We start from the raw sequence: 57,671 nt of genomic DNA on the forward strand, positions 1-57,671 counted from the left end.
AAGGTTTATGCACCGATTTCGGGGCGTATTAGTCACTCTAAAGTGAGTACTGGTGACATTATTACTCCGCAATCAGAAATGGCCAGCTTAGTGCAGCTACAACCTATGTGGGTGAGTTTTCAAGTTGCAGAGAAAGCACTGATTTCAGCGCAGCAGAACTTCTCTAAAGCCCAACAAAAAGAGGTCAAGATTACTGATATCGTAATGCGTTTACGCCTCCCTAACGGCACCATGTTTGACGAGATAGGCCATATCGACTTTATCGGTAACCGTGTTGACGCCGCAACAGGTACCTTGCCAGTGCGTGCTACCTTTAAAAATGACGATAAGCTCATGTTACCGGGCTTGTTTGTTACCTTAGTGATTGAGTCCCCGATTACAGAAAGTGCCTTACTTATTCCGCAAGCTGCAGTGCAAGAAGATCAGCAAGGTCGCTTTGTAATGGTGCTTAATGAGCAAGATGAGGTGCAAAAGCGCATCGTCAAACTGGGTGACCGTTTTGGTGTTGAATGGCGAGTGTTAGATGGTTTAGAAGACGGTGAACGTATTGTGGTAGAAGGATTACAAAAAATCCGTCCCGGGATAAAAGTAAACCCTGTTGAGCAAGAAGTTATCCCTTTTAAAGAAGATGAAACTAAATAGGAGTTGTCTTGATGAACATATCTTGTTTTGTCTACTCAAGGGGCGTTAATGCCTATTGTTTTGAGTGCGTGTTAACGCCGACTGGGGAATGCCATGATTAGTGATTTTTTTATTAATAGGCCGAAATTCGCCTTTGTTATCTCAACTGTACTGACCTTAGTCGGGTTAATCGCCATTCCTGTGTTATCGGTTTCAGAGTTTCCTGAAATTGCGCCGCCACAGGTGAGTGTTTCAACCAGTTACTCTGGTGCGAGTGCCGATATTGTAAAAGATACCATTGCCCAGCCGTTAGAGGCCGAAGTTAACGGTGTTGAAGGCATGCTCTATATGGAGTCTAAGAGTGCCAATGATGGTAGCTATTCGCTCAATGTGACTTTTGAAGTGGGCACCGATGCCGATATGGCACAGGTAAAAGTGCAAAACCGTGTACAGCAGGCAATGCCGCGATTACCGGAAGAGGTGAAACGACAGGGGGTTAAAGTTGAAAAACAAAGCCCCAATATGTTGATGGTAGTTAACCTTGTTTCACCTGATGAGACCTTTGATTCGCTGTTTATCACTAACTATGCGGGCTTAAACGTTAAGGATGCGTTAGCGCGTCAATACGGTGTGTCTAAAGTTCAAGTAATTGGTGCATTAGACTATGCCATGCGTATTTGGCTCGACCCTGACAAGATGGCCAGCTTGAGTGTTACCGCAAGCGATGTTATCGGTGCGCTGCAAGAGCAAAACATTCAAGTTGCAGCGGGGCGAATTGGCGCCGCACCGGTGGATCCTGAACAGCAGTTTCAGTACACGCTGCAAACCAAAGGTCGACTTAAAGATCCGCAAGAGTTTTATGATGTGATGATAAGAGCCAATAACGATGGCTCTAAAGTCGTGGTTGGTGATGTTGCTAGAGTTGAGCTTGGCTCACAAACCTACGATGCTCAAGGCAAGTTAAACAATAAGCCATCGGCGATTATTGCGATTTACCAGTCACCGGATGCCAACGCACTGGAAGTGGGTAAAGCGATTAAAGCGGAAATGGCAAAGCTGTCAGAACGTTTTCCTAATGATCTTGAATACGAAGTTTTATATGACACCACTGAGTTTGTTGAAACCTCAATTAAAGAGGTAGTGCAAACCCTATTTATCTCAATTGCATTAGTCGTATTTGTGGTGTTTATCTTCTTGCAAGATGTTCGCTCAACACTGGTTCCCGCTATTGCAATTCCTGTTTCTTTGATTGGTACCTTTGCTTTTTTACTTGCCTTTGGCATGAGCATTAACACGGTATCGCTATTCGCGCTTATTTTGGCGATTGGTATCGTGGTCGATGACGCGATTGTGGTGGTCGAAAACGTCACTCGTTTAATGCAAGATGAGGGACTATCACCAAAAGAAGCCACCTCCAAAGCAATGAAAGAGGTAACAGGGCCGATTATTGCAACCACATTAGTATTGCTTGCAGTGTTTGCGCCGACAGCTGTTATGCCGGGGATCACCGGTCAAATGTACGCGCAGTTTTCGGTGACTATCTGTATTTCAGTGCTAATTTCTTCAGTCAATGCACTGACCTTAAGCCCTGCGCTGTGCGCCTCATTATTGCGCCCGCCTAAGACACATACTAAAGGCTTCCACGCGGCGTTTAATAAGCATTTTGAACGCTTCACAGGCAAGTATATGAAGCTAGTATCTTCATTGACACGTAAGCTAGTACTGGTTGGAATAGTCTATGCGGCTCTGATTTTACTTACCGGAGGTATTGCTAAAATCTTACCGTCAGGCTTTGTGCCAATGGAAGATAAAAAAGCCTTTATGGTCGATATTCAGCTACCCGATGGCGCTTCGCTTAACCGTACTGAAGATGTGATGCGTGAGCTAGTAGAGTTAACGCGCGCAGAACCAGGGGTTGAGAACGTTATTCATGCCAGTGGCTTTAGTATTTTGACCGGCTCAGTGTCTTCAAACGGTGGCTTGATGATTGTCACGCTATCTACTTGGAGCGAGCGTGAATCACCCGATATGGCAGAGTCTGCCATTGTTGCCAAACTTCAAGCTAAATACGCGGCTAACCCTGCGGTAAAGGCCATGGCATTCTCACTGCCGCCAATTCCTGGGGTGGGTAGTGTCGGTGGCTTTGAGTTTGTGTTGCAAGACACGCAAGGGCGTACGCCTCAAGAGCTCGCTTCTGTCATGCGCGCCTTAATTATGAAAGCCAATGAGCAACCTGAAATTGCGATGGCCTTTAGTAACTTCCGCGCTGATGTGCCGCAGATGTTTGTCGATGTTGATAGAGATAAAGCCAAGGCGTTAGGTATTTCGCTTAATGAGATCTTCTCAACCATGCAAACCATGCTTGGCTCTATGTACGTTAATGATTTTAACCGTTATGGCAAAGTCTTTAGAGTTATCTTGCAGGCTGAGACTGAGTATCGTGATTCAGACAAAGACATCTCGCGCTTTTATGTGCGCTCTAATACCGGTGAAATGGTGCCGCTAAGTACCTTAGTGACTGTGACGCCGATTTTAGGCCCTGATGTGATGAACAACTACAATATGTTCAGCTCGACGACCATTAACGGTTTCCCGGCGCCGGGCTTTAGCTCGGGTGACGCGATTACTGCAATGGAGCGCGCTGCCAATGAATCGCTGCCAACCGGCTATACGTTTGAGTGGACAGGGCAAACTTACCAAGAGATTAAGGCGGGTAATCTCGCGCCGCTTATTTTCGGCTTGGCGTTAGTGTTTACTTACTTATTCCTGGTGGCGCAGTACGAGAGCTGGACCATTCCGTTTGCGGTAATTCTAGCTGTGCCGATAGCTGTGTTAGGTGCGTTCCTAAATATCCTCTTGGTTGGTTCAGACTTAAACCTTTATGCGCAGATTGGTCTGGTACTGCTGATTGGCCTCGCCTGTAAGAATGCGATTTTGATAGTCGAGTTTGCTAAGCAGTTACGTGAAGAGGGCAAAAGCATATTAGAGGCCGGCGAGACGGCAGCTAGATTGCGTTTTCGCGCGGTACTGATGACAGCGTTCTCTTTCCTTTTAGGAGTATTGCCTTTGGTCATAGCCTCTGGTGCCGGTGCCGGTAGTCGCCGTGCTTTAGGTTACTCTGTGTTTGGCGGTATGTTAGCGGCTACTATTGTTGGAACCTTATTAGTGCCAGTATTTTATGTGATTATGCAAAAGATGCGTGAAAAGGCTAAAGGCTTACCGAGTGATGTCGAGTCTGCTACAGCAAAAGAGGTAAGCTAACCTCATAAGCTAGAGAAATAAATTAGAAGCATAAATTTAGCGCCTAATTCGCAAAGCAAAAGGCCTGTTGTCATAACAGGCCTTTTTAATGCTTAAAAATCAGCAACCATTGGTGAAGATAGCTCTTAGATAAAATCTTATGTTTCTCGGATATAGATAACAGCTTAAAGAGTAAATAACTCGACTTGTTTGATGTTAACGAAAGCAATTTTCTGGGTTTAGAAAAGGTAAGGCATGCTTATCAAAGCGCTGAAAGGAAAAAGCCCACTCCGAGGAGTGGGCTTCTAAGCTTGCTTTAACTTTTGCAGGGAAAAAGCGAACCTTTTAATTATACCAAACATGTATCCATTTGTATCTCTTTAGTCAGCTGAAATAGGCTTAAATAGTGATAACTGGCAATATTTGGTGAAAATTCAAATTTATATTTAGAACAAAAAACCGCAATAATATAACTTTGGTTTAAAAATACTCGCCTTAAGCAGCTGAAAATGAAAGATAGCAAGTCAAATTCTGGGAGTTTATCTGCTCGCTACCTTTCAAGTCTTACTTACCATTAGAGTCTATTGTCACGCGGTTGTGACTAAGCGACTATGTCTCTATGGCTTTAATTAACAGCCTTAACTTAGTTAAGTGCTTTAGTTAAACTGCTTTAGTTAAAGCGCGTTAGTGAAGATTTGACAGATCTCTTCATGAGTTGCTTGCTTAGGGTTAGTGAAACCACAAGCATCTTTAAGTGCATTATCCGCAAGCGTTGGAATATCTTCAGCTTTTACACCCAGTTTGGTGAGGTTCTCAGGAATATTCACCGCAACAGATAGTTGCTTAATCGCAGTAATAGCCGCTGTCGCACCTTGCTCATCAGTCATTGCAGCCACATCAACGCCCATGGCTTTAGCAACATCCTTTAGGCGACCAGGAACCACTTGGGCGTTATAAGCTTGAACATGCGGTAACAACAATGCGTTACACACGCCATGGGGTAGGTCGTAAAAACCACCTAGCTGGTGGGCCATCGCATGAACATAGCCTAGGCTTGCATTGTTAAATGCCATACCCGCAAGGAACTGGGCGTAGGCCATTTGGTCACGAGCTTCAATGCTTTGGCCATTCTCAACCGCTTCGACTAAGTTACCCTGAATAAGCTCAATGGCCTTAATTGCGCATGCATCTGTGATTGGGTTCGCCGCGATAGACACATAGGCTTCGATAGCATGAGTCAGTGCATCCATACCCGTTGCAGCAGTCAATCCTGCAGGTTTAAGCAGCATGAGCTCTGGGTCATTCACTGATAAAATTGGCGTAGTGTTCTTGTCGACAATAGCCATCTTAATATGGCGAGCTTCATCGGTAATGATACAAAAACGAGTCATTTCACTGGCGGTGCCCGCAGTGGTGTTAATGGCAACCAGCGGTAGTTGTGGCTTAGTTGATACATCTAAACCTTCGTAATCTTTAATGCTGCCGCCGTTAGTGGCAACCAGTGCAATGCCTTTAGCGCAGTCATGGGGTGAGCCGCCACCTAAAGAGATGACAAAGTCACAGTTGTTAGCGGTTAAGATCTCAAGACCGGCTTCGACATTGCCAACCGTTGGGTTTGGTTGCACGCCATCGAAGATGACAGAGCGGATATCATTGCTGGCTAACTTGTCTGTGACTTGAGCAACCAGACCAATTTCAACCAGAGGCTTGTCAGTAACAATTAGTGCATTTTTAAAGCCGAGTGACTTGATGTCACCAATGGCTTCAGTCACAGCATCTTGACCTAAGATATTGACAGATGGGATAAAAAATTTAGCAGCCATAAGAATCACCTATTACGCTTAATGTTAAAAGTTGTTATCTTTTCTGGTAATTAAAGTACCAACACCAGTGCAATAAAGGTGTGATCAGTCTCTAATAATCGGCAGGGTTTGGCGAGAATTAAATCGAAAGTTGGATCCATCTTCCCGAACTTGTAATTTTATGACATCAAATGCGCTTAATTACCCAGTCTGACTCATTAATTGCTGACTCTTTAGCTACATAGAAGTATTGAGTCATACTCAAGGAGCTTAATCGTTATTTATTTTTGCAGCTTTATGTTGTGCTTCTACTGCTCTCTTGATCTTAAATTGATCAATATCACTGTCATTTATACGTCATAAATCCATCTTCAAACTGTTATTTACAAGCGCCATGCTAACGGCTCAATTGAGAGTCTGGTTGGTCGAATGTGCGTTTGTTGATTGCGGCTGTAGCTGATAGCCCAGTGAATTTAAAGTGATAGAGGATGGCGATGTTGTGCTGAGTAAATTGCTGTATCTACAGGGGGTTGGCGCAGAGTTCATCAACAGTGATGGCGTGAATGTGCAGATCCCGCAACAAGACAGAAACGGGGTTTTACAGGCGATGCTCACGCAGACGGCTCCAGATCTGTCTTTTGATGCTTGTCACTCACAACAAAACGATGCCTACAACGCCACTAATACTTGGATTGATAAACGTATCTATCAATTAGATGCAGATCCTTGGACTCAACCCGTGGCGCATTTCCAGCATAGCAACAATGTTGAGCCTAAAATCAGCTTTCAAGTACCCGCAGATTACTCTGGTTGCGTCGAGATAGAGCTTCAATTGGAGTCCGGTTCATATTGTAAAATTGAATTTTTGGCTGCTGAAAATCCATTTGTCAGAGTGACTGGCAACTATGGGATAGGTGACCAGACTTATTTACGCTACGAGTTAAGCCTTACTGCTGAAGTTGTAGAGCTTATTTGTAGTGGCACTATACTGAATTTAGATAACCAAACTCAGCATCTACAGAGGTTGCCTGCAGCGCAATACTTCACTGTAAAACAGGCGTTAACTAAGTCAAATGGGTTAAACACGTCAAATGGGTTAACGCTAGGCTACCATCAGGTTTGTGTGAATTTGCCCACTATAGATATTAAGGCTGATGGAATTTGGTTGTTAGCACCAGAGGTTAGCTATCAAGGAGCAGGCCTGACTGATAACGTGGCGAAAGAGGTTAAAAAGCGCTGCTGGGGAGTGAGCCTTCAACTCTATAGCTTGCAGAGTCAGCAGCAATGGGGGATTGGGGATTTTGCAGATCTGCAAGCTTTACTAAAAATCGTTGCTAGCAAAGGTGCTGATTTTGTTTTACTCAACCCTCTACACGCGCTAGATCTGGAACACCCCGAAGAAGCTAGCCCATACAGTCCGTCCGATAGGCGCAGAATTAACCCGCTTTATATCGATGTCGAGTCCTTACCCGAATACCAGCTGTGGCAATTGAGTCTTACCGCAATAGAGCGAGAGCAAGTCCAGCTCGATAAGCAGCAGCTACAGCAAACAAATTGGCTCAATTACCCTGAAATCACTCGGATTAAGTACCGACTATTACAGCGACTCTATGAGATTTTTTGCCAACAAGCGTTAATACACGAGTCTCAAGCCGTTGAAGAGCTAGAGTCATTTATCGCTGCCCAAGAACCTGATTTCTCGTTGTTTTGCCGCAAACAGCTACACGCCGCAAGTCAGATGTTTGCAAAAGAGCCAATAGGTTTAGCTTTAGACGAACGCTTTTTTGCTTATTTGCAGTTTATTGCACAGCAGCAATTACAGGCATGCCAACTGTTAGCTAAGCAGCTTGGCATGGAGATAGGCCTAGTAAGAGATCTTGCCGTCGGGACCAATGCCAGCAGTATTGAAGTTGAAAGCGCTAAGGAGCTTTTTTGTCGTGATGCCTACATAGGCGCGCCCGCTGATTTTTTTGCACCACAAGGGCAAAACTGGGGACTTGCGCCAATGGATCCTATCGCACTAGAGCAAACGGGCTTTAAGCATTTTATTAAATTGCTTCGAACTAACATGCGTAGCTGCGGTGCATTGAGAATCGATCATGTGATGTCGCTACTCAGGTTGTGGTGGTTACCAAAAGATAAGGCTCTCGGAAATGGGGCCTATGTGTATTATCCACTTGATAGCCTTATGGCCATTTTATCGATAGAGAGTCATCGGGCTCAATGCTTAGTGATTGGCGAAGATTTAGGTTTGGTCCCAGCAGAGATTGAGCAGGCTATTAATCGTAGCAAAATTCTATCCAATCAAGTGTTCTACTTCACTAAACAGTTAGGCAAGTTTGTAGCAACAAGCGAGCATAAGCCTCACAGTTTGATGATGCTGGCCAACCATGATGTGCCAACGCTTAAGTCCTGGTGGCAAGCCGATGATCTGCATTTGCGTAAAGAGTTGTTATTGATTGAAACCGATGAGGCGTTAAGTAATGCATTGCAGCAGCGAGCGTATGAAAAGCATCAGCTTATTGAGTGGCTTTATGAGGCTGGTGGCCTTTCAATCGATGAGTTACAGAACCATAAGAAGCAGGAACTTAGGTTTGATTGCTTACTAACGGCTTGGCTTGAGGTCGCTGCGAGCTCAGCATCTAAATTGTTCAGTGTTCAGCTTTGCGATCTTATGCAAGACCATCACAGTATTAACCTTCCTGGAACCTGGAAACAGTACCCTAACTGGCGACGCCGCTTACCTTTACCCCTTGAAGAGCTAGAGAGTAGCGCAGCTATTGATGCCTTGCTTAAGCGAGTTGATCGCGCAAGACAAGCAAAACAGAGCGCTAACTTATCCCCTGTTAATCAATCGAGCGGTCACGCTAGTGACATTAGCTCGGCAGTTGCCCGTTAACTTAATGGATTAAATCACGATGACTAATAATGCTCCCGAATTTCAAAATGGCGTAGATGTCGCCTTGTTAAACAGTGAATACGTCGATGTTTTTGGTTTGCTCGGCATGCACCTTGTTAATCAAGGCAAAGCCTTGAGCGTACGGTGTTTCTTGCGGGGAGCGTTAGCGGTTGATGTGCTATGTCTAAAAACGGGACGTAAAGTTGCTAGTCTCAATAAGCATAACGAAGAGGGATTATTCAGCGGGATGATGGGCAGAAGAGTAAAACCTTTTCTGTATAAATTAAGAGTTGAATATCCGTTGAGTGAACGGGAGATCATCGACCCATATCAATTTGAGAGTCTACTGTCTGATGATGATCTCTACCTGTTTGGTGAGGGGCGTCAGCAACAGGCCTATGGTTTTTTGGGCGCCAATTGGCGCGAGCATTTAGGCGTCAATGGTGTGCATTTTTGTGTTTGGGCTCCCAATGCTAAACGGGTTTCGTTACTTGGCGATTTTAATTTCTGGGATGGTGGCGCCCATGTTATGCGTCAACATTTAGCAAATGGTATGTGGGAGATATTTGTTCCAAATGCCACAGAGGGTCAGCACTATAAGTTCGAAATTATCACTCAAAATGGTGAGCGACTCGAAAAATCTGACCCTTATGCTAAGTCGATGCAAGATGCGCCTTGTAATGCTTCGCTTATCCCGCAGCAGGCTGCACATCAGTGGCAAGATAATCACTGGATGCAGCAGCGTGCAAAAGTAAAGTGGCATCAGGCTCCTATGTCTATCTATGAAGTGCATTTAGCTTCATGGCGACGCAAAGGCGATACTGGAGAGCACTACCTAAACTATCAAGATCTGATCGATGAACTTATTCCTTATGTGGTGGAGATGGGATTTACTCATCTGCAGTTGATGCCTGTGAGTGAATACCCGTTCGATGGTTCTTGGGGTTATCAGCCTGTGGGCCTGTATGCGCCAACATACCGTTTTGGCAATGCCGCAGGGCTTAAAGCGTTTGTAGATGCGTGCCATCAAGCAGGTGTCGCGGTTATCCTTGACTGGGTCGCGGCGCACTTTCCTAAAGATCCGCACGGTTTAGCACGCTTTGATGGCTCCTGTTTATATGAGCATGATGATCCTCGCCAAGGAGAGCACCCAGATTGGGATACGCTGATTTTTAACTATGGCCGCGGAGAGGTGCAAAGCTACCTTCTAAGCAATGCCTGTTACTGGCTTGAGGAATTCCATTTCGATGGTTTAAGGCTAGATGCCGTTTCTTCGATGTTGTACCTCGATTACAGCAGAGAGCCGGGGCAATGGTTGCCTAACGCCCATGGTGGACGTGAGAACTTAGCCGCAATTAGTTTTTTACAAAGTCTAAACCAGCGTCTGTATCAGGCATTTCCCGGTGTTTGCATGATCGCGGAAGAGTCAACCGCTTGGCCTGGTGTTAGCCATATGCTCGAAAACGACTACAGGTTTGCTGCTCCTCATCAGGACAGTGACTCGAGCAGCGAACAAAGCCTTGGTTTTGGCTTTAAGTGGAACATGGGTTGGATGAATGACAGCATCGGCTATTTAAAGCGCGATCCTATTTATCGACAGTTTCACCATCAAGAGCTGACGTTCAGTCTGGTTTATCAATATACCGAACAGTTCATTCTCTCGTTAAGTCATGATGAAGTGGTGCACGGTAAAGGTTCACTGCTGCATAAAATCCCTAACGATGACTGGCAAAAGTTAGCCACGCTCAGAGCTTATTACGGTTTTATGTGGGGCCACCCGGGCAAAAAACTATTGTTTATGGGTAATGAATTCGCCCAAAGAGATGAGTGGAGCCATGCCAAGAGTCTTGACTGGCACTTATTAGAGTATGCCCCTCACCAAGGGGTGCAGTCATGGGTTAAAGAGCTTAATAACTTGTATCGGAAACATGATCAGTTGTGGCTCAAAGATGGGGAGCCTAGCGGTTTTAGCTGGTTAGACTGTAATAACGAACAACAGAGTATTTTTAGTTTTATCAGGCAAGGTGAAGTAGATACAGCGCCGCTGATTTTTATTATTAATATGACACCTAAAGTGCATCATGGTTTTCGAATTGGCTTACCGCTGAATAAACCATTTAAAGAATTACTGAACAGTGATAGTGAGCTATATGGTGGCAGTAATGTAGGTAATCAGGGGGTGATTATTGCAGAAGAGCAAGCCTATCAAGGCCTGCCTTTTAGCGCGATGATTACGGTGCCGCCTTTAGCTTGTCTTGTCCTGTCGCCTATAGAGGCACAAGCCTTGGTCACTGAAAACCACAAGATAAAAGAGCGATAACAGTGCTGCAGCATCAAGGTTTTCCTTATCCGCTTGGCGCAACAGTCGATGAAAACGGGGTGAACTTTGCCCTGTTTTCGGCTCACGCTAGTCAGGTGTGGCTATGTTTATTTGATCAAACCGGCAAACATGAAATTGAGCGAATAGCGCTAAAGCAACAGACCCATCAAGTGTGGCATATCTATCTACAAGTCGCTGATAAAGAACTTATATACGGCTATCGCGTCGATGGTCCATATGAGCCCAATATGGGGCATAGGTTTAATCCGCATAAGCTGCTGTTAGATCCTTACGCCAAGCAGTGGGTTGGTCAATTTATTGAGCATGATAGTCATTATGCTTATTACCGCGGCAGTGAGGACGCTGACTTATCGTTTGATCTGCGCGATAACAGCGAGTTCATGCCTAAATGCAAAGTGGTCGATATTGGCAACTTAAAACCCATTGCCCCGCTGGTTTCACCTAAGAGTCGGTTAAATCAGCAGCATTGCTCCTCGCAGCTTACAAAAATCGGTGGCACTCAAATGCCGCAAAGCATCATCTATGAGCTACACGTTAAAGGTTTCAGCCAACAAAATGAGCAGATAGCGCCAGCACTCAGAGGGCGCTTTTTAGGGCTTGCTGATGATGCCAGTATTGACTACCTAAGTTCACTTGGCATCACTGCTGTTGAGCTGATGCCTGTGCACAGTTTTATCTCGGAAGCATTTCTAGCCGAAAAACAGCTATCTAATTATTGGGGCTATAACAGCTTAGGTTTTTTTGCTCCCCACCAAGATTATCTTTGCGATGAAGGCAGCGGCAATATCGATGAGTTTCGGCAGATGGTGAGCAAGCTTCATCAAGCGGGAATAGAAGTGCTGCTCGATGTGGTTTACAACCATAGCGCAGAGGGCAATCATCTCGGACCTAGCTTAAGTTTTAAGGGAATAGATAACCTCAGCTATTACCGTTTACTGTCCAATGATAAACGTTTTTACATTAACGATACCGGCTGTGGTAACAGCTTAGACATCAGCCACCCACGAGTGCTGCAATTGGTGCTCGACTCATTACGATATTGGGTTGAAGTGATGGGAGTTGATGGGTTTCGTTTCGATCTGGCCAGTAGCCTCGGGCGCGAGCCCTACGGTTTTGACCCGGGAGCCGGTTTTTTCGATGCGATTAGTCAAGATCCCATCCTCAGCCAAGTAAAGTTGATTGCTGAACCTTGGGATATCGGCCCTGGTGGATACCAGCTCGGTGGCTACCCGCAACTTTGGAGTGAATGGAACGATAGATACCGTGACACATTGAGACGATTTTGGCGCGGTGATCTTGGCTTATTACCCGAATTTGCGCGGCGCTTTCATGGCTCTAGCGATCTTTTTGAAGGATCTTTACGTGGTCCAGCTGCCAGTATCAATTTTATCACTAGCCACGATGGCTTTAGCCTGCAAGATCTAGTGAGTTATAGCGAACGACATAACCTAGATAATGGCGAACAAAATCGTGATGGACATCAGGAAAACTTCAGCTGTAACTACGGCATTGAAGGAGAGACTGATGACGCTAGCATTCAAGCTCTTCGAAATAGACAGGCTCGTAATCTTCTTAGCTGCTTACTCTTTTCTCAAGGCGTTCCTATGTTGCTCAGTGGCGATGAAATGGGTCATAGCCAAGGCGGAAACAATAATGCTTATTGCCAAGATAACTGTTTGACTTGGCTTAATTGGCAGTTGCAACCTTGGCAACAGCAGCGGCTTGCATTCACAACAGGCCTAATTGCACTGCGAAAACGTTTTCCTCTACTGGGCCATAAAGATTTTATTCATAAAGACGTTCTAACCCAGAGCAGCGTGAGTTATGGAGCAAGTCATAACACCAGTCATGGCGGCCCTGCTACAAACATGGCAATTGAGCACACTGATGACAATCCAAGTATGAGTTGGTTTTGTCGTCAAGCAGAATCTATGACGAAACAGTTATGGACTGAGGGACAAACACGCAGCCTTAGCGTGATGCTTTGCAGTGAGCTTGAAGAGCTTAAGGGACAGCGCCAAGCGTTACTGCTGATGCTTAACACAGATGAGCAAGCCTTGGAGTTTAGTTTCCCCACCTTAAGTGAATTCGGGCATTGGCGACCACTTGTGGATACTTATTCGGGGCAAATTAATAGCCCTGAAACAGCTGCAGATTTAACTCAACAATCGATTGTATTGCAAGACAGAAGCTTAATGTTGTTTTACGCCCAAACCAAGGAGTGACTTCATGACGACACCTGTTAAACCTGCTTCAGTGAAGGAAAGCCAAGCTCGTACCAAAGCTAAGAAAACCAGCGTAAATAGTAAGCCTACAAAGGCTGATGTAGCAGATAAAGCCAAGGGCCAAGATGCTTGTAATACCCTCGCAGCTTGTATGCAGCGCAACGTGAGTAATGGCTTAAGCCGTGATTTACATGATAAGCAAGAGCTATTTATGGCACTGGCTCTGAGTGTGAAGGAACAAATGCTATTGCCATGGCGTGCAACACGGCAAGCAGACTGTCAATTTGAGCGTAAGCAAGTTGCTTATCTGTCACTTGAGTTTTTGATGGGCAGAGCCATGGGTAACGCGATTATGAACCTAGATATGCTGCAGGAGACCAAGGAAACCTTACAAGAGTATGCGGTCGAACTGGAAGATATTGAGCAAATAGAACATGACGCTGGGCTAGGAAATGGTGGCTTAGGGCGTTTGGCCGCCTGCTTTTTAGATAGTTGTGCCAGTTTGGATCTTAGCGTAACAGGTTATGGGATCCGTTATGAGTACGGCATGTTTGCACAAAAACTAGTGGATGGCTTTCAAGTCGAGCGCCCAGATCGTTGGCTCAGGCAGGGCAACCCTTGGGAAGTTAGAGTTGCCGAGCATAATGTCACTGTGCCTTTTTTTGGCCAAACCAGCAGCTATGTAGACCCGAATGGGCGTACGAATGTGGTGTGGGTTGGCACACAAGATGTACTGGCTGTGGCTTACGATATGCCCGTTCCGGGTTATCAGAATGGCCGGGTAAATACGTTAAGACTGTGGAAGTCAGAAGCCACCGATGATTTTGACTTAGAGGAGTTTAACCAAGGGGATTATGCCGAGGCGGTGGCCACTAAAAACATGGCAGAGCAGATCACTATGGTGCTTTACCCCAATGATGTCAGTGAAAATGGCAAAGAACTGCGCCTGCGTCAGCAGTATTTTCTTAGTTCAGCGAGCCTACAAGATCTGCTAAGGACCTGGGTACAACGTAAAGGCAACGACTTTAGTGAGTTTGCTAAATACAACGTAATGCAACTTAACGACACGCACCCTAGTATTGCCATTCCAGAGTTGATGCGTTTGCTGGTGGATGAGCACTTCCTTGAATGGGACGACGCCTGGCAAGTTGTGACGCAAACCATGGCTTATACCAACCATACTTTATTACCCGAAGCACTAGAGCGCTGGCCTGTACGTATGCTGGGGCATATGTTGCCGAGGATCTTAGAAATCATTTACGAGATAAACGCACGCTATCTTGAGCAGGTTGCACACCATTGGCCGGGTGAGCCGCAAAAGCTTACGCAAATGTCGATTATCGAAGAGGGCAACGAGCCCCATGTGAGAATGGCCTATCTAGCCATAGTGGCAAGCTTCTCAGTTAACGGTGTAGCGGGGTTGCACAGTCAATTACTTATCTCTGGTCTATTCAAAGATTTTTATGCCATGTGGCCAGAAAAGTTCAATAACAAAACCAATGGCGTCACGCCAAGGCGTTGGCTGGCGCACTGTAACCCGGGGCTGGCACAGCTGTTAAGAAAAAGGCTGGGTAATGAGTGGGTGACAGACTTGAGTCATTTAAATGCATTAAACGCGTTTACTGATGATATGGCCTTTATTAAAGAGTGGCAGCTGGTTAAACAGCAAAACAAAGCGGCTTTGGCTGAGCTGATAAAGCTTGAATGCGACGTTGAGTTTGATGTTGATATGTTATTCGATGTGCAGGTCAAACGTATTCATGAATATAAGCGTCAGCTGCTAAATATTCTGCATGTTATCCATCTTTATCATCAGATCCAGCAAGGTCATACCGCCGATATCGTGCCTCGCTGCGTGTTAATTGGTGGTAAGGCTGCACCAGGTTATGCCATGGCAAAGTTAGTGATCAAGCTGGCGAGTAATGTCGCCCATATGGTGAACTCAGATCCTGAAGTTTCCAAGTATCTCCGCTTTGCATTTTTGCCTAATTACAACGTGAGTGCGATGGAGAAAATCTGCCCAGCAACGGATCTTTCTGAGCAGATCTCAACGGCAGGCAAAGAGGCGTCAGGCACTGGTAATATGAAGTTTATGATGAATGGTGCCATCACCATAGGCACGCTCGATGGTGCCAATGTTGAAATGCTAGAAGAGGTGGGAGAGGACAACTTCTTCCTATTTGGTTTAAATGCTCAGCAGGTAGTTGAACAGCGTCAAAATTATCAGCCACAGCAATTTATCAATGACTCAGCAGCATTAACTCAAGTCCTAGAGCTGATTAACAGTGGGCACTTTAGCCTGCTCGAACCCGGTATTTTCTCCCCGATAGTCGACTCCATAACCAGCTGTGATGACCCTTGGATGACGGCGGCGGACTTTGAATCATTTCGCCTGGCTCAACAAAGTGTTGCTAAAGCCTACCGTAACCCAACCAGTTGGACTCAAATGAGTATTCGTAATACGGCTGCAAGTGGGCGCTTTTCAAGTGATGTCACTATCGCAGGCTATCGCGATGAGATCTGGGGAGCATAGCAATGAAATTGACAAGATGGGTCGCTGAGACCGAGATTGCGGCCAAAACAGTGAAGCATGAATCCAACTATTTGTTTGTAAAAGTTAACTTTAAAGACAGTGTTCAAGGAGCGAACCTCAATGACTAAAGCAAGCCCGCGTTATATCAGTAATTTAACTCGTGATACCTATGCAATCATTCTTGCTGGTGGAAGAGGTTCAAGGTTACATGAGCTGACAGATTGGCGTGCTAAGCCATCTCTGTATTTCGGAGGCAAGTTTCGCATTATAGATTTCCCGCTTTCAAACTGTATTAATTCAGGGATCCGTCGAATTGGTGTGGTCACGCAGTATAAGTCTCATTCATTGATCCGCCACGTGATGCGAGGCTGGGGCCACTTCAAGAAAGAATTAGGTGAGTCGGTTGAGATCTTGCCGGCATCGCAGCGATATTCAGAGAATTGGTACCAAGGCACAGCTGACGCAGTGTTTCAGAATATCGATATTATTCGTCATGAATTGCCAAAGTACGTGATGATTTTATCAGGCGATCATGTTTACCGCATGGATTATGCTGGCCTATTAGCAACCCATGCAGAATCTGGCGCCGATATGACCGTCTCTTGTTTAGAGGTGCCCGTTGCCGAAGCCGCTGGAGCATTTGGCGTTGTTGAGGTCGATGAAACTAAACGCATTTTAGGCTTTGAAGAGAAGCCAGAACTGCCTAAACACTTACCAGAAGATCCTGAGATGTGCTTAGCTTCGATGGGCAACTATGTGTTTAACACTGAGTTCTTGTTTGAGCAATTAAAGCGAGATGCACAAAACGAAGACTCAGATAGAGACTTTGGTAAGGATATTATTCCAGCCATTATCAAAGAGCATAAGGTGTACGCTCACCGTTTTCGCAGCGCCTTTCCTAACGAGGAGGCTTATTGGCGTGACGTGGGGACGCTGGACTCTTTCTGGCAATCGAATATGGAGTTGTTATCACCCACTCCTGCACTGAATCTTTATGATGCTAAGTGGCCAATTTGGACCTATCAAGAGCAGTTGCCTCCCGCTAAATTTGTATTTGATGACGATGACCGTCGCGGCATGGCGCTTGATTCTATTATCTCTGGAGGCTGTATTATCTCAGGCTCAACCGTGCGCCGCAGTGTGTTGTTTAATGAGGTACGAGTTTGCTCTTATTCAACCGTAGAAGACTCGGTGATCTTGCCTGATGTGGTGGTGCTACGAAATTGTAAAATTAAGAATGCGATTATCGACAGAGGCTGCATCATTCCTGAGGGAACTGTGATTGGTTATAACCATGAGCATGATAAAGCGAAAGGCTTTAGGGTGTCTGAAAAGGGCATTGTCTTAGTCACTCGTGACATGCTGGGCTTACCGGTAGGGTATGAGTAGCCTATGAGCAATGTTAACCATGTCGAAGCCCTAGCATCGGAAAGTCGCGCTAGGGTGTTAATGCTCGCAGCCGAGAATGGTGCAATAGCTGGCGCTAAAGTTGGCGGTATGGCAGATGTTATCCGTGATCTTCCGCTTGCTATGGCTAAACAGGGAGTCGCTGTCGATGTTGCTATGCCCAGCTTTGGCGATTTAATCAATACCGCCAATGCCAGTTGGGTTGGCGATGTGCAGTTGCAATTTACTGGTCAGGTGTATCAGGTTGGGGTGTATCAAGCGGCGCATCCTACACTTGATAACTGCAGCTTTTATCTGTTTCAACACCCATTATTTAATGGCAGCTATGGCGCCTATTCACAAGGAGATGCCAACCGCCCATTTGCCGAAGATGCCACTAAGTTTGCGCTATTTAATCTGGCAGTAGCCGAAGCGTTACGTTGTGATACTCAAGCAGTCAATAATCAAGGAATAGCGCAGAAACGGATTGAGCAATCGAGGTTTTTTAAAGCCTTGCCCAGTATTGTGCATCTACATGATTGGCATACGGCGCAGTTTGCGGTATTGCGGGCATTTGATGCTAACTATGCTTTCTTACAGTCGCTGCCTTGCGTGTTCAGCATACACAATCTGGCACTACAGGGAATACGGCCTATACGCGATGAGGCATCATCGTTTGCCGCTTGGTATCCCGAACTGTTAGCACAACTTAGTGAGGAGCAGCTTAATCTTTTTCGTGACCCTCGTTACCCAAACTGCATTAATCCTATGCGCGCAGGCATAGTGCTAAGTGATAAAGTGCACCTTGTTTCACCAAGTTATGCCGATGAGGTGTTATTGCCTTCGCAGGCAGAAAAAGGCTTCTTTGGGGGAGAGGGGCTAGAGCAAGATTTGCTTCATAGGCTTGAAGGGCAAGCTTTAGTGGGCATATTAAATGGCTGTATGTACCCAGATGACAGTGGTGAAAGCAAGAATTTTTCCGAGCCGACATCAGAAAGCAACAGACAACAGCTGATTAACGGTCATATTGCACTGGCACAGGAAAAGCTCATTGCGTGGCAGGTGGGTCAGACTCAAGTCAGAGCTCAGGACTTTATTGCTAAGCACAGGCTGTGGCAGTGGCAAGAGACTATCAAGGACGAAGAGCAGAGTTTGCCCTTTATCATGACTTCAGTTGGCAGACTGACAGATCAAAAGGTGCTGATTTTAAGGGCTCGTTTCCCAAGTGATATCGCTGAAGTATCTCTTAGAGGGAAAACAGTACTAGAAGCCCTGCTCGATAGACTGGCTCAGCAGCAAGCTGATGCTCGGTTTGTGTTACTTGGGAGTGGCGATGAGGTTATTGCCAGAGAGTTTAGTGATATTGCTGCTAAGTATCCGCAGTTTGTGTTTTTAAATGGTTACGATGAGCAACTGTCTCAGCAGCTGTATCAACTTGGCTCGCTGTTTTTAATGCCAAGTTCATTCGAGCCCTGCGGCATAAGCCAGATGTTGGCGATGCGAGAAGGGCAGTTATGTCTGGTGAACCGAATTGGCGGTCTTAAAGATACCGTACACCATCTAGAAACTGGCTTTGTATTTGAGGGCGAGGATTTACTGGCACAGGGATTATCGCTGCTAACCAAGTTTGAACAAGCGCTGTCGATGTTTGCTAGCCAAGCTTGGCAAGGCATGCAGCACAACGCAAGGATGCAACGTTTCGATTGGGATTCTCAGGCCTTACGATACAAACACCAGCTATATGGCCTGAAGTAGCAGGTTTAGGTAGTAGGTTCAGAAGTAGAAAGTTTAGGTAGTAGATTTAGAAGTGACATGAGACGTTTATTTAATCGTTTTTTAACCTTTACTGATGGGGCGCTAACTGAGCGCCCTATCTTTTTTAGCTTGGATCTAGACTATCTATTAAGGCTAAGTAAGGCTAAGTAAGGCTAAGTAAGGCTTATTAAAGCAGTAAGCTATCATCAATTTCGTGGAACTGGTTTACTGAATCAATCAGTGATTTTGCGGTTAATGTCGGCACGCCATAGACCTGAGTTTCCACGCAATACTTTTGCTGGATCCTTTGCATCAACAGATCAAAGTCGCCATCGCCGGAGAGTAAAATAACGCAATCGACTTCGCTTGCCGCTTCCATGATGTCGATAGTGATCCCCACATCCCAATCACCCTTAGCTGAGCCATCACTTCGTTGGATAAAAGGTTTCAGTTTTACCTCGAAGCCGATGTGTTTCAATGCATCTTGAAACTTGAGCTGACCATCATCGCCGCGATGGATCGCATAAGCGCTGGCCTGGCTAATTTCACCTTCATAACCTAAGTGTTGCCAGAGTTTTCGGTAATTGAATTGTTTGCCATAGGCTTGGCGGCAGGTGTAATAGATGTTCTGTACATCGACAAACAGGGCGATTTTTTTCACTGTATGCTCATTTAGTTAGCTTGCAAATCGGTAGGCGTCAGCGTTAAAGCCTGCAACATAAAGAATACTATTGCATCGAGGTGAAAATAGCGACTGCTTAAATCCGATGCTTTCAATATTTTGCACTAAATAAATAGATCTACATGAGGTATGCGTCTTTGGTCAGTTTGACGGCGATCATAAAGGTTTATTCGATTCGTTTGCTGCTGTACCCGTCTATCGAGGCTAGAGCGGCGCTCGGTAATATAGTGGCCATTGATATTAAAGGTTTCATACAGCATAGGCTCGAGAGTTTTTGGCTCAGGTTTCTGCATAGGAGTCCTCCAACGAATGTAATCTTGGCCATCGGGGCGGTATGGCGTTAGTCAAACAATTGCAAACACCAACAATGATGAAGCCAATTGCATGGGTGTTATACCAATCAGTATAGGAGAGATTGTATTAACGGAGGGAGGTTTAGCCAATTGTTGCCGGAGAATTATTGGCTTGCTAAGCAGGTTAATTTAGCAGGTTATTTTTGCAAGTTAAGGAGCCACTGCTAATGAGCGGTGACTCCTTAATTGGGTATGCTATTTTCAGTTAGAGACTTGCTGGTGTTCCTTAATAGCTTGATTAAGCTGTGACTCAACAAAACCAGGTGATTTGGTTGCCACTGAAATTAAGCGATACATGGCTGGGATAACTAACAGAGTTACAAAGGTGGCAAAAGCCATACCAAAGAACACCACAGTACCCACAGATATACGGCTTTCAGAGCCCGCACCAGTTGATAAAATCAGCGGGATTGCACCAATTAGGGTAGTAAATGCCGTCATCAAAATTGGGCGTAAGCGACGAGTCGATGCATCAATAATCGCTTGTTCAATCTCAAGGCCTTTATCGCGCAACTGGTTAGCAAATTCAACGATAAGAATACCGTTCTTGGTTACCATACCAATTAGCATGATCATGCCGATCTGGCTGTAAATATTTAGGCCTTGGCCGGTTAGATACAAACCTAAGAAACCACCAAATACCCCCATAGGTACGGTAAACATCACCACTAACGGGTTAATAAAGCTTTCAAACTGCGCCGCTAACACTAGGTAGGCAACGAGCAAAGCCAGACCAAACACAATAAAGATGCTGCTTTGGTTTTCTTTAAAGTCTTTAGACTCACCAGTGTAAGCCACTGTTATGTCACTTGGCAGCATCTCAATCGCTTTTTGATCTAAGAAGTCTAACGCCTCACCTAAGGTGTAGCCTTCGCCTAAGTTAGCTTTTAGGGTGATCGACTTTTGCTTGTTGTTGTGGCTAAGTTTAAGCGCCGATGCCACCTCTTCAATATGAGTAATGGTATCTAAGGTGATGAGCTCGCCTTTATTTGAGCGCATATAAATCTGGCTAAGATCGGCAACGTTATTAAAGCTGTCTTCGTCGCCGCGCAGATAAACATCGTATTCTTCACCACGCTCAACAAAGGTGGTTTCGCTGCGTCCGCCAAGCATGATCTCTAAGGTTTCTGACACTTCAGCAACACTAATGCCAAGCTGAGCTGCACGCTCTTTATCAACGGTAACCACAAGCTCTGGTGAAGTCTCTTTATAGTCAATTTCAGGGCTATCAAATATCGGGCTATATAGGGCTTCTTCTTCAAGCATTGTGGCCCATTTAAATAGCTCTTGATAATCAGAACCACCCAGTACAAATTGCACTGGCTCACTTGAACCGCCTCTAAAGCCTGGTAGCAAAGGACGCACCATTACATCAGGAATACCTTTTAACGCGTTGGCGATAACGCCTAATGCTTGCTGCGCATTAACGGTTCTGTCGTTCCAATCTTCTAGCTGAATGATCACAAAACCTGTTTGGTCGCCGGCGCGGCCGCCAAAGGCAGGGGCTTGAATACTAAACGACTTTACTACGCCTTGGCCTAATAGTGGCATTAGCTTATCTTCTGCGATCTCCATGTTCGCGGCCATGCGGTTGTAACTGGTGCCTTCAGCGCCTTTGATAAAGGCAAAAATCACCCCGCGGTCTTCACTCGGTGCAAGTTGAGCTGGAACTTGCTGCATTAACCAGCCACTACCAAGCACACACGCGATAATAACGAGAGGCGCGGCTAAACGTAAGTTAACCGCTTTAGTGACCATTTTTCGATAGCCATTTTCGAGGCGGTTAAAGGCGCAATCGACCATTAGATTAAAGCGGTTTGGCTTCACATTTGCCTTGAGAATTTTACTGCCAAGCACTGGGGTCAATGTCAGTGCAATCAGTGATGAGAACAGCACTGAAACCGCCAGCATGACAGAGAACTCGGTAAACAGTAGACCAACCATACCTTCCATAAACGAGATCGGTAGGAACACCATCACCAGTACCGCAGTGGTTGCTATAACGGCAAAGCCAACTTCTCGGGTACCATTGTATGCCGCCAGTAACGGAGGCTCGCCCTTTTCGATATGGTGGAAAATGTTTTCGACTACAACGATGGCGTCATCCACTACCAAACCGATAGATAAAATCAGCGCCATTAGGGTGAGTAGGTTAATTGAATACCCAAAGACATTGGCAGCAATAAATGCCGAGATAAGGGATACCGGTACAGTAACGGCAGGGATCAAGGTGGCTCTGGCTTGACCAATAAAGATGTATAACACCAAAATTACCAGCAATGCGGTTACGGCTAAGGTGCTAAAGACTTCATCAATAGAGCGGTCGATAAACACTGTTGAGTCGTAATCGACAATCAAGTTAGTACCATCTGGTAAGAAGTCTTGGATTAGATCGACTTCTTTGTGAACGTCTTGCGCCACCTCCAGTGGGTTGGCATCTGATTGCGCTACGATACCCAGGCTGATGTTAACTACGCCGTTACTTTTAAAGGTAGAGTTTTCGTTCTCTGCGCCAATAAATACGCTAGCCACATCTTTTAAATAGACTTGAGAACCGTCGCTTTCAGTGCGTAGTACTAAGTAATTAAAGTCTTCAGGGCTTTGATAAAGGCGCGCTGTACGCACAGCCATTACTGTTGTGTCGTTACGGACTTGGCCGCCAGGGGTTTCAACGTTTTCTTTATTGAGTACATTAACGATATCTGAGGTGGTCACGTTACGGCCAGCCATGAGTTCAGGCTTTAGCTGCACATACATTACCTTGTATAGGCCACCAGAAATATCAACGCTACTAACGCCAGAGATAAGGCTAAATCTGTCTTCTAATACGCGCTGAGCGTAGTCAGTCAGCTGAGTTCTATCCATAGTCGATGAACTTAGATTGACATAAACAGAAGGCTCGCCGGTACCATTATCTTTAGATACCACAGGATCGTCGGCTTCATCAGGTAGGCGGCGCTGGGCTCTTGCTACCGCGTCTCGCACGTCACTGACGCCTTCAGTAAGATCCCAACCAATTAGAAAGGTCACAGTAATACGCGACATACCATTTCGGGTAACAGACTCGATTTGGTCTACACCGCTAATACCGGTTAGTTCCGACTCTAGTGCGGTGGTGATCTGGCTTTCCATAATGGTGGCGGAAGCACCAGAATAGGTGGTCATTACGGTAACGACAGGGCTTTCTACATCAGGCATTTCGCGTACTGCGAGCTTGCTAAATGAGACCATGCCAAATACGCACAGCAATAAGCTTAATACGATGGCAACAACCGGGCGTTTTACTGAAACATCAGACAACCACATTTAGATGCTTCCTCTTGCTTGTTGCTCTTCTTGCGCTGCCTTGGCTTGTTTTTTAGCAAGAGCCGACTCGGCTAAATCATCTACACGTAGACCATCGCGCATATTCACAAGGCCTTGGACGACAACTTTATCGCCAATTTTAATGCCGTCGGTGATTAACACTTCATCATTAATACGCGCGCCTAGCGTGACTTTAGTGCGCTTAGCAATATTGTCTGCGCCAATTACATACACGAAGCGGTTAGTCCCCGAGTACTCAAGTGCTTGTACTGGAATCACCGGCTCTGACACACTTGGGAATAGCATAGTTGCCGACATCAACATGCCTGGTTTTAGTTGGTGCTTTGGATTACTAAACTGAACGCGAACGCGCAGGTTTAAGGTGTCTTGGTTAACACGGGAATCAATAGCGATAACCTTGCCGACAAACTCTTGCTTAGGCCAAGCGCGGCTTTTGGCAACCACTGACATACCAATACTTAGTTGTGATAAGTAGTTTTCAGGTACTTGAAGATCAAGGCGCATGCTCGACAGGTCATCAAGAGTTAATAATTCAGTACCTGCACTGACCATCTTGCCCTGACTAAAATCGATAAGGCCGGCAGTTCCTGCAAATGGTGCACTTAAATAATGATAATCAAGATCGGCTTGCGCGGCGGCTAGGCGCGCTGCTGCCATATCGACACTGGCTTTTTGGGCGTCAATTTCTGTTTTAGTAATCGCGTTTTGATCAATTAACTTAAGAAATTCTTTTAGCTTACGCTTCTCATCGGCTAAATATGCTGCAGCTTCGGCGAGGGCTGCTTGGGCTTTAGCATCGTCAAGCTGCACTAAGATCTGTCCTTGCTGTATCTCTTGGTCAGTGTTGACTTGCACTGATTTAATTTTGCCAGTGATTTGCGGGGCGATGAAAACAGATTGTTCTGCATCTAACTTACCAATAAGCGAGAGTGCCTGAGACAGTTCATGCTGCTCAACAAGACCAGTAACGACAGGAACAGTTCGAACAGGCCTATCTTTAGAGTCGGCTCGCTTCGCTTCAGACAGACTACTGAAGGTAAATGCCCCCGCAATAATTAATGCCAGAGGTAGGAGGAAATAGGATGATCTCATGAGTGATTACTTACGCAGCCAAAGTTGAGATTATTCTAGTTAAAAATCCAAGCTTGTAGGGTAAAGCAATGTAAAGTAAAGAAAATTAGAATATGATGTTTTACATTTTTGGAACTGAAAGTTATCACGATTAACATTTGATATGATTTTCGATCATTTAGTTTTCAATATTTGCTTGCGGCAAGTGAAAATGTTGGGCCAGATAGACAAAATAGCTATTGAACTTGTGCTTTAACATCACTAGATGTTAAAGCCTGGATATTCTTTGCTAGCCATTAGCCATTAGCCATTATTTGGCTAGGTATTCATCTTAGTTAATAAGAGCCGAATATAAGGGGGAATTATGAGTCAGTCAGGTTTATTGGCTGACTGTGACTCAATACTCTAATAGGCTCTTTTAATTTGCTAGGCTCTAATGCTAATTTATAGTGCTTGGCGAGAGCCGTCATACAGGCCGCGAGTAAACTCACCATTATTGATAAGTAGCAATTCACCCTGTTCCCCAAGCTTTATGCTACTGTCGATTGCGATGATCTTATTATCAAACAGCCCTAACACCTGTTTTTGAGAGGTGTGGCCGACTGTGATGTGCTTGACGTCAAAATAGGCGAGAATTTTATCCAGCTCAGCTTCGGTAAAACTGTCTTTAAAATAGCCCCGGTACCAAGTTGGCCCATTACCGTAAAACAGGAAGCTTAATAGTTCATCTTGTTTAAGTTCCGATTTAGGTCTGCCAATATTAGCGCGAAATAGCTGGTTAGCCTCTGCAATCGTTAACTGACGTTCGAGCCATTCACTGCTTATGCCTCCATGCATGTACAGCACATCATTAACTTTAACTAAGGTGTTTTTACTTCTTAGCCACTGGCCAATCTCGGTGTTTGCGCCATAAAGGGCGTCATTACTTCTATCCAGTAATTTACTGGCTAAGTCATAACGCTCATGCACATACCTTAAGTCTCCGCCAAGCACCATCTGCTCGTGGTTACCCATGAGTAGGTGCAACATACCTCCAGCGGCTTTGGCTTGCCTGTCTAGCTGGTACATAAACCACAGTACTTCGTTTATCTGATCGCCGCGGTCAAACATATCGCCTGTCATCACCATATGACCTTCGCCAAAGGCCCAGTTGTTATCGGCATCTATAATTTTTTGGTTTTTTAGCAGAGTGAGTAATACATCATACTGGCCATGCACATCACTGAGGGCAACGATCTTTTTTACGCCATTATAACTGTCAGGCATTACCTGTTTGACATCATTGCTGAGGATTGGCTCAGGTAACTGTCCGCAGTTTTCTGGCCGCTTTAGCGAGCGCTCACTAACCAATGAACTTGTTAGCTGGCTATTGCAGATCCAATAGGCCGTTTGCTGCGATGGTGTAGCGGCCTCGTCTTGGATGACATAAGGGCCATCAAACTGATAGTTGCTCGCTTCATTAGCGCTAAGCTGGCTTGCAAAGCCAGTTAGCAGTGCCGTGTAGAGTAGGGCTTTAAACATAATCTTGGTTTCTTAAAGTTAGTTTCTTATTATTAGTTCTTATTATTAGTTCTTATTTATGGCTTTAGCTTGCATCGAATCGCTGATTTACCAGCCAATCAAGTAGCGACTTCGTTTGCTGAGCATTTTCTTTATGAGTATGGCGATAGCATAAGAGATGGCAACAACCACTAAGGTGACGATTAAAGTGGTAAAGACATTGCCCTTACCCGCGAGGCCAAATAAGTCTGGGCTGTCGTAAATCATCCACCAAGGCGTGGTGATCCAAGGGTGAATAAAGTAGATAGCAAAGCTAACCTCTGCTAGCTTTTGCAGTGGCGCAATCGAGACATGCTCAAACTTATTTAAAATCGCCAATATCACTAAAGTCAGTAAAATCTTTTGCGGTAGCATTAAGTCTGGCACTGTCATCTCAAACGGGGCCTTATTGAGCACACCAGCACCAAAAAATTCAGCTTGAATGAGCGCCAAGGCAACGCCTGCCAAAAACATCGGGATCCAGTACTTATCGATAAAGGGAAACAGTTTATCACGGTGAGCCGAGCCCCAAACTCCAAGTAAGTACACGGGTAAAAAATAGACCAAAGATTGGATAGCATTAAGGTTTGAAATCGGTCTATGCACCATAATCGCAATTAATAACAATGGAATGGCGTAGTAAAGTACTTGCTGCTTTTTGATTAAATACATCACCCAGGGCGACAGTGCGAATAGCATCATGCCCATGGGGATATACCAATAAGCAGTCAGCGTACGGCCGGTGATGACATACCAACTCGCCGCCTGTGCAGGAGCGGTAATATCGGCAAGCTCTTTATGCATCATAGGATCGGTACCTACGGTCAGGTGCCAGACAATCCAGGGCAGGGAGAGTAGAAGGTAAGGCAGAAAAACAAACTTGGTTTTGCTTTTCATGTATTTTTTGTAATCCCAGCGATGATAAAACACATGGTGAAACAGAAAACCTGAGATAAACACAAAAAACACCGTGCCATTCATCATCAAATTAAACCATGCCTTATCGGCAAAGGTTTCTATTTGCCAGCCTGCTGGGCGGTAGCAGTGAGCCATGACGATAAAGATAATCGCTATGCCGCGAAAGTGATTAATGCTGTTTAAGAAGCCGGTGGATTTTTTAGGCTGAGCATTTTCTTGCGACGTTGCAGGCTCATGAGCCTCTTGCAATGAGTCGCCGCCGGGCGCACAGGTATTAACCTGAGTCGAGTTGGTTTTATCGTCCATAGCTTTGTTGTCCATTAATCGCTTTCTTATCCATGAGAGCACTTTTTATTATTCAGGCGACAGGGGAAACTGTTCCCGTTTCAATTGGCTAATTGATAGTAAACGGCATTTTGGCATAATTGCTGAGCTTTTTGTTGTTGAATTGAAAATTATTTGTGGATTTTTGGTGGCTGACTGGAGGGCTTAAGTTCGGCGATAGCTTTGAATATAGTTTTGAATTTAGATTTGCATATAGTTCTGAATATTTTAGGGCAACAAAAAGGAGGCCGAAGCCTCCTTTTGATTTACTTAACCATACGCTTGTACTTTAAGCGATGTGGCTCAACCACATCAGTACCCATGGTTTCTTTTAACCAAGTTGAGTACTCGGTGTAGTTACCTTCGTAGAAGTTAACCTTACCTTCGTCGCGATAATCTAGAATGTGAGTCGCGATTCTATCTAAGAACCAACGGTCGTGCGAAATCACCATGGCGCAACCTGGGAACTCAAGCAGCGCTTCTTCTAGTGCACGCAATGTTTCAACGTCCAAGTCGTTGGTTGGTTCATCGAGTAATAGTACGTTACCGCCAGCTTGTAGAAGCTTAGCAAGGTGCACACGGTTACGCTCACCACCAGATAAGGTGCCGATGATCTTTTGCTGATCGCCACCACGGAAGTTAAAGCGGCCTACATAGGCACGGCTTGGAATTTCAGTGTTGTTGATGCGCATGATATCTTGGCCGTCAGAGATCTCTTGCCAAACCGTGTTCTTATCGTTCATTGAGTCACGGAACTGCTCAACCGACGCGATTTGAACTGACTCACCAAGCTCAACGGTGCCGCTATCTGGCTGCTCTGCGCCTGAAATCATCTTAAATAGAGTCGATTTACCTGCACCGTTAGCACCGATAATACCGACGATCGCGCCTTTAGGCACAGAGAAGCTCAAATCATCGATAAGTACGCGGTCGCCGTAAGACTTAGTTAGGTTAGTGATCTCAATAACCTTGTCACCTAGACGTGGTCCTGGTGGAATAAATAGCTCGTTAGTCTCGTTACGCTTTTGGTAGTCGTTAGTATTAAGCTCTTCGAAGCGAGCCATACGCGCCTTACCTTTAGACTGACGGCCTTTAGCGCCTTGGCGTACCCATTCAAGTTCTTTAGCGATAGTCTTTTGACGTGCACTTTCGGTCGCTGATTCTTGGGTCAGACGAGCATCTTTTTGCTCAAGCCAAGAAGAGTAGTTACCTTCCCATGGAATACCTTCACCACGGTCAAGTTCTAAAATCCAGCCAGCGGCATTGTCTAGGAAGTATCTATCGTGGGTAATTGCCACAACAGTACCTGTGTATTCTTTTAAGAAACGCTCTAACCAAGCAACAGATTCTGCATCCAAGTGGTTGGTTGGTTCGTCAAGTAATAGCATGTCTGGCTTTTCAAGTAGCAGACGACAGATAGCTACACGGCGACGTTCACCACCAGATAGTACTTCAATTTTCTCATCCCAATCAGGAAGACGCAGTGCGTTCGCTGCGCGATCTAGCACAACATCCAGATTGTGGGCATCTTGAGATTGAATAATGGCTTCTAATTGACCCTGCTCTTTAGCTAGAGCGTCAAAATCAGCATCTGGCTCGGCATAAAGTGCATAGACTTCATCTAAGCGTACCAGCGCGTTTTTTGCTTCGGCAACGGCTTCTTCTACTGCTTCACGCACGGTTTGGTTGGGATCAAGCTTAGGTTCCTGCGGCAAGTAGCCGATTTTCAGATCTTGCATTGGGCGAGCTTCACCTTCAATTTCAGTATCTAGACCCGCCATGATGCGCAGCAGAGTAGATTTACCTGAACCGTTTAGACCTAAGACACCGATTTTAGCGCCAGGGAAAAAGCTTAATGAGATATCTTTAAGGATCTGCTTCTTTGGCGGGACAATTTTGCCCACTCTAAGCATGCTATATACAAACTGAGCCATGTTAGTTCTCTTTGACTGTGTTTTTGAATCGGGAATGAAGGCAATTCTACAAGATCCGTTGCAGAACTTAAATCTGAATTAAAGGCGTTTAACATTAACAATCAGGTTAATGTCGTTGCGACTATTTCCGACAATTTTTATGTCTATTAGTGCTTTTTACGAAACTCACTCATCTAGAAATGCAAGTAATTTCATGTTGTAAATGCTGGGATTGTGATCAAATGCGCTGTAGAATGTCGCGCAACCCTATTACAAGACTTTACAGCTGGAGTGAGTAATGCTGAAAAAAGATATGAATATCGCGGATTACGATCCACAACTATTTGCAGCAATTGAAGATGAAACACGCCGTCAAGAAGAGCACATCGAACTCATTGCTTCAGAAAACTATACAAGTCCTCGCGTAATCGAAGCACAAGGTACTCAGCTTACTAACAAGTATGCCGAAGGCTACCCAGGTAAGCGTTACTATGGTGGTTGTGAGCATGTAGATATTGTTGAAGAGTTAGCAATCTCTCGTGCTAAAGAGCTGTTTGGTGCAACGTATGCCAACGTTCAGCCACACTCAGGTTCTCAGGCTAACGCAGCCGTATTTATGGCACTACTTCAAGGCGGCGACACTGTTCTAGGTATGAGCCTAGCGCACGGTGGTCACCTAACTCACGGTTCTCACGTGAGTTTCTCAGGCAAACTATACAACGCAGTTCAGTATGGTATCGACGAAACAACGGGCCAAATTGACTACGCCGAAGTTGAGCGTCTAGCCGTTGAGCACAAGCCAAAGATGATCATCGCAGGTTTCAGTGCTTACTCTGGTATCATTGACTGGGGTAAATTCCGCGAAATCGCTGACAAAGTTGGCGCATACTTATTCGTTGATATGGCGCACGTTGCAGGTCTTGTTGCTGCAGGGATCTATCCAAACCCAATGCCACATGCGCACGTTGTAACAACGACAACCCATAAGACTCTAGCTGGCCCTCGTGGCGGTTTGATCCTTTCATCAATCAACGATGAAGATATCTACAAGAAGCTAAACTCTGCAGTTTTCCCTGGTGGCCAAGGTGGTCCTTTGATGCACGTTATCGCTGCTAAAGCGGTTGCATTTAAAGAAGCCCTAGACCCAGAGTTCACGACTTACCAAGAGCAAGTAGTTGTTAACGCTAAGGCAATGGCTCGTACGTTCATCGAACGTGGCTACGATGTGGTATCTGGCGGTACTGATAATCACCTATTCTTGCTTGATTTGATCAGCAAAGATATCACAGGTAAAGATGCTGACGCTGCCCTAGGCAACGCTAACATCACAGTGAACAAGAACTCAGTACCAAACGACCCACGTTCACCATTTGTGACATCTGGCCTACGTATCGGTTCTCCTGCAATCACGCGTCGTGGTTTTGCTGAGCAAGAATGTGTTCAGTTAACTCACTGGATGTGTGATGTACTGGATGATATTACAGATTTAGCCGTTAGCGAGCGCGTTAAAGGACAGGTTCTGGAATTGTGCGCTAAGTTCCCTGTTTACGGTTAACCTTAAGCGTTAAATCAGTTAGACTCCTATGGCCGCATTTATGCGGCCATTTTTGTATGTAAACAGCATACTTTCTGAGGTTTTAAGTCGTACCAATCACATTTTAATGATTGTCAAAGGTGACATAGTTAATAGGTTAGGTATAAATCCAGTGATTCATAACATTTTTTCTAAACGGAGGCTAAATGCATTGTCCATTTTGCAGCGCAACTGACACAAAAGTGATTGATTCGCGATTAGTCGCTGACGGCCATCAGGTGCGTCGACGTAGAGAGTGTGTTCAGTGTCATGAACGCTTCACCACCTTTGAAGGGGCCGAGCTTGTGATGCCTCGTGTGGTGAAACAAGACGGTAGTCGCCAGCCGTTCGATGAAGAAAAACTGCGCGGCGGCATGTTGAGAGCCGTAGAGAAAAGACCTGTTTCTATGGATCAAATTGAGCAGGCATTGACTAAGATTAAATCGACTTTGCGCGCTACCGGTGAGCGCGAAGTTAAATCTGAAATGATTGGCAACTTGATGATGGACCAATTAGTCAACCTAGATAAGGTTGCCTACATTCGTTTCGCGTCTGTTTATCGTGCCTTCGAAGATGTTTCAGAGTTTGGTGAAGCGATCGCCAAACTACAAAAATAACCTATGCAGTCGGGGCTAAGCACAACGCCTAGTCCCTTCATCAATCGAATAATCGGAAATGCCGCCAATGATGTGGTCTATCGAAGACAGCCAAATGATGAGCCTTGCCATTGAGTTGGCACAAAAGGGCATGTACACCACTCGTCCAAATCCTAGTGTGGGCAGCGTTATCGTTAAAGATGGCGAAATCGTTGGCGAAGGCTACCATATTCGAGCGGGTGGTCCCCATGCGGAAGTGTACGCTTTAAATATGGCGGGCTGTGACGCAAAAGGCGCTACCGCTTATGTTACTCTGGAGCCTTGCAGCCATTACGGCCGCACACCACCTTGCGCAAAAGCGTTAATCGAGCACGGCGTTAGCCGAGTGGTTATTGCGGTGACTGACCCGAACCCTGAAGTCTCAGGTCGTGGCATTGCCATGTTACGTGATGCGGGTATTCAAGTGGATGTTGGCTTGATGACCGAAGAAGCTAAGCAGGTCAATCTAGGCTTTTTGAAGCGTATGGAAAAAGGCATGCCTTGGGTGACGGTAAAGCTTGCCGCCAGTCTTGATGGTAAAACGGCATTGTCTAACGGTGTATCTAAATGGATTACCGGCCCTGAAGCGCGCCGTGATGTGCAGCGTCTACGCGCTCGTCATTGCGCCTTAGTCACAGGCGTGGAAACGATTCTTGCCGATGACCCGAGTTTAAATGTGCGTCATAGTGAGTTAGGTTCGCTAGCCAATCAGCTCGCCCCCGCCGAAATTCACCAGCCACTTAGGGTGGTATTAGACAGTCAGGCGCGCCTAGGTAGTGAATTAAACCTGTTTAAAATCGACAGCCCAATTTTATTGGTGTCGACTCAAGCTTATCCTAAGAGTGTACAGGCTGCTTGGCCTGCACATGTGCAAAGTCAGGTATTAGCTGCGGTTGATTCTCGTATTGACCTTAATGTGTTATTGAACTTGCTGGGTGAGACTTGTAACTCAGTGTTGATTGAAGCCGGTGCGACGCTTGCGGGTGCCTTTGTGAATCAAGGGCTAGCCGATGAGATTGTACTGTATCAGGCGATGAAAATTTTAGGCTCGCAAGGGCGAAACCTACTGACATTGGATGACTTTCAAGCCATGTCAGAGGTGCCAAAGATTAACCTAATCGATGAGCGCAAAGTGGGGCCAGACACCCGCTTAACGTTAAGAGTGAGTAATTAGTTTATGTTTACTGGGATTATTGAATCAGTCGGACACCTACGAAAAGTTGAGCGCCGCGGCGATGACATTCGTTTAACGGTAGCCAGTGGTAAACTGGATCTGTCAGATGTAAAGCTTGGCGACAGTATCGCCACCAACGGTGTGTGTTTAACTGTGGTTGAGTTGATGAGCGATGGTTACGTGGCAGATATTTCTGCTGAAACTGTTACTTTGACGGGCTTCTCTCATTATCAAGTCGGAAAAGCCGTTAACCTTGAAAAGGCCGTGACCCCAACTACTCGCTTAGGCGGACATATGGTCAGTGGCCATGTGGATGGTATCGCCCATGTGGATGACAGACAATTTCGTGGCCAAGCCATCGAATTTTGGCTCAGCCCGCCTGAGGAGCTTGGCCGTTATATCGCCCATAAAGGCTCTATCACTATTGATGGAGTAAGTTTGACGGTTAATGAGGTACAAGGTCATCGATTTAGACTGACAATCGTGCCGCACACCGCGGGGGAAACCACGTTAGTGGATCTCAAAGCCGGTGATAGCGTTAACATTGAAGTCGACTTGATTGCACGTCACTTAGAAAGGTTGATGAGCTACGGCAGCCAAGAGCAAAACAGCACGCCAAAGTCGGAAGTGACTATGGAATTGTTAGCTCGCTCAGGATTTTTGCGATAAACACTGGATTAAGCTTGTTATGGCGATTAGATTTGTCGTAATAAGCGTATAAAAGTAATAGATATAATCATTAAATAATTCACTACAAGAGAGCATTGACCCCGATGCACGTTGTTCATTGTAGTGACAAAAATAAAGGTCTGAACATGGCGTTACATAGTATAGAAGAGATCATTGAAGATATTCGTCTAGGTAAGATGGTCATTTTAATGGATGACGAAGACAGAGAAAATGAAGGCGATCTAATCATGGCTGCCGACATGGTGACGCCTGAAGCGGTAAATTTCATGGCTACGTTTGGCCGTGGTCTGATTTGTCAGACATTGACCAAGGCACGTTGTCAGCAGCTGAATCTGCCTTTGATGGTCACTAACAACAATGCACAGTTCTCGACTAACTTCACTGTTTCAATTGAAGCAGCCGAGGGCGTAACAACTGGTATTTCGGCGCAAGACCGTGCGGTAACGGTATTAGCGGCGGTAGGTAAAGATGCTAAGCCATCAGATATCGTTCAACCAGGACATATCTTCCCATTGATGGCGCAAGAAGGTGGCGTACTTATTCGTGCAGGTCACACCGAAGCTGGCTGTGATATTGCACGTCTTGCAGGCTTCGAGCCTTCATCGGTTATCGTTGAAATCCTTAATGACGACGGCACCATGGCACGTCGCCCAGATCTTGAAATCTTTGCTGAAAAGCACGGTTTGAAGATGGGCACAATTGCAGACCTTATCGAGTACCGTAATACCAAAGAAACCACAGTAATCCGTGAAGCCAAATGTAAGCTGCCAACCCGTTTTGGTGAGTTTGAGATGCTGACTTACCGCGATACTATCGACAACCAGTTGCACTATGTACTGGTTAAAGGCGAAGTTTCAGACAACACCTTAGTGCGCGTACACTTGCAAAATACCTTCAATGATTTATTGCACTCAGAGCGCGATCAGCAACGCAGCTGGCCGCTAGAGAAAGCGATGAAGCGTATTAGCGAAGACGGTGGTGTGTTGGTGTTACTTGGTAATCATGAACACAGCAGCGATATCCTCGCTAAAGTGAAGGCGTTTGAAGCCGAAGACAACGGCAGTACACCAACTGCAGCCCAGTGGCAGGGGACTTCACGTCAGGTAGGTGTTGGCTCACAAATCTTGGCTGACGTAGGTGTGACTTCTATGCGTCTATTGAGCTCGCCGAAGCGCTACCATTCTCTTTCAGGCTTCGGATTAGAAGTAACTGAATATATTGCAGATTAAATCCCTGCCTCAGGTTGAATGTCAGCCTGAGGCTTAAATTCACACTTTTCTTATTAATTGCATAGAGATCAGTAGGGAGTGCTGTGGTATCATACCGCCTCTTCCGTCCCTATGTAGGGTAATTAAGCTAATTTAGGTAAGATAAATGAACGTAGTTCAAGGTAATATCGAATCGAAAAACGCCAAAGTTGCGATCGTAGTTTCACGTTTTAACAGCTTTGTTGTTGATAGTTTACTCGATGGCGCGGTTGACACTCTTAAGCGTTTTGGCCAAGTTGCAGATGAAAACATCACTGTAGTTAAAGTGCCAGGCGCTGTTGAACTGCCACTGGCTGCACGTCGTGTTGCGGCGAGCGGAAAATTTGACGGAATCATCGCACTAGGTGCGGTAATCCGTGGTGGTACACCTCATTTCGATTTTGTAGCAGGTGAATGTAATAAAGGTTTGGCTCAGGTTGCACTTGAGTTCGATATCCCAGTTTCATTCGGCGTATTAACCACAGATACCATTGAACAAGCTATTGAGCGTTCGGGTACTAAAGCGGGCAACAAGGGCGGTGAAGCTGCACTTGGTCTGCTAGAAATGGTTAACGTTCTGCAAGCACTTGAAGAACAGCTGTAATTTAGGACAATTTAATGAAGCCTTCAGAGCGCCGCAAGGCACGTCGTTTAGCCGTTCAGGCCATCTATTCATGGCAGCTAAGTGGCAACAATATTGCTGATGTTGAGCATGAGTTTCTAACTGAACAAGTTGTTGATGGTGTCGATATTGCTTACTTCCGTGAGCTATTAGGCGGCGTAGCAACTAAGAAGAGTCAATTGGATGAGCTAATTGCTCCATTCGTGACTCGTCCACTCGATGAAGTGGATCCAGTAGAAAAAGCGATTGTACGTATCGCAACTTATGAACTGACATTCCGCAAGGATGTGCCTTACAAGGTAGCGATTAACGAAGCTATCGAGCTTGCAAAAGCATTCGGCGCAGAAGATGGACATAAGTTTGTTAACGGCATTCTCGATAAGCTGGTAGCACGTAACAAGTAGTAGAAACGGCATCTTCGGATGCCGTTTTTGTTATATCCGCTAGGGAGCTTAGAACAGTCCGCGTATTTCCACTTTGAGCAAGCCTAATGGCTGCCTTTTTCGCTTGAGTGACGGCCTGAGCTACACTTATCTCATCTCTCCCTGAATACTTACTATTATTTGTGATTGGTATTGTGAAAGAATTTCAATTAATCGAAAGTTTCTTTACTGGGCGCGCCCAGTCCCGCAAAGATGTAACCGTCGGTATTGGTGATGACTGCGCTATTGTTCAGCCAGCTGACAATAAATCTATTGCCATCTCTTGTGACACCTTAGTGGAAAATGTCCACTTCTTCCCTGATATGCCTGCTGCCGATCTTGGCTATAAGTCTTTGGCGGTAAATCTATCGGATCTGGCCTCTATGGGGGCAGAACCTGCTTGGATGACATTGGCACTGACGCTACCTGAGGTTGACGAAACCTGGCTGGCACAATTCAGTAGCGGCCTATTTGATATCGCCGAGTATTATGGTGTGGCATTGGTAGGTGGTGACACCACACGTGGCCCTCGCTCGATTACTATCACCATCAACGGCCAGCTTCCAAACGATATTGGTTTGACTCGCAGCGGCGCTAAAAATGGTGACTGGATCTATGTTACCGGTACTTTAGGTGACTCGGCACTGGGTTTAGATCTACTGCGTAATAAAGTCGAAGCGAACGCAGAAAACAGAGCCTATCTTATTCATCGTCATTACCGACCAACACCGAGAGTTTTGGCCGGTCAGTCGCTTAGAAATATCGCCTCAAGTGCGATTGATATCTCAGATGGCATCATGTCTGATATCAAGCACGTACTGAAAGCGTCCAATGTTGGCGCGGTGATTAATGTTGACAATATTCCATTGTCGGATCAACTTAAAGCCACTGTCTCGCCTGAGATGGCGCTAAGTTACGCGCTCACCGGTGGTGAAGACTATGAGTTGTTGTTTACCGTCTCAGAAGCGCAAAAAGGCATGCTAGAGGTCGCCTTAGTCGAATCAGGAGTTAAGTTTACTCAGATAGGCCAGGTGTGCACGGGTGGCCAGTTAAAGCTACTTAGCGACAATCAACCGTTTGAACCGATAAACTTAGGTTTTGAGCATTTTAACTAATGAATTTTCTCTCTAAAGATCCAGTGCTTGCCAAGCTGTCACTGAAGAATCCTATTCACTTCCTTGCGCTGGGTTTTGGCTCAGGCCTCGCGGCGAAAGCGCCGGGAACCTTTGGCACCTTGGCTGCTATCCCTGTTTTTCTGCTGATGGCACCGCTGAGTTTACCTTGGTATATCGCCCTTACGGTATTGAGTGTGCTGGCAGGTTTTTATATCTGCGATAAGGCCTCGAAAGATATGGGCGTACATGACCATGGCGCAATAGTCTGGGATGAGGTCGCAGGACTTTTGATCACCATGATTGCCGCGCCTGCAGGTTGGCAGTGGCTACTTGCGGGGTTTGTGCTGTTTCGTATTTTTGATATCTTAAAACCGTGGCCAATTCGCTGGCTAGATGCCAAGGTTCACGGCGGCTTCGGTATTATGATTGATGATGTGCTAGCGGGTATTTTTTCCATGCTTTGCTTACAAGGCCTAGCGTATTACTTTGCTTAACCGCATCTATAATCGCCAAATATCAGTACCAAAAAAATGCAGAGCTTAGCTCTGCATTTTTGTTTTATAGGCTTTAACTATTAACTTTAGCTTTAAAATTAGCTTAATAGCAACTCTTTAGCGTTAGCTAAGGTGTTGTTGGTGATGGTATCACCACCCAAAAGACGCGCTAACTCTTCAATACGCTGCTCTTTATCTAGCGCCACCATAGAGGTCTCTGTTTGACCCGCCTTGCTACTCTTATTAACGAACATATGTTGATGACCGTTACCGGCCACTTGTGGCAAGTGAGTTACACAAAAAACCTGGGTCGACTCGCCAAGGCTGCGAAGCATACGTCCAACAACTGCAGCGGTAGGGCCAGAAATACCCACATCGACTTCATCGAAGATCAATGTAGGAGTCGAGACTTTCTTGGCGGTGATCACCTGAATACCTAAACCTATGCGTGATAGCTCACCTCCTGAGGCGACCTTGGCAATAGGCTGTAGCGGCTGACCAGGGTTAGTCGACACCATAAACTCAATGCTGTCACAGCCTGTCGGGGTGATAACAGCCTCATTGAAGTTTACCGCAATGGTAAACTTGCCCTTAGGCATATTGAGCTCATGGATAGATTGAGTTACCTGTTTATCTAGCTCTTTAGCGTAACGACTGCGGCTGTTGCTCAGCTTTCTAGCGTGTTGCAAATAAGCTTCTCGGTTGGCATTTAACTGCTCACGAATATCATCCAACTTGTCATCGTCAGATCCTAAGTCCTCAAGTTCTTCCAGTAAACTTTGGTGGTGAGTATAAAGCTCATTTGGCATCACTTGATGCTTACGGGCAAGTTGCATGGTTTTTGATAGGCGCAGCTCCAGATGAGCAAAATACTCAGGGTCGAGTTCTAAACCTTCTAAGTAACGCTCTATTTCGCTGCTGCTCTCTTGTACCTGAATGAGAGCGTCATTTAGCATCGCCAGCACACTAGAAAGCTCAGGATCATAACTTTCTAGATCTTGCCCTTGGCTAATAGAGGTGTTGAGTAACGACTCAACACAGCCTTCATCACTGTCTTGCAAGATATGTAGCTGATTACGGCACAGCTCTATTAATGCAGTGCTGTTGGCTAGCTTCTTATGCTCGGCCTCTATCGACTCGTATTCGCCCTCATTAATAGCAAATTCGTTTAGCTCTTCGACTTGATATTGCAGTAGCTGTTTACGGGCTAGGCGCTCTTGCTGCGACATCTCAAGTAGGTGTAGTTGTTTTTCAGTCGTTTTACATCTGTGGTAGCTGGCAGTAACGCTATCGAGTAGCATTTTATGGTTAGCATAGCTATCTAACAGGGTAAGTTGATGTTCACTCTTTAGCATTGCGTGGTGAGCATGTTGACCATGAATACCGATAAGCAGTTGGCCAAGGGATTTTATCTGCGCCAATGGTACAGGGTTACCATTGATATAGGCGCGTGAGCGGCCGTCGCTACTAATGGTGCGGCGTAGGATACATTCATCCCCGAGTTCAAGGTCGTTATCTTCAAGCCAGCGTTTCGCCGCTGGGGTATCATCTAATAAAAAGCGGGCACTTACTTCGGCCTTTGTGGCACCTGGTCTAATGGTATTGGCGTCGGCTCGGTTACCTAAACATAGGCCGAGGGCATCGATAGCAATCGATTTACCCGCACCGGTTTCACCAGTAATACTGGTCATGCCGGCTTTAAAGTCGAGTTCTAAAAAACGCACAATAGCAAAGTTGTTGATGCTGAGTTGGCAAAGCATAGTGATGTCCTTTATCAAAACACTGTATGGTTAAACAGTATATACTGTTTATTCATACAGTAAATACCCAGTTGATAAATCCGTTGAGGTGAATCACGTTTTCATTCTGGTTTTAGTTTGAGAGTGTTGACTTTCTGACTGACTCAGACTCGTTATTTGAAACAGATTTTTGTTACCTTTTTATGAGTGTAGGAATAAAAAATGGGTTTTTCAAAAAACAGAAGTTAAGCCAGCCTTGGAATGAAGGCTGATTACATTTTTTGGGCTAGCACTATCTGTTAGCAGGTTATGAGCTGCGGCTTCATGGTTATCAATCGCCTGCAGCGGGTGCTGGACAGGATATCCGAATGTCGTGATCACATGGATGTGAATGAACGACGTATGTGCAGACACTGCCGTGACACGCTGCAAGTCCTTCCTTGGAAGCTCGGGCATGACGAATAGCATCCCAGCTAAAAAGCCAGTTCGGCATCCATGCCTCTCGTTCGAGAACTTGATAACTTTGTTATCTCTCACCCTGAAACCGAAGCCCGCAGCCTTATCTGCACTGGATGTTTTCCTTCTTCAAGTTAAGCTTTGGTGGTTCAACTTCTAAATTGAAAATGCCCCTTTATCTGTTTCACTACAAAAAGTGTTGAGTAGCAGACGTGAACCTTTGTTAGTAGAAAACCTAATGTGAAAGCTCATGCATAGTCTCATCTTTACACTAGCTGTACATATAAACAGTTATAATAAACATAGTGAATTTTCAGTATTATTTTGGTGTAAGAAGGAAAGCGACTTAGAGTTAACAACTGCTAAGTGGCTGTTTAAAAACATTTCTCCCCAATAGTTAAATCAAATCTTGTCACAAATAAGTAAATTCTGGTTTTCATCATCAGAAGAGTCAGTGGCTTCGTAGAAAAATCCTATTAAACTATTGATTTAAAATGCATTTAAAGTTAACTTGTTCGCATAGGGTTAACTAGGCTGACTGTTCTTGTTCGGAATTCAGCCTAATATACTGTTACATTGCTTTCGGAGGGTATGGTGAGCCTGTTGTCGTTAAATAGCTACGTTAGCCTGATTGATAAATGTGAAGTCGAGCTACAGCAACTTCAAAATTGCTCAGAACATCCAACATATGACTATTTACTATTTAATGTGGTTTTCGGTCTGAGTCATCTTTATGAGTGGTATTTAAAGGATGACGATATTAGTCCTGAACAAAAATTGGCGTGCATTAGAAAATTTAACCCTTACCGAGAAAATGGAAGGTTAGGTGATTTAAATAAATATTATTCAAAGATGGAGTTTCCTGATGTATGTGTATACCAAGAGATCGTCCGTAAACTTTGTAATAAAGCAAAACACTTCAAAAAAGTTCAAATAGAGAGGCAGGAAAGAAACTATACCGTCTCATGTGGCTCACCTAATGCTGTGTGTGGAAACCCTGAGGCGACTTGTGGAGCTTTTGATCACTATCTGTATGTTGTTGATGTTGAGGGAGTCGACACAGATCTGTACAAGTTAGTTCGTGAACTTTTCCAAGATTGGAAGCAGTTTGCAATGTAACAAGGCACTTCAGGCGGATTTCAACCAGATTGGTTGCGCTCGTGCCTCGCGGATTATAGCCAACCAAGTTGCTCCCGCTGAGTGGAGCGTTATGCATTCTAAATGGAAATATGTGTATGAAACTGAATAGCCTAAGCGATATTTTCGAGCGACGTTTACTACGTATTCCTGATTATCAGCGTGGTTATGCGTGGAAGGAGCACCAAGTTGAGGACTTTTGGGAAGATATTCTTCAGCTCGAATCTGATCGAATTCACTATACCGGTGTAATCACACTTGAACCGGTAAAATCCAGTTTATATCAGCGCTGGGAGAAGGATTTATGGTTAATAGAAGGCGTTGGTTTTCGCCCATTTTATGTGGTCGATGGTCAACAGCGGTTAACCACTTCAATGATTCTTTTGCAGGCAATCCTTGAATCTGTCGAGGAAGGCGCAGAGCTAAATTATCAGTCAATCGCTTCTATTCGCAAGCAGTTTATATTTTTTGAAGCCGACAATAAACTGCAACAAAGTTTTATCTTTGGCTACGAGAAAGATAACCCCAGTGACGAATACATGAAAACCAAGATATTTGGTGAACATTCCGGTTCAAATCAGTTCCTCGAAACGCTTTATACACGTAATCTCAGCTTTGCTAAACGCTATTTTCTGGAGCGTTTAGCAGGTATGTCGGTTGATGAGATCGCTGTAATCTATAAGAAGCTAACGCAGAGGTTGAAATTCAATTTGTACGAAATTGACGAAGAAATTGACGTTTTTGTTACCTTCGAAACAATGAATAATCGAGGTAAGCCGCTTACCAGTTTAGAGCTGCTCAAGAACAGATTGATCTACCTTTCTACCCTATTTAAGGACAATGATGGGCGAGAACAGTTAAGAGTTAATATTAACGATGCATGGAAAACCATGTATGAGTACTTGGGTAAAAATCCTGAAGTTCCCCTGAGTGATAATCTCTTTCTTCGCAACCATTGGACTATGTACTTCAAATACACTCGGCGGAAGGGGGATGACTACATAAAATTCTTACTGGATGAGAAGTTTAATGCCCGAAATATTACTCACCCTAAAAAATCAGAAAATGAGCTGAAGATTGAAGAAATCTCCGATTATGTGAAAAGTCTTCAGCAGTCTATCGTATATTGGTTCTATATGCATGACCCCTACTATGCACAGGCTAATCATCTGACCGATTCACAGAAGCTTTGGCTCGACCGTTTGGAGCGGTTAAGCTTCCGGTCTTTCAAGCCCTTGATCTTGTCTGCATTTGTTTCCAAGCAAAATCCTGAAATGATTAGTCAGTTACTGGTAGCAGCCGAACGCTATAATTTCACACTGTTTAACCTTAGCCAACGTCGTGCGAATACGGGCGACACTGAATTCTTCAGCATGTCACGAGATCTCTTGACTGGAGTTAAATCGATTAAAGAGGTAGTGGAATCTATAAATTCTTGGGTTAATCGCTATTATGACCCTGAGAAATTTCTGGCTCATATTGAAGAAAAGTATGAATTGGATAGGGATGGGTTTTATCACTGGGACGGTATTCGTTACTTCTTGTATGAGAATGAGCACTGGCTTAAAGAGAAAGGTAAGCAGGCAACCAGCAAGCTTTCATGGAATGTACTAAAAACCAGCAAAAAAGACCATGTAACTTTAGAGCATATCTTTCCGCAAACACCTGAGGATGTTTATTGGATAGACCGCTTTGGTTACCTGAATAAGCACGAACAGCGCTATTTAACTCATTCATTAGGTAATTTGTTACCCCTGTCCCGCTCCAAAAACTCGGCATTGCAAAATGATAGTTTTCCTAAAAAGGTCAATAACGGAGCGGGTGTTGGTTATTATAACGGCTCTGTTTCCGAGAATGAGGTTGCGCAAAATCAAGACTGGACTCCGAATCAAATCTCAGAGCGAGGCTTGGAACTTCTCGGATTTATGGAGCATCGTTGGAATATCGAATTAGGTGACTCTGATTTTAAAATTAGATTATTACACCTCGATAAAGTCGAGCTATCAAATGCATAACAAGTTGCTGCATACCTGATTGCCATACTTTCCCTAATACCAATCGTCGTTTTCAGAGCTTAAGTTCTAAAACGTTTTTGTCCAAAAAATGAGTTTGAAACATCTGAGATAACTAATTCGGAAGGATGATGATTCAGATGTCGGTACGGCTGTGGGCTTCGGTTTCAAGGATGAAACCGCAGAGCGGCCAAGGACGGCTTTATAGCGTTCCACAGAAGTAGCGACATCTGAGCTTACTGCGAACTTTAGCCTTTATTCGTGGTGAATAGCTTTTGTCCAAAAGTATAAAATATATGGGGTCAGAGTAAACTTTAATTGATCCCCATACTTTTACTAATCCCATTACCCATTTTTAGACCTTTTACACTGATGTATTTCTGTCTAAAAGTGAGTTATAGCTCCTTTTATTTTTGCCATAACTTCAAAGCTAAATAATCCCAGCTGGCTTACAGAAAATACCAATACCCCATCGAAGTTGCCGAAGTACGTTGGAATAAATCGCGTGATGCCGACAGGGATGTCGGCGTAGCTTTCGCGGGGCAGGATGCCCCATCGGAAGCGGTAGTGATTTATCCATAAGTATGAGGCCCGTATCTAATGCATGTAACTTCGTCGGGGCGGCAGGGGTGATCCAAGAGGGGGTTGCTGTAGACCCCTTCTTGGCCGTGTGTGAGCAGGAAGCTCACGACCTTTATCAAACGAAGTTTGATTGATTTGGCTTTAGATTTAGCTCAGCGACAAGCGCCGACAAACTTATGTCCAGAAACGTGTTAGGGAAAGATAGAACAGCTAAAACTTCCAATGCCAAAGGTTGTGCTTTTCTAACTGAGTGTAGATACAGCTGAGGCCTTTGATGGCATGGATGCCATCGTAGAGCTTACAGGGACGTACTTGCAGCGTGTCTCAGAAGTGTCTGCATATGCGCTGGCCGCAGGCCATTGGAACCACTTTTCCAAAAAAGTCATCATCAGCTCAAAAATACTGATGAGTTTTATCGCTGTTATTCTAAGGTGCGGGCGAAGCGCCACGACGTTACTTGTTAGACGGGGTCTAACTTGAAGTCCGTGTGAGCTGGAAGCTCTCGACTTTTATCAAACGAAGTTTGATTTGCCATAACAAAAGGATTTTCAGCGCTTATCCATAAGCGCTTATTCAATTCGTCCTTTGCATCGGTTTAATGCAGCTTGGTAATAATCTTGATAATTGTTTGCGTCAAGTTCCGCTTCAGCATAGAGCTGCCTGACGACATTGTCACAACGGCTTATTATTTCCCGAACTTGGGTAACGCCTGCTCGCTGCGGCCAGACGTAAGATAGTGACTTGATAATGTTCAAGCACACCATCTTAAGCAGCGGAGCTTTTTCATGGATGGCCAGGTAGGTCTCAAGCAAGGTTGCACTGTCGATATTGTCACTTCTTACCTTGAGATACTTCTGTTTTAACCAAGCCTTTTTTGATTCATTGCTATTTTTTAATTCATTTAGCATGGCTACTTTACTAGAAAATACTATCTGATTATGTTCGTAACCAAAGGTTTGGCTGCACCAGTGAATTGCTTGATTAAACTCATTTTCAACGCTCATTATATTGAGTAACCAGGCGTAATGGTACGCAGCATAAAAATGGCTGAAACACTCTTTGCTATGCAGGTCTTTTAAAATAGTAATTGCCGAGCGATAGTAACCTAGCTCCAATGATATATGGGCCTTGATGAGCTCTATTTCATCTTGGATAGCGTCATTTTTTGACTCCATTAAGAGTCTGAAATGGTGCTTAGCTTCTTCGATGAGGTTGGCTTTATTTGGGCTGGTTCTACAAGCATATAGCAGCACTCTTATAAGGGTTAGTTTGGCAAACTCATTGTTGCGATAGGTGTCTTTATTGATTTCTAGATACAAGCGGTAGTGGTAGAGCGCTTGTTGGTAGTCCTCAACTGATAGGCACAAGTTAACTATGACGAGTTCTCGCTCTGAATTACCCGGTACCAGTTGGCTGGCAATTTCAAGGTGTGATATTGCCGCTGGGATGTCGTTGCTTTTCAGTTTTAGATAGGCGGCCTCGGTTCTAATGCGCGTGTCATTTGGAGAAGTCATCAGTAACTGGTTAATGATGGTTTCCGCTTCATCTGTTTGACCAAGATTGGCTAATGAGTTCGCCAAGCCGACCTTTGCCCAATCCAACTGTTTTTTTTCTAGTGTCGATTCATAGACTAATTTAGCCTGTTCATATCGTTGTAACATGGTGAGAAACGATGCTCTAAAGCGCTTTATCACAAAGTAATACTCGGGATGAAACGGCGCTAAATCGTCACATAACTGTAGGCCTTTTTGCGCATCGAGCATACGCTCTGCGCTATAGAGGCCTGACAATTTTTGTCTTCGTCGAATGGCGACCGAAATCCGTTCCTTTAATGACACAGCATTAAAAGGTTTAAGCAGGTACTCATCAGGTTTTAGCTCTATGATGGGTCTCACCGTTGCCGCTGAATTGTCGCCAGTAACCAAGATAAACACAGTTTCATCGGTCAATAGGTTCAGGTGTTTGAACTCCTCAAATAACTGCTTGCCATTCATGCCAATACCAAAGTTATAGTCGCAGATAATCACATCGAACTGTTTGTTTGATGTGAGCTCTAAGGCGACTTTAGCTGACTTACAGGTTTGCACGTTATTTTCTAAAAAGCCTAGCTTTACCAACATGCTCTTAATGGTAAATAAGAAGGTGGGCGCGTCATCGATAACGAGGACTTTTAGAGTTTGAAAAGATTGCATCGAAATGATCCAAAAACGAAAAACGGTGTTTGTAATAACAAGGGTATGTGGTCTTACATGGCAGCAAGTCGCTAGTACTGCTGCCATTAATATTAATAGCTATCGGCTAAATTTTGCCTTCCATTAAGCTTATTTATTGATATTGCGTGTTTAGCCAGTTATTGATGGCATTAACAACACGATCAATTTCACTATTTAGCAGGGCAATGGCAACGGGGGCTTCAGTAGATGAAACCGTTTCGCATTGCTCTGCTGCAGCTGCCAGGGCGGCGAGTCCCAGTGCATTGGCAGCGCCTTTAATGCGGTGGCCGATGGCTGATAAGGGGATGCTCTGTTCTGTCACTTGCTGCTTGTCTGCCTGTAGTGAATCCCTGACAATCGCTGAGAACTGTAGTTGCTCTTCATCACTGTATTCGTTTAACCAGCCCAGTAGTTCTTGTTCAGCATTGGGGACAATTTCGACACAGTAGCGCGCAACCAGCTCTTTGAGCAAGGTAAATGGATAAGGCTTATACATGACCTCTGTCATCCCGACATCATTGGCTTTTTCGGCCACTAAGCGCGAATCTTCAGCTGTGCAACCAATAATTGGCAAGTAGGCAAATTCAGGGGTTGCTCGTAGCTGACTGACGAGATCATAGCCATTTAAGTTTGGCATGTGACAGTCAGTGATCAGCATGTGGACCGTGTCTTTGTTAGCCGATAAATACGTTAGTGCTTCCACGCCATCGTTTACGGTAACTACGTCAACCCCTAGTACTTTGAGCTGTTGCTGGAATAAAAAGCGGTTGATAGGATCATCATCCGCGACCATAACTGTACCACTGTATTGTGAACTGGCAACTGTCCTCTTGCTGCTTAAGACATTGTTTTCTAATAGCGCTTGTCTCAATAACAGGTCTGGATAAATATTGCAGGTTGTTGCTGTTTGGGTAATGTTCTTACTGCTTTGGCTCTGCTTAACTCCCCATGCTAATAACCAATGACTCACTGCTTCATTGCTGCTGTGGGCATGACTAATTAACGCTTGATTGAGCGGTAAGAATTTTGCTGGCAGTTTCAGAGTCACTTGTGTCCCAACGTTGAGCTGGCTGGTGACAGTGATGTGTCCGCCCATAAGCTCAACAAGGCTCTGCACAATAGACATACCCAGTCCTGTACCACCATATTTGCGGCTGATGCTGGGATCGGCCTGAATAAAGGGCTGAAACAGTGTTTTTTGCTGTTCGGGTGTCATGCCGCAACCACTGTCTTCTATCGTTAGCAATAGTAAATCGGATGTATTGCTGACAGAGATTTTGATGAAGCCTTTCTGAGTAAACTTAACCGAGTTACTAATAAGGTTATTAAGGACTTGGCTAATACGACTCCAGTCTAGGCTTGTATTGCATAGGTTTGTGGCCTGCCAGTTCAAGATGAAGTCGATATTTTTGTTTTGCGCGCTCGCTTCTAATAGCCTTAGTGTAGGGGCTATTTCGTTAAATAGATTACCTGGATATAAGTCAAGTTGTAGCTGATCCGCTTCCATTTTTGAGAAGTCTAAAATATCGTTTACTAAACCTTTTAGCCTATCGGCAGAGGTAAGGGCATTACTTAACAGTTCTTGGCTCTTTGGGTTCTGCAACTCAGGGTTCAACAGCTCCATAAGACCAATCATGGCGGCCAGTGGAGTTCTAAGTTCATGGCTGATAATCGCCAAAAATGCTTCGCGGGCTTTTAAAGCATCAACGGCTTGTTGCTGTGAGTGCTTTAGCTGTTCTTTACGCATTTTTAATTCGGTAAAATCAGCAAAAACGGTAATGTAATATTGCTTACCGTCATTGTAATTAACGACTTCTCGCGAGACACGGTAATACTTGTCAGCAATCATGCAGTCACTTTTAGCAAGGTGCAGAATTTCTTCATTACTATTAGAGTTTTTATTATTAGCCGCATTCAAAAAGCCGCAGGGGGCCTTTTTCATAATACAGTCAGAATTAACACAGCTTTTAAAACAGGCGTTATAGGCGTCATTAGCTAGCAGGGATTTTCCATTCGCATCCGAAATGAGTACCATGCCTGGAAACCTATCTAGCACACTCATTAACCATGTCATTTTATCGTGATTTTTCTTACTACTAGCTCTAGCTTCTAATAAATAGCCCTTAAGTTTTTTATTCCACAAGAAACTGGCAGCACCGGCAATAACAATCAGTGCTATTAATGACAAAATAGTGCTTTTAGTTTGCTGTTTGTCATAGCCATATTGAGCGTTTATTTTACAGTGGTTTTTCACTGCAATATCAACCTCATTCTTGGTTGTCACTGCAATAGCCACGTTGAGCATATCTCTTAAGGCATCTGACTCTGCATTAAGCTTGATCCCTAGCTCACTGATAAGTGGGTTTGTATTGCTGTTTACTAACTTAAAGTCAGTTTCATTACCAAAATATAAATAGTATTGGGCAATGCTTTGTGGAATGTAGGCGTGGGTGATCAGCCCTTGCTCAATATCATGCTTGAGTGCTGAGAAATCAGAATAAACAAACGGATTAAGTGTTTTAAAGTTATCAGTGTCTAATATTGATAAGTGGCCTGTACGATCTAAAATTGCCACACGAGGCTGGGTGTATGGTTTCGTAGTACGTATGTATGACCATTTAATCGTATGGAATGGTTTAGTGGTTGTTAGGGCGCTATTGGCTTTATCAGTTATAAAACGACCAGGAATAAGGTCGACAATACCTTGCTCGAGCATCTGGTCAACATCACGGCCATTTGGGTACACGTACTCAATATTCAATCCCGTTTTGAGAGCGAACATTTTCATGATGTCGTGAGCATAGCCGCTGACTTCCTTGCTGCCTTCAGGTAAATAAGACAGCGGGTGTAAATTTTCTTCTATCGTATAACGGACTGTTTCTCGGTTGTATTGTTGATAGATCCCTTCTATGGTTAGCTCATTGTGCAACATGCTTAAGTTGCTAAAATTAAATGGGTTTACTGTTTTTCCTTGTTGGAGTTCTTGCTGGTATAGGTTTAATATCTTCATCAATGCAAGGTTGCTTTTTGCTGTGATGAACGATGATAAAATGGGTTTGCTGGCTTCATTAAAAACCAGATCGCCCAACCATTCACCAACGGCTACAGTTTGGTAGTAGTGATGTACGGCACCAAAGTGGATGATTGCGCCATCAGCTTTACCCGTTGATAAATGATGAATTAGGCTGTCGAGTGAGTTCACCTTAGTGATTGTCTTATAACTGTTTTTTTCTGTGGCGTTACAAGAAAATGAACCGTTAACGCACACCCAATGCATTTCAGATGCAGGGGTATTACGATAGCTCGAGTTACGTAACCAGTGCAGCTTATAATTTTCAAATACGGGTACAGAGAACAGCAAGCTTTTTTCACGCTCAGTTGTTGGAGTAAAGCCCAAAGACAGATCGGCTTCTCCTGATGCAACAGCTTGTAGTAATGACTTTAAGTCGTCATAGCCTTTAAATTGAATTCCGATGTTTAATTGGCGCCCAAGCTCAAGTAAATACTGGGTGTAAACTCCCTCGGTGTCGGGCTGGTCGACGTTCCAATGTGTGCGCAAACCTGTATTAGGCATTGCGACAACTAAGGCTTTTTTATGTTGTAAGTAGGCTTTATCTTGCGGACTCAGTTCGAAAGAGTGTGTGGTAGGCGGGTAAATTAAAGCCAGAATTAATAACAGAAAAACAACTGTTTGTGTCATTTTTTGAGCGGTTTATGAAAAAAGGGTGCGAATCATAATCCCAAACTACTTTTTGGCCAAGCTATTTTTTAGCTTATTTAGTGTTCTAATTTTACGTATTGACTCGCGCTTGTTTTGCGATGGTTAAATTGAGTTCTTACAAATGGACTCAATCATTAAATAGGCTGCTAGTAGTGGCAAACTGCTAAAGATAATTAATTTGGGCTCAATTTCTAAATGCGGCATCAAAAGTCGCTGAAGTTTCAAACTAACCGGGTTTGCAGAAGTGAGAATGCAATAACAAGTAATGATAATTAGCAAGACTTTGGCGACTGCTTTAAGGGCCTATTTCCCTCTTTTAAATCCCATAGCCATGAGTGCAGCCCGATTAAAGGCGACAATACTAAATGTGGTGTTAATGGCCCCAAACATGCGTCTATAAAGTGTAGAATGTTAAAGTATAAAACTGTAAAAGAGTGAGTCAGCGCGCTCGACTACTTGTGCTTTGGTATACTATGTCGAGATAGCTTCAACTGAGTTTTGTTATATAAGCTTTGCTCATTACTGCTTGCAAAAAAGGTGTCAGATTTAAGATAGGTTAATTATTGATGAGTACTAATTTTGGTTTGGAATTACAGCTGATTTACCAATTTGTGCATTTGGTGAATGCGGGTAGCTTTTCTCAAGCTGCTAAAGAACTCGATATGCCGATTGCGACAGTTAGCCGTAAGTTGACCAAGTTGGAAACTGTGTTAGATAAGCAGCTGTTGATGCGCAATACCCGTAAGCTTAGGCTAACCGAGGAGGGCATGGCACTGTTTCAGCAATACCAGTCGATTATCTCTCAGTTTGATAGCATTAGTGGGCTCAGTGTCGATAAGCCTGAGGGCACGCTACGCATTGCGGCGCCAGTGTCGATTGTTTCGATGATTTTTATTAAGACGCTTAATGAGTTCTGCGAGCAATACCCTGATATTCAGTTGCATATTGCGCAGAATAATAACGTGATTGACTTGATTGATGAGGGGGTCGATGTAGCTATTGTTGGCGGTACTCAACCAGACTCATCTTGGATCTCTAGCTCTTTAGGTGTACTGAATTATGGTTTATTTGCTTCACCTAAGTATATCGACAAGGCGCCGTTATTAACGCATCCGAGTGAGCTGGAAAACCATGACTTGATTAAGGTATGGCCTTTATATAATTGGTCGCTTAAGCATCCGTCTGGCGAGTCATTTTACTATGATGGAAAGGCTAAGCTGACCTTAAGTGACTTGCATGGGGCGGTTGAAGCAACTGTTGACGATGGTGGCATTCTCTATGGCCCAGAGCTTTTTGTTAACAAGGAGCTTAAATCCGGTGCGTTGCAAGCATTGCTGCCGGAGTGGATTGGTGAAAAGAGACGCATTTCTATTTTGTATCATCAGCGCAGTCATCAACCATTAAAGGTAAAGCTGTTCATCGAGTTTATGCAGTCAAAGGCGGCAACTCTTTTTTCGATGAAGCTTGATGGCTGATAATACCAATCAGTATAAGAAGTTGAGCTACTCAGAGCGGTTTTTGGCAAACTAATTCAAGGCGAATAGCTGTAAGAATGGTTATTCCCTTGTAAAGATATTCAACGCGGAAGTGGGCAGCCAAAAACGCTCCAGAATGGCGAGTTTTAGCGTTCCTGACGCATTGACTCTTGAGGAACAAGAGGGAACTTAACCCTAGTTCAACTATGCTCTTCACTCGTTGCAAACCACATGGTCTTGTATGTTCCTGACATACATAAGACATTTCCTCCATCCTTGGAGGTCAGATGTGGTGAATGTCATTAATGCACGACTATATGGATATAGGAGGTAGAGTAACGCAGGAGCAGTTACCGAGGAGCACTTAATGACCTCGCCTCAGAACTGCTAAATTCTCGCTGAGCGACCAAATCTTTATACTGATTGGTATAAGTAAAAAGCGCACAAGGCAATTAACCTTATGCGCTTTCAGTGATCCTGCTTGCAGTATTTAAGTGAAGCAGATTACACTCATCGGCTCGCTTCGATACCGATATTTGATACACCAATCTCAACGATTTCTTTACGCAAACCTTTAATGAAGTCAGCCTTCATTGATGGGTTTTCCTCGATGATTTGTAAAAGAGATTCTTGCATCTCTTTCTCTTCCTGCATCACTTCATGGCCGAAGATATAGTCATCGAGTGCATCTTCATTTTTGAACTCTTGCTCACAGGTTGCTTCGATATAATTGGCAACAGTGGACGAAGACAGCTTACTGATGTTAGTGATGTCTTCCTCAACTTTGCTCTGTAGCGCACTGATAAGTGAAGTTAATGCTACTGCGGCATCCATAGCCGGGTACACACCGTATACGTCGAAATCGCTTGGCTCGGGTGTATTATCTTCAAGGCGTTCAAGGTAGATATCTATGTTCAGCTTGAGCTTATTGTCGTACATCGATTGCCAAAGTAGATTTAGCAAGGTGTCGAGTACTTTTGGATCGCCAAATTCGCACACTTCAGAAAAAAGCTGATAGTTAGGTAGCATGCGTTGGCATAGGGCAACCGCAAAAAGCTTTTTCTGGGGTAACTCTAATGCTTTTAAACGTTTAAAAAATCCCTGTTTGTTTGTCATCTTATATATCCACTGATAGCTGGGAGATCACTTGATTAGCGGCAGATTCTACCTTAGTTAGCTCGTCAAGTAACTCTAGTATTTCCGGTTCTACATCTTCCACCGATACGTCACGTTTTAAGCTCGACTCAATTTCTTGGCAAAGTGATTGGGTCGTCGGCACACCGCAATAACAACTGGCACCGTGAAGCTTATGGATGCAGGCAAGCATTTTGTCATTATCTGAACTAGAGAGTGCTAATTCAATTTGCTCAACAGTCTCTGGTAGCGATTTTAACAACATCTTTAGCATATCCAGAGCTAAGTCTGGCTTGTTATTCGCCTGGGTCAAACAAAGTTCCCAATTAAGTGTACGTTGTTCGAAATGAGTAAACTTAGGTTTGGTCTTCCAGCGAGTGATCACCCCTTTTAGGGCTGCTTCATCGATAGGTTTTGGTAAGTAACCATCCATGCCGCTTGAGGTGATCCTTTCTCTTTCCTCGGCGATTGCATGAGCCGTGACCGCAATAATAGGGGTGTTACGGTTGGCCGAGTTAGCTCGGATCTGTTTGGTCGCAGTAATACCATCGGTACCGGGCATCTGAATATCCATAAAGATTAAGTCGTAGCTGCGCTCTTTGGCGAGCTTTACAGCTAACTCGCCAGTATCTGCAACCTGCACCTGTGTGACTAACTCTTTTAATAAGGTATTAATTAGTTTTAGGTTTGCTGGATTATCATCAACAGCCAGTACGCTTAAGCTCTCCAGTTTTATAGGGGCAACTATTGGTGTTAATGCAGTGAAGCTGTCGTTAAATACTGCTGAATGCGGATCCAATAGTGAGCTTGATAATAACTTTTCGCCCACAGGCATAGAAAGCTGTTTATCTATATAGGGGCGCATCTGGGAGAAGACTTCTTCCTGTTCGACACAATCAGAGATAAGCAGCAGGTATTCGATCTTTGATTTGGCCAGTTTAAGCGCATTTGCTGGCTGGTGAGTTGTAGCGATTGCGCGGCAGCTCATAAGGCCGAAATCAAAGACATGATTAGATTGAGTAAGCAAAAATTCTAATTGTTTGATATTTTTTGCAAGAGTGACTTTTAGTCCCCAGCGCAGCAACATACGTTCAATCGCATGCTGTGTAAGGCTATCAGGCTCAAATAACATGATACTTTTTCCCTCAAGTGTCGACAGCGGCAAGGTATCATTTATTGCATATTGGCTAATATTAAGCGGTAGTGAGAACCAGAAGGTAGAGCCTTGCTTTGGCTCGGAATAACAGCCTATTTGACCGCCCATACGATTAACTAATCGTTTAGTGATCACTAGACCCAAGCCAGTACCACCGAAACGGCGTGATATTGAGGAGTCTGCTTGACCAAAGGCCTGAAATAACGACGATTGTTGCTCTTCATCAATTCCTATGCCCGTATCTATGACCTCGCAGCGTATATGCACCTTTCCGTCTTTGACTTCTTCAAGTTGCAGTTTTAATTGTACGCTGCCTTTATCTGTAAACTTAATCGCATTACCCACTAGGTTAGTAATGATTTGGCTAAAGCGCATGGCGTCACCAGAGACATCTTCAGGAATACGAGAGTCGACATCGATAATTAGGGCTAACTCTTTTTCCCGTGCGTTGCTCGAAAGCATAGTTACCGTTTCTTCTATGGTTTCACGTAACGAGAAGGGGATATTTTCTAGCACCATCTTGCCGGCTTCCAATTTGGAAAAGTCGAGAATGTCGTTAATGATGCTTAGTAGGTTAGTCGCGCTGCGCTCAATAGTACGAATATAGTCTTGCTGACTTGAGTGCAGTGGGGTTTTTAATAGCTGTTTGGCGAAACCAATCACACCGTTAAGAGGGGTTCTTAATTCGTGCGACATATTTGCCAAAAACTCAGACTTAATACGACTCGCCTCTAGTGCGCGCTTCTTTGCCATATCCAGTTCAACGTTTTGGATCTCAATTTGCTCTAGCGTTTCTCGTAAATCGGAAGTGGCCTGATCAATGTTTTGTTGCATTTCATCATGGTACTCAGACAAGGAGCCTGCCATGGCGTTGATACCGCGTTTAAGCAGATCCAGCTCGCCAATCAAGTTACCGGTTAAGCGCGTATCGAGTTTACCTTCTCGAATTTTGGCTACCACGCGAACCATGTCGGTAATAGGTTGGGTCACGTTTTTAAGTAAGCGGAAGGTGAAGAAGAGGTTTAGTTGTACACCAATTAATACAATAATAAAGGCGGCTACGGCTGCTCTGTGCTGTTGCAGCAATGCGTTTTCTTTATTGATAAGGATGGCAATATAGCCAATTTTGGGAATGTTAGCGTTAGCGTGTGGCTCGCTATTTAAATCTTGAACAGGAATATTATCGCTCTTAAAAATGGGAGAACGTAAAATCATACTGTCGCCAACTTGTTCCAGTTCGGTACGCAGCACTGATGAATCCCCTAATGATTTTGGTAAAAATCATTAAGTTAAGGTGGATACACATCTTGTCATATGATCAAATGGTTTCGCGAAAAATCAATAATCAGACAACAAGATGTGCGAACTCGATATTTTACACGACTCTCTTTACCAATTCTGCCCCGAATTACACTTAAAACGACTCAACAGCTTAACGTTGGCTTGCCACGCATTACTTGACTGTAAAACTCTCACTCTTACCGAACTTGGCCGTAACCTGCCAACCAAAGCGAGAACAAAACATAACATCAAACGAATCGACCGATTGTTAGGTAATCGTCACCTCCACAAAGAGCGACTCGCTGTATACCGTTGGCATGCTAGCTTTATCTGTTCGGGCAATACGATGCCCATTGTACTTGTTGACTGGTCTGATATTCGTGAGCAAAAACGACTTATGGTATTGCGAGCTTCAGTCGCACTACACGGTCGTTCTGTTACTCTTTATGAGAAAGCGTTCCCGCTTTCAGAGCAATGTTCAAAGAAAGCTCATGACCAATTTCTAGCCGACCTTGCGAGCATTCTACCGAGTAACACCACACCGCTCATTGTCAGTGATGCTGGCTTTAAAGTGCCATGGTATAAATCCGTTGAGAAGCTGGGTTGGTACTGGTTAAGTCGAGTAAGAGGAAAAGTACAATATGCAGACCTAGGAGCGGAAAACTGGAAACCTATCAGCAACTTACATGATATGTCATCTAGTCACTCAAAGACTTTAGGCTATAAGAGGCTGACTAAAAGCAATCCAATCTCATGCCAAATTCTATTGTATAAATCTCGCTCTAAAGGCCGAAAAAATCAGCGCTCGACACGGACTCATTGTCACCACCCGTCACCTAAAATCTACTCAGCGTCGGCAAAGGAGCCATGGGTTCTAGCAACTAACTTACCTGTTGAAATTCGAACACCCAAACAACTTGTTAATATCTATTCGAAGCGAATGCAGATTGAAGAAACCTTCCGAGACTTGAAAAGTCCTGCCTACGGACTAGGCCTACGCCATAGCCGAACGAGCAGCTCAGAGCGTTTTGATATCATGCTGCTAATCGCCCTGATGCTTCAACTAACATGTTGGCTTACGGGCGTTCATGCTCAGAAACAAGGTTGGGACAAGCACTTCCAGGCTAACACAGTCAGAAATCGAAACGTACTCTCAACAGTTCGCTTAGGCATGGAAGTTTTGCGGCATTCTGGCTACACAATAACAAGGGAAGACTTACTCGTGGCTGCAACCCTACTAGCTCAAAATTTATTCACACATGGTTACGCTTTGGGGAAATTATGAGGGGATCTCTCAGTACGCAGCATTGAGTCTAAGGGTTTATCGAAGCGCATGACTTCGTGATTTTTATAATGATGAGAGGTAACAACAACCCGGTTATTAGCATCGAAAATGGCAATAAACTGCACCAACGATGCTTTATTCAATTGCGCTGAGGTGATCAGCCTCTTGGTGGTTTCGAAATCTTTGCTTTCAAGCCCCACTTCAGAGGCTATTGCCAAGGGCTCGATGATATTACTTGCTTGTTCTATGAGCGTATCTTCAAGTTCATAGAATCTATTTATGGTAAAATAGCCGCCCAATAAGATACCCACTAAAATTGTAGGGGCTAACGCCAATACCAGAACCCACGAACGAAGGCTGTATTTGGTCATATTGTTGGCATCATTCATTCTTTGTATGGGTTACCATTTAATATAGTGTGAGTTATCGATAGACTGCCAGATATTAACCTGTTTTGGCCAGTTTTTTATCTATTTAGAGAGCAAAATGGCACAATTTTTTAAAGCAAAACCAAATAGATCTAAGCAATTATCATCGAAGTTGTCACTTAAGGTGACGCAGCTGGATCATCTAGGGGCTGGCATTGGTCATCACGATGGTAAGATTGTTTTTATCAATGGCGCCTTACCCGATGAGACGGTATCGGTGCAGTTAACTGAGCAGAAAAAGAAGTTTTCTCGCGGTAAGTTGCTCAAAATTGAGCAGCGATCAATTGAGCGTGTGACTCCGCCGTGTCCACATTTTGATAAATGTGGTGGTTGTGATCTGCAGCACCTTGATATTGTGGCTCAGCGTAAACATAAGGCCAATACACTTGTCGACTTGGTGAATAAATTTGCTCAAGCTCAGGCGAGTGAGGTTTGCGCTCCACTCAGTAGTGATGCTTGGCATTACCGCCGCCGTGCGCGTTTAGCAACCTGGTTTGATAAGAACACTAAACACATTAGTTTGGGCTTTAGAGCGAGTAGCAGCAGTGATGTGGTTGAGATCCAGTCCTGTGCGGTATTAGCAGAGCCCTTATCAGCCTTAATTCCAGACCTAGCGTTTATGCTTAATCAGTTAAGCGGTAAAAAAGCCTTAGGCCACGTTGAGTTGACCGAGGCCGATAACGGCAACTTTGTCGTGCTTCGAGTGACTAAAGTTCTGTCGGATAAAGATAAGGCTCGATTAGTTGAATTTGCAAATAAGCATGATGTTATCGTGCTACTGCAAGATGATGACGCTCAGTGTGAGCACCTAAATGGCGCAGGTGAGCAGCCGTTTTACACCTTAGCTGGCAGTGATATTAAGCTTAACTTCTCTCCTGGTAACTTTATTCAAGTTAATGGTCCGGTAAACCAAGCTATGGTGAATCAGGCCGTAGAATGGTTGTCGCCAAAAGCTGGCGAGCGAGTGCTAGACCTTTTCTGCGGTATTGGTAACTTCAGTCTGCCGCTGGCCAAAGATGGCGCCGAGGTGATTGGTGTTGAAGGGGTGCCAGCTATGGTTGAGCAGGCAAGAGCCAATGCTCAGCAAAGTGGCTTAGATAAAGTCTCTTTCTACCATGCAGACTTAAGTGCTGATCTATCTAAAGAGCCATGGTTGGGTAAGGTCGATAAGATGTTAATTGATCCCGCTCGTGCGGGTGCCTATGAAAGCATGCAGTCACTGAAAAAGCTTAAACCAAAATCCTTAGTCTATGTTTCGTGTAATCCGGCGAGTCTTGCGCGCGACAGTGAAGTGATATTAAAGCAGGGCTATAAGCTTAAAAAAATTGGCTTAATAGATATGTTCCCTCAGACCCATCACTTAGAGTCGATGGCGCTGTTTGAGTTAGGAAATTAAACAAAAAGACACAAATAGATACATTTAATGAAACCTTTTGCTTAAATATAACTCATACAATTCAAACTCAGGCCATATAGGCGTTTTTAGTCGCAATTGTCAGCTTTTGTACATTGACAATAACGCCTGAATGACGAATATAGTGGGTATAAATTAAAAAGATATAGTTAAGTGGCTGTTAACCTCTATCTTAGGTATGTAAAGGAATTAAATACGATGGTATCTGTTCGTGAAGCACATTTTAGCGATCCTGATTTTCAACTTGAAGAATGGGTGCAACGTTATATAAGTGATGCTTCGGAAGCTCAAATTCTATTGACCTTAATTGAGCGGGTCGAACTGCTCGTGGGGCAAAAGAAAGACGCGAACGTTACCGTATTAAAACGTGCGCGCGAGATGATAGAAATTCTTGCGCCGCTGAATATGGATATTGAAACACTACAGGCCGCCATCTTGTTTGTGGTGTTTGACGCGGGTCTAATCACGCAAGAAGATGTCGAAGAGGAGTTTGGCGCTAAGCTAGCCGTTTTGGTGTCGAGCGTTGAGACCATGAATGCTATTGGCGCGCTAAAAGTCGATAATCAGACTCGTAGCGGCGAGCCGCAGATCGATAATATCCGTAAGATGTTATTGGCCATGGTAGAAGATGTGCGCGCAGTGGTGATTAAACTTGCCGAACGCATCTGTTTGCTGCGTGAGATCAAGAACGCCGATGAGGAAGTTAAAGTCCTTGTCGCCCGTGAGATCGCTGATAT

36 protein-coding genes and 2 pseudogenes (2 of these 38 running past the window's edge) are annotated in these 57,671 nt (G+C 44.5%); 24 read left to right on the forward strand and 14 right to left on the reverse strand.

The window, feature by feature from the left end; genetic code table 11:
* On the forward strand, window positions 1-642 hold the 3' portion of the coding sequence (locus K5Q73_RS05575) for an efflux RND transporter periplasmic adaptor subunit (protein WP_220759828.1). The gene continues 516 nt to the left of window position 1, outside the view; 642 of the gene's 1,158 nt are visible here — the last part of the coding sequence; its start codon lies off the left edge, out of view; the stop codon is at window positions 640-642.
* Between the two features lie 93 nt (window positions 643-735).
* Window positions 736-3,882: an efflux RND transporter permease subunit gene (locus tag K5Q73_RS05580; RefSeq protein WP_220759830.1), complete on the forward strand. Its 3,147-nt coding sequence runs from the start codon at window positions 736-738 to the stop codon at window positions 3,880-3,882.
* 653 nt (window positions 3,883-4,535) lie between these two features.
* Here the strand turns inward: K5Q73_RS05580 and yiaY are convergent.
* Window positions 4,536-5,684 (reverse strand): L-threonine dehydrogenase, encoded by a 1,149-nt coding sequence (yiaY, locus tag K5Q73_RS05585; protein WP_220759832.1) that lies wholly within the window; start codon window positions 5,682-5,684, stop codon window positions 4,536-4,538.
* 478 nt (window positions 5,685-6,162) lie between these two features.
* Here yiaY and malQ point away from each other — a divergent pair, with 478 nt between their 5' ends.
* From malQ to K5Q73_RS05615, 7 genes are read left to right on the forward strand one after another with little or no spacing between them, the layout of a single operon-like run.
* Window positions 6,163-8,562: a 4-alpha-glucanotransferase gene (malQ, locus tag K5Q73_RS05590; RefSeq protein ID WP_220759835.1), complete on the forward strand. Its 2,400-nt coding sequence runs from the start codon at window positions 6,163-6,165 to the stop codon at window positions 8,560-8,562.
* A gap of 19 nt (window positions 8,563-8,581) precedes the next feature.
* Window positions 8,582-10,882, forward strand: coding sequence for a 1,4-alpha-glucan branching protein GlgB (gene glgB / locus K5Q73_RS05595; RefSeq protein ID WP_220759837.1), 2,301 nt, complete (start codon window positions 8,582-8,584; stop codon window positions 10,880-10,882).
* Window positions 10,883-10,884: 2 nt separating this feature from the next.
* Window positions 10,885-13,128 carry a glycogen debranching protein GlgX gene (glgX, locus tag K5Q73_RS05600; protein ID WP_259650714.1) on the forward strand — a complete coding sequence of 748 codons (2,244 nt, stop codon included), beginning with the start codon at window positions 10,885-10,887 and terminating at the stop codon, window positions 13,126-13,128.
* A gap of 4 nt (window positions 13,129-13,132) precedes the next feature.
* A complete protein-coding gene (locus tag K5Q73_RS05605; RefSeq protein ID WP_220759838.1) occupies window positions 13,133-15,661 on the forward strand; it encodes a glycogen/starch/alpha-glucan phosphorylase in 2,529 nt (842 codons plus the stop codon).
* A gap of 2 nt (window positions 15,662-15,663) precedes the next feature.
* Complete coding sequence (locus K5Q73_RS21570; RefSeq protein ID WP_259650715.1) at window positions 15,664-15,789, forward strand: hypothetical protein; 126 nt, start codon at window positions 15,664-15,666, stop codon at window positions 15,787-15,789.
* A complete protein-coding gene (gene glgC / locus K5Q73_RS05610) occupies window positions 15,782-17,050 on the forward strand; it encodes a glucose-1-phosphate adenylyltransferase (protein ID WP_220759840.1) in 1,269 nt (422 codons plus the stop codon). Before K5Q73_RS21570 ends, glgC begins: the two co-directional genes overlap by 8 nt.
* A gap of 3 nt (window positions 17,051-17,053) precedes the next feature.
* Window positions 17,054-18,802 (forward strand): glycogen synthase, encoded by a 1,749-nt coding sequence (locus K5Q73_RS05615; protein WP_259650716.1) that lies wholly within the window; start codon window positions 17,054-17,056, stop codon window positions 18,800-18,802.
* Window positions 18,803-18,989: 187 nt separating this feature from the next.
* Here the strand turns inward: K5Q73_RS05615 and K5Q73_RS05620 are convergent, their stop codons facing one another.
* The 7 genes from K5Q73_RS05620 to ettA form a co-directional block, all read right to left on the reverse strand.
* The gene (locus K5Q73_RS05620; RefSeq protein WP_220759842.1) at window positions 18,990-19,463 is read right to left on the reverse strand and encodes an NYN domain-containing protein; all 474 of its coding nucleotides are present in this window, start codon (window positions 19,461-19,463) and stop codon (window positions 18,990-18,992) included.
* A gap of 125 nt (window positions 19,464-19,588) precedes the next feature.
* Window positions 19,589-19,777: a hypothetical protein gene (locus tag K5Q73_RS05625; protein ID WP_220759843.1), complete on the reverse strand. Its 189-nt coding sequence runs from the start codon at window positions 19,775-19,777 to the stop codon at window positions 19,589-19,591.
* 261 nt (window positions 19,778-20,038) lie between these two features.
* The gene (locus tag K5Q73_RS05630; protein ID WP_220759845.1) at window positions 20,039-23,143 is read right to left on the reverse strand and encodes a multidrug efflux RND transporter permease subunit; all 3,105 of its coding nucleotides are present in this window, start codon (window positions 23,141-23,143) and stop codon (window positions 20,039-20,041) included.
* A complete protein-coding gene (locus K5Q73_RS05635) occupies window positions 23,144-24,256 on the reverse strand; it encodes an efflux RND transporter periplasmic adaptor subunit (protein WP_220759847.1) in 1,113 nt (370 codons plus the stop codon).
* Window positions 24,257-24,679: 423 nt separating this feature from the next.
* A complete protein-coding gene (locus K5Q73_RS05640; RefSeq protein WP_220759849.1) occupies window positions 24,680-25,756 on the reverse strand; it encodes a metallophosphoesterase in 1,077 nt (358 codons plus the stop codon).
* 87 nt (window positions 25,757-25,843) lie between these two features.
* Window positions 25,844-27,013, reverse strand: coding sequence for an acyltransferase (locus tag K5Q73_RS05645; RefSeq protein ID WP_259650717.1), 1,170 nt, complete (start codon window positions 27,011-27,013; stop codon window positions 25,844-25,846).
* A gap of 269 nt (window positions 27,014-27,282) precedes the next feature.
* A complete protein-coding gene (gene ettA, locus K5Q73_RS05650) occupies window positions 27,283-28,950 on the reverse strand; it encodes an energy-dependent translational throttle protein EttA (protein WP_220759851.1) in 1,668 nt (555 codons plus the stop codon).
* A gap of 277 nt (window positions 28,951-29,227) precedes the next feature.
* Between ettA and glyA the strand changes: the two genes are divergently transcribed.
* The 9 genes from glyA to K5Q73_RS05695 all read left to right on the forward strand — a co-directional run bounded on the left by glyA (window position 29,228) and on the right by K5Q73_RS05695 (window position 36,901).
* Window positions 29,228-30,484, forward strand: coding sequence for a serine hydroxymethyltransferase (glyA, locus tag K5Q73_RS05655; protein ID WP_220759853.1), 1,257 nt, complete (start codon window positions 29,228-29,230; stop codon window positions 30,482-30,484).
* A 185-nt stretch (window positions 30,485-30,669) separates the two neighbouring features.
* A complete protein-coding gene (gene nrdR / locus K5Q73_RS05660) occupies window positions 30,670-31,119 on the forward strand; it encodes a transcriptional regulator NrdR (RefSeq protein ID WP_012154416.1) in 450 nt (149 codons plus the stop codon).
* A 67-nt stretch (window positions 31,120-31,186) separates the two neighbouring features.
* Entirely contained in the window at window positions 31,187-32,311 is a 1,125-nt protein-coding gene (gene ribD, locus K5Q73_RS05665; RefSeq protein WP_220759855.1) for a bifunctional diaminohydroxyphosphoribosylaminopyrimidine deaminase/5-amino-6-(5-phosphoribosylamino)uracil reductase RibD, read from the forward strand.
* A 3-nt stretch (window positions 32,312-32,314) separates the two neighbouring features.
* Window positions 32,315-32,980, forward strand: a complete 666-nt coding sequence (locus tag K5Q73_RS05670; protein ID WP_220759856.1) for a riboflavin synthase — start codon at window positions 32,315-32,317, stop codon at window positions 32,978-32,980.
* 146 nt (window positions 32,981-33,126) lie between these two features.
* Complete coding sequence (gene ribBA / locus K5Q73_RS05675; RefSeq protein WP_220759858.1) at window positions 33,127-34,230, forward strand: bifunctional 3,4-dihydroxy-2-butanone-4-phosphate synthase/GTP cyclohydrolase II; 1,104 nt, start codon at window positions 33,127-33,129, stop codon at window positions 34,228-34,230.
* Window positions 34,231-34,375: 145 nt separating this feature from the next.
* Window positions 34,376-34,852: a 6,7-dimethyl-8-ribityllumazine synthase gene (gene ribE / locus K5Q73_RS05680; RefSeq protein ID WP_012154420.1), complete on the forward strand. Its 477-nt coding sequence runs from the start codon at window positions 34,376-34,378 to the stop codon at window positions 34,850-34,852.
* A gap of 14 nt (window positions 34,853-34,866) precedes the next feature.
* Window positions 34,867-35,274 carry a transcription antitermination factor NusB gene (nusB, locus tag K5Q73_RS05685; RefSeq protein WP_220759860.1) on the forward strand — a complete coding sequence of 136 codons (408 nt, stop codon included), beginning with the start codon at window positions 34,867-34,869 and terminating at the stop codon, window positions 35,272-35,274.
* Between the two features lie 173 nt (window positions 35,275-35,447).
* Complete coding sequence (gene thiL, locus K5Q73_RS05690) at window positions 35,448-36,407, forward strand: thiamine-phosphate kinase (protein ID WP_220759862.1); 960 nt, start codon at window positions 35,448-35,450, stop codon at window positions 36,405-36,407.
* Entirely contained in the window at window positions 36,407-36,901 is a 495-nt protein-coding gene (locus tag K5Q73_RS05695) for a phosphatidylglycerophosphatase A (RefSeq protein ID WP_220759864.1), read from the forward strand. The genes thiL and K5Q73_RS05695 overlap by 1 nt, the downstream gene beginning before the upstream one ends.
* A 98-nt stretch (window positions 36,902-36,999) precedes the next feature.
* Here K5Q73_RS05695 and recN read toward each other — a convergent pair whose 3' ends face one another.
* The gene (gene recN, locus K5Q73_RS05700; RefSeq protein WP_220759866.1) at window positions 37,000-38,661 is read right to left on the reverse strand and encodes a DNA repair protein RecN; all 1,662 of its coding nucleotides are present in this window, start codon (window positions 38,659-38,661) and stop codon (window positions 37,000-37,002) included.
* A 1,029-nt stretch (window positions 38,662-39,690) separates the two neighbouring features.
* On the opposite strand from recN, the gene K5Q73_RS05705 reads away from it, so the two are divergent.
* Both K5Q73_RS05705 and K5Q73_RS05710 read left to right on the forward strand, forming a co-directional pair.
* Window positions 39,691-40,215, forward strand: coding sequence for a hypothetical protein (locus K5Q73_RS05705; protein WP_220759868.1), 525 nt, complete (start codon window positions 39,691-39,693; stop codon window positions 40,213-40,215).
* Window positions 40,216-40,331: 116 nt separating this feature from the next.
* Window positions 40,332-42,248: a DUF262 domain-containing protein gene (locus K5Q73_RS05710; protein WP_220759870.1), complete on the forward strand. Its 1,917-nt coding sequence runs from the start codon at window positions 40,332-40,334 to the stop codon at window positions 42,246-42,248.
* A gap of 1,148 nt (window positions 42,249-43,396) precedes the next feature.
* Here the strand turns inward: K5Q73_RS05710 and K5Q73_RS05715 are convergent.
* Window positions 43,397-45,019, reverse strand: a complete 1,623-nt coding sequence (locus tag K5Q73_RS05715; protein WP_220759873.1) for a response regulator — start codon at window positions 45,017-45,019, stop codon at window positions 43,397-43,399.
* 133 nt (window positions 45,020-45,152) lie between these two features.
* On the reverse strand, window positions 45,153-48,740 hold the full coding sequence (locus K5Q73_RS05720) for an ATP-binding protein (RefSeq protein WP_220759875.1): 3,588 nt from the start codon (window positions 48,738-48,740) through the stop codon (window positions 45,153-45,155).
* 587 nt (window positions 48,741-49,327) lie between these two features.
* Here K5Q73_RS05720 and K5Q73_RS05725 point away from each other — a divergent pair.
* Window positions 49,328-50,236, forward strand: coding sequence for a LysR family transcriptional regulator (locus tag K5Q73_RS05725; RefSeq protein WP_220759877.1), 909 nt, complete (start codon window positions 49,328-49,330; stop codon window positions 50,234-50,236).
* A gap of 510 nt (window positions 50,237-50,746) precedes the next feature.
* Here the strand turns inward: K5Q73_RS05725 and K5Q73_RS05730 are convergent.
* Together K5Q73_RS05730 and barA are read right to left on the reverse strand one after the other, a co-directional pair.
* The gene (locus tag K5Q73_RS05730; protein ID WP_220759879.1) at window positions 50,747-51,352 is read right to left on the reverse strand and encodes a YjaG family protein; all 606 of its coding nucleotides are present in this window, start codon (window positions 51,350-51,352) and stop codon (window positions 50,747-50,749) included.
* 1 nt (window position 51,353) lies between these two features.
* Window positions 51,354-53,771, reverse strand: a pseudogene (gene barA, locus K5Q73_RS05735) (two-component sensor histidine kinase BarA); the annotation flags it as partial.
* A 112-nt stretch (window positions 53,772-53,883) separates the two neighbouring features.
* Here barA and K5Q73_RS05740 point away from each other — a divergent pair.
* Entirely contained in the window at window positions 53,884-55,092 is a 1,209-nt protein-coding gene (locus tag K5Q73_RS05740; RefSeq protein WP_014386814.1) for an IS4-like element ISVsa5 family transposase, read from the forward strand.
* Window positions 55,093-55,100: 8 nt separating this feature from the next.
* Here the strand turns inward: K5Q73_RS05740 and K5Q73_RS05745 are convergent.
* Window positions 55,101-55,481, reverse strand: a pseudogene (locus K5Q73_RS05745) (two-component sensor histidine kinase BarA); the annotation flags it as partial.
* Window positions 55,482-55,578: 97 nt separating this feature from the next.
* Here K5Q73_RS05745 and rlmD point away from each other — a divergent pair.
* On the forward strand, window positions 55,579-56,916 hold the full coding sequence (rlmD, locus tag K5Q73_RS05750) for a 23S rRNA (uracil(1939)-C(5))-methyltransferase RlmD (RefSeq protein WP_220759881.1): 1,338 nt from the start codon (window positions 55,579-55,581) through the stop codon (window positions 56,914-56,916).
* A 216-nt stretch (window positions 56,917-57,132) separates the two neighbouring features.
* Window positions 57,133-57,671: the start of a GTP diphosphokinase gene (relA, locus tag K5Q73_RS05755; protein WP_220759883.1), read on the forward strand. Its footprint extends 1,669 nt past the window's final position; only the first 539 of its 2,208 coding nucleotides appear in the window; it begins with the start codon at window positions 57,133-57,135; the stop codon falls past the right edge of the window.

Source organism: Shewanella sp. MBTL60-112-B2, assembly GCF_019655055.1.
GTDB lineage: Bacteria > Pseudomonadota > Gammaproteobacteria > Enterobacterales > Shewanellaceae > Shewanella.

What these genes read in the sequence shown, in the direction of transcription:
- K5Q73_RS05580 (WP_220759830.1), top strand. Translation starts at nt 736, where the DNA reads ATGATTAGTGATTTTTTTATTAATAGGCCGAAATTCGCCTTTGTTATC.
- yiaY (WP_220759832.1), bottom strand. Translation starts at nt 5,684, where the DNA reads ATGGCTGCTAAATTTTTTATCCCATCTGTCAATATCTTAGGTCAAGAT.
- glgB (WP_220759837.1), top strand. Translation starts at nt 8,582, where the DNA reads ATGACTAATAATGCTCCCGAATTTCAAAATGGCGTAGATGTCGCCTTG.
- K5Q73_RS05605 (WP_220759838.1), top strand. Translation starts at nt 13,133, where the DNA reads ATGACGACACCTGTTAAACCTGCTTCAGTGAAGGAAAGCCAAGCTCGT.
- K5Q73_RS21570 (WP_259650715.1), top strand. Translation starts at nt 15,664, where the DNA reads ATGAAATTGACAAGATGGGTCGCTGAGACCGAGATTGCGGCCAAAACA.
- glgC (WP_220759840.1), top strand. Translation starts at nt 15,782, where the DNA reads ATGACTAAAGCAAGCCCGCGTTATATCAGTAATTTAACTCGTGATACC.
- K5Q73_RS05615 (WP_259650716.1), top strand. Translation starts at nt 17,054, where the DNA reads ATGAGCAATGTTAACCATGTCGAAGCCCTAGCATCGGAAAGTCGCGCT.
- K5Q73_RS05625 (WP_220759843.1), bottom strand. Translation starts at nt 19,777, where the DNA reads ATGCAGAAACCTGAGCCAAAAACTCTCGAGCCTATGCTGTATGAAACC.
- K5Q73_RS05630 (WP_220759845.1), bottom strand. Translation starts at nt 23,143, where the DNA reads ATGTGGTTGTCTGATGTTTCAGTAAAACGCCCGGTTGTTGCCATCGTA.
- K5Q73_RS05635 (WP_220759847.1), bottom strand. Translation starts at nt 24,256, where the DNA reads ATGAGATCATCCTATTTCCTCCTACCTCTGGCATTAATTATTGCGGGG.
- K5Q73_RS05640 (WP_220759849.1), bottom strand. Translation starts at nt 25,756, where the DNA reads ATGTTTAAAGCCCTACTCTACACGGCACTGCTAACTGGCTTTGCAAGC.
- K5Q73_RS05645 (WP_259650717.1), bottom strand. Translation starts at nt 27,013, where the DNA reads ATGGACAACAAAGCTATGGACGATAAAACCAACTCGACTCAGGTTAAT.
- ettA (WP_220759851.1), bottom strand. Translation starts at nt 28,950, where the DNA reads ATGGCTCAGTTTGTATATAGCATGCTTAGAGTGGGCAAAATTGTCCCG.
- glyA (WP_220759853.1), top strand. Translation starts at nt 29,228, where the DNA reads ATGCTGAAAAAAGATATGAATATCGCGGATTACGATCCACAACTATTT.
- nrdR (WP_012154416.1), top strand. Translation starts at nt 30,670, where the DNA reads ATGCATTGTCCATTTTGCAGCGCAACTGACACAAAAGTGATTGATTCG.
- ribD (WP_220759855.1), top strand. Translation starts at nt 31,187, where the DNA reads ATGATGTGGTCTATCGAAGACAGCCAAATGATGAGCCTTGCCATTGAG.
- K5Q73_RS05670 (WP_220759856.1), top strand. Translation starts at nt 32,315, where the DNA reads ATGTTTACTGGGATTATTGAATCAGTCGGACACCTACGAAAAGTTGAG.
- ribBA (WP_220759858.1), top strand. Translation starts at nt 33,127, where the DNA reads ATGGCGTTACATAGTATAGAAGAGATCATTGAAGATATTCGTCTAGGT.
- ribE (WP_012154420.1), top strand. Translation starts at nt 34,376, where the DNA reads ATGAACGTAGTTCAAGGTAATATCGAATCGAAAAACGCCAAAGTTGCG.
- nusB (WP_220759860.1), top strand. Translation starts at nt 34,867, where the DNA reads ATGAAGCCTTCAGAGCGCCGCAAGGCACGTCGTTTAGCCGTTCAGGCC.
- K5Q73_RS05695 (WP_220759864.1), top strand. Translation starts at nt 36,407, where the DNA reads ATGAATTTTCTCTCTAAAGATCCAGTGCTTGCCAAGCTGTCACTGAAG.
- recN (WP_220759866.1), bottom strand. Translation starts at nt 38,661, where the DNA reads ATGCTTTGCCAACTCAGCATCAACAACTTTGCTATTGTGCGTTTTTTA.
- K5Q73_RS05710 (WP_220759870.1), top strand. Translation starts at nt 40,332, where the DNA reads ATGAAACTGAATAGCCTAAGCGATATTTTCGAGCGACGTTTACTACGT.
- K5Q73_RS05715 (WP_220759873.1), bottom strand. Translation starts at nt 45,019, where the DNA reads ATGCAATCTTTTCAAACTCTAAAAGTCCTCGTTATCGATGACGCGCCC.
- K5Q73_RS05720 (WP_220759875.1), bottom strand. Translation starts at nt 48,740, where the DNA reads ATGACACAAACAGTTGTTTTTCTGTTATTAATTCTGGCTTTAATTTAC.
- K5Q73_RS05725 (WP_220759877.1), top strand. Translation starts at nt 49,328, where the DNA reads ATGAGTACTAATTTTGGTTTGGAATTACAGCTGATTTACCAATTTGTG.
- K5Q73_RS05730 (WP_220759879.1), bottom strand. Translation starts at nt 51,352, where the DNA reads ATGACAAACAAACAGGGATTTTTTAAACGTTTAAAAGCATTAGAGTTA.
- K5Q73_RS05740 (WP_014386814.1), top strand. Translation starts at nt 53,884, where the DNA reads ATGTGCGAACTCGATATTTTACACGACTCTCTTTACCAATTCTGCCCC.
- rlmD (WP_220759881.1), top strand. Translation starts at nt 55,579, where the DNA reads ATGGCACAATTTTTTAAAGCAAAACCAAATAGATCTAAGCAATTATCA.